Below are 57,671 nucleotides of genomic sequence, written 5' to 3' on the forward strand. Positions count from 1 at the left end.
GCATATCCAAGCGCTCATGAGCTCCCAGAATATGTTGGCGAAGAATCTGGCACAAGTCTTGCTAATGATATAGCGGACAGAGATAAAATGTTTCGTGATGCGGCAGAAGTTATTGTAATTGCTCAGCAAGGTTCTGCTTCTTTAATTCAAAGAAAATTAAAGTTAGGGTATAATAGGGCTGGACGAATAATTGATCAACTCGAAGCAGCAGGAATTGTTGGGCCTTTTGAAGGAAGTAAAGCTCGACAAGTACTTGTTTCTGATATGTATGCCTTAGATCAACTATTGCAAAACGAAACAAAGTAATCATCAAAAAGAAAGAATACTTAAATCTCGATTTTCGAGTAAAATTAAAAACATGATTAAAAGAACACTCACATCATTTATATTATTATTCATAAGTGTTGCTTCGGTGGCGCAAAATTCGCAAAAAGCAAAAGCACTTTTGGATGAAGTTTATGCCAAAGTAACTAGCTATGATAATATTCAAATAGAATTCAAGTATGCTTTGGAAAATACTGAAGCAAATACAAAAAGTGAGACTCAAGGAAAAGCATCATTAGACGGCGATAAATACTTAGTTGAACTCTTTGGTTCTAAACAACTTTTTGATGGTAAATTGGTTTATACTATTGTACCAGATAATGAAGAAGTAACAATTGAAAGTCCAAGCGAAGGTGAGAATACAGTTACACCATCTAAAATGCTAACATTTTATAGAGAAGGGCATACGTATACTTGGGATATACTTCAGAATGTTCAAGGAAGAAAAATTCAATTTGTAAAGCTGACTCCTATAGATACTAACACTCAAATTAAATCGATTTTATTAGGTATTGATGCAGAAACAAAACATATTTATAAACTGATTGAAACGGGTGAGAATAGCACAAAAACAACTATTACCGTTAATTCTTTCAAAACCAATCAGCCCTTGTCAAAAAGCTTGTTTACTTTTGACGAAGCCAAGTATAAAAATGATGGCTATTACATCATAAGAAACTAATGCATTGAAGCTCTTAGACCGGTACATTTTATCTAGTTTTCTTTATAATTTTCTTAGCTCGTTTGTGATATTGATGGTTATTTTCATCTTTCAAACGGTATGGCTTTTTATTGATGATTTAGCCGGTAAAGACTTGGATCTTGCAATTATTGGCAAGTTTTTATTTTATTACATGCCAACCTTAATTGATAAGGTTTTACCGCTTACAGTACTTTTATCATCCATTCTTACTTTTGGGACCTTTGCCGAAAACTATGAGTTCGCTGCTATGAAAGCCTCAGGTATTTCACTTCAAAGAGGTATGCGAAGCATCATTGTTTTTGTTTCTATTTTAGGTGTGGGTACTTTCTTTTTAGCTAATAATGTGATACCGGCAGCAGAACAGAAAATTTTTAATATGCGACGCAATATTGCTAAATTAAAGCCTGCAGCTGTTATAGTTGAGGGCGTTTTTAGTGATATTGAAGGTACTGCAATGAATATTAAAGTTGCAAGAAAATTTGGGGAAGAAGATCGGTTTTTAGACGATGTAATCATTCATCAGAAGTCAACAACGAATTTAAACACAACAGTAATTAAGGCCAAAACAGGAGAATTAATTAGTAGTGAAGATTCTGATATCATCCAATTGGTTTTAAATGATGGCTACTATTATGATGAAATGCAACGAAAATCATCAAAAGATCAAAAGAAGAAACCTTTTGCCCGTTCCAAATTTGAAACATATATTAAAAACATTGATGTTTCTTCATTAAATGATCAAGACATTGAGCAAGAATCAGATATTACCACTGATAAAATGAAAAATGTCTTTCGCTTGAGTAAGGATATAGATTCCTTAAAAACGAATAATATTAAGCAAGTAACGGCTTTTTCAAAAAATATTACCGCCAGAATGGGTGCGTTCCCTTTAAAAATGGTTGATTCTTTAAAAAATGTGGACTTAAAAAAAGCAGCAAAAAAGATTCTTCCAAAAAAGATAGATACTTCCTTCAATACAAATGATATTACAACTGCACTTCCTATTTGGCAAAGAATTCAATTAATGACTAAAGCAGAAAATACAGTAACTAATATATTGAATACAGTTCGCGGAAAAAAGACAGAATTAAACAAACGGTATGAGATTTATAATCGTCATATTCTTTCATTACACAAGAAATTTGCTTTAGCATTTTCATGCATTATTTTATTTTTTGTAGGCGCACCCTTAGGCGCAATCATAAGAAAGGGTGGTTTAGGATTACCTATGGTAATTGCAATTATTTTATTCTTGGCCTATTATTTCATAGGTGTATTTGCAGATAATTATGCCAAAAAAGGGGCTTGGCATCCAATCATTGGAGCATGGTTATCTACACTTATTATGTTACCACTTGGAGTATCATTAACAAAGCGTGCAACAAATGACAAAGGGTTAATGAGTATTGGCAACGTCATCGATAGTATTACTGCCGTATTCAAAAAGAAAAAAGAATCAAACTAAATGGTTGAAAATATTACATCAGGTGTTACATTAAATACTATTGAAGAAGCCATCATAGATATAAAAGCTGGCAAAGTAATTATCGTTGTCGACGATGAGAATAGAGAGAATGAGGGTGATTTTTTAGCAGCTGCTGAATTAATAACGCCGGAGACCATCAATTTTATGGCTACTCATGGTAAAGGTTTGATTTGTGCTCCTTTAACTGAGGGTAGATGTGAAACACTCGGGTTACATAAAATGGTTTCTCACAATACAGACCCTCTAGAAACTGCATTTACGGTATCTGTTGATTTAAGAGGCAATGGAGTTACCACTGGAATTTCTGCCGCAGATAGAGCTAAAACTGTGTTGTCACTAACTGAAGATGATACTAAGCCGCATGAACTTGCACGACCAGGCCATATTTTCCCATTAATTGCGAAAGAAGGTGGCGTTTTAAGACGAACAGGACATACAGAGGCTGCTATTGATTTTGCGAGATTAGCAGGCTTAAAACCAGCAGGTGTGATTGTTGAAATCATGAATGAAGATGGTAGTATGGCTCGTTTACCTCAATTACTTGAGGTAGCTAAAAAATTTAATTTAAAAATAGTTTCTATTGAAGATTTGGTTGCTTATCGTATGGAGCATGATAGTCTTATAGAAAAGAAAGAAGATTTTAATATTCAAACAAGATTTGGAGAATTTAGATTGAGAGCTTATAAACAAACTACGAATGAGCAAATTCATATTGCTTTAACAAAAGGTAGTTGGAAAAAAGATGAGTTAGTATTAACACGTATTAATTCGACTTTAATAAATAACGACATCTTAGGTACGCTTACGAATAACCCTGATGATAAATTGAATGATATGTTTAAGGCTATTCAAGCTGAAGAAAAGGGCGCATTTGTTTTTATCAATCAAGAATCAGAAGCGTTGAATCTTTTAGGTAGACTCAAAGAATTAAAGGACTTACAAAAAGATGGGGTTATTAAAGCTCCAAAAATTGATATGGATGCTAAAGACTTCGGTGTTGGCGCACAAATTCTTCATGATTTGAACATCTCTAAAATTAGATTGCTCTCAAACTCAGAACAAACAAAAAGAGTGGGTATTGTAGGATATGGTTTAGAGATTGTAGAATATGTGAAGTATTAAACCACTTCTAATATTACTTTTTTGATAATTGCGGCTCTATTCTTAACTTCTTGTTCTGTCCAACTGAGTTTTACCAAACAAGAAATGGTTCTTCCCATCCAATGGTCCGAAGCAGTAAAATCAGCTTTGGTATAATCAGGTAGCCCTTCCAGAACATCTTTAGCTAACTTACCTAAAGATTTATTTTCTTTCAAGTGTTCCCATTTACGATAATAATGCCAATTATTATCAAACCAGTAAAAACAGGCGTCTACCCCAGCTTTACCTAAAGCTTTATGGACATTACGTGTTATTTTTTCAGTTGGAAGAAAAAAGTTCAAAAATGAATAATTCTCTACTCCCCCATCAGGAACTTTTCTAAAAGTAACTTCAGGTATTTCATTTAATGCCTGCCGTAATAAAGTGTAATTTTTTTCTTGTATAGCTAAAAACTCATCTAACCGTTCAATCTGAGCACAGCCAACCGCAGCATTTAATTCAGAGATTCTAAAATTATACCCTAAAAATGGGTGTGTTTCTGCACCTCTATCATTTCCAATATGATCATGCCCATGATCAGAATAGTGATCTGCATTTTTATAAAAGACTTTATTATTGGTTATGATACCTCCACCTTCACCACAAGTAATGGTCTTTACATAATCAAAGGAAAAACAACCTAAGTCACCAAAACTACCCAAAGGCTTACCTTCGTAACTACCACCAATTGCCTGACAAGCATCTTCTAACAATAATAAATCGTGTGCTTCACAAATGGCTTTTAAAGCACTTAAATCAGCCATAGAACCACACATATGCACCGGCATAACTACTTTGGTTTTCGGAGTTATTGCTTTTTCCACGGCCTTAGGGGCTAGAGTTAAAGTATCATCAATGTCTACTAAGATAGGTATCGCTCCAATGGCTAGAATAGATTCAAAGCTTGCAACAAACGTAAAAGTTGGCATAATTACCTCGTCTCCTGCCCCTATTCCTGCACTTAAAAGAGCCACCGTTAGCGCTGATGTACCACTACTAACCAATTGAGCATAATTGGTTTGCATACGTTTAGCCAAAGCATTTTCAAGCTTTTGAGCTTTCCAATGACCATTCCGCATGCCATCAAATCCATAGCGCATTAAAACACCATTATCCAAAACATCTTGTACTTCTGCTTTCTCTTGTTCTCCAAATAATTCAAATCCTGGCATTTCTTTTTAAGTTTTGGTCTTATGGGAAAATATAAAATTCTTGTATAATTCGTACTTGTTTTACGATTCTTTTTTAAGGATTTAAATTTTACAACTTAAGTAAAGAACCAAAGTTTAATAGCCATAATTATGACCATTAACACCAAAAAAGATTTTATAAAACCATCTCCCTTTTTTACTGAAAATCTACTTGCAACCCATGCACCTGTTCCATTTCCAATGGCGAGCACTAAACCAATTATCCAATCTACTTTATCATTAAAGGCAAAAACTGCTAAAGCAGATAGCATGTAAATAAAGACCACAACTACTTTTGTGGCATTTGCCCTAATCAAGCTCATTTTATTAACAAAGTGAAGAAATAAAAGCATTAGAAAACCAAGTCCAGCGTTTATAAAACCTCCATAAATTCCAAAGAAAAAGAAAATTATAATTCCGAGCCAAAGGTACTTACCAGTAAGCCTTTCTTCTAAATCCGTAAGTTTAATTTTTGGTTTAAAAATTATAATTAAAACTACTGCAATCATAACAATTGCAAGTATTCTATTAAAAGATTCCCCATCAACATCTACTGCGATTCTTGCTCCTATTAAGGAACCAAAGAATGCAGAAATACCTAAATAAATATTAAAAGGGTAGGTTGAAATACCTTTACTTTTAAAACCTGCTGTTGCCATTGCGGTCTGTACAATAATGGCGACTCTATTAGTTCCATTAGCTACTGCGGGGGGCAAGCCTAAAAAAATTAAAGTAGGTAACGAGATTAAAGAAGCTCCACCTGCAATGGTATTAATGAAGCCTACGATAAAACCAACTACTATTAATAAAACATAATGATACCATTCATACATCTTACAAAAATACTACCTAGTTGATTATTAAAGTTCAATAAAAAATAAATGATTTTGGTTTTACATAACTAAAAAGCTTAGTATATTTGCAGCCGCATTAGGAGAAATGGCAGAGTGGTCGAATGCGGTAGTCTTGAAAACTATTGAGGGTCACACCTCCGGGGGTTCGAATCCCTCTTTCTCCGCAAGCAATCATTAAAACCGCAGAATTTACTCTTGCGGTTTTTTTTTGTCAAAAATTAAAGGTTTTACTTAAATCATATTTATAAAATTCATATTTTCAACCTAACCGTTTAATTACCAACCAACACTTTAATTACTAATGGATTATTTTATAATAACCAGTATTTTAGTTTTTCTTTCTGCTCTTTTTGGTTTTATAAATGTTCGTTTTATAAAATTACCGAATACCATAGGCTTAACATTAATAACAATTCTGTTTACTGTGGGGGTTTTTGCTCTTAGCTATATTGATGATACTTTGCTTTCAGCTGAACGTTTTATCATTTCAAAAATTGATTTTAAAGTAGTGTTGCTTGATATTATGTTGAGCTTCCTACTCTTTGCCGGTGCATTACATACGGATCTTCAAAAATTAAAACAACAGCGATGGCCAGTTTTAGTATTTGCAACTTTTGGAGTTCTGGTTTCTACTTTCCTAATTGGTATTGGTACATATTATGTTCTAATGCTGATTGGTTTAGAAGTCAAATTTATATACTGTCTGCTTTTCGGTGCGTTAATTTCACCTACTGATCCAATTGCAGTTTTAGGAATTTTAAAGAAAGCTGGTGCCCCGAAAAAATTAGAAATTAAAATTGTTGGTGAATCACTATTCAACGATGGAGTCGGTGTCGTCATATTTTTGACCATTTTCGGACTCGCCAATAGTTCAGAATCTGCATTTTCGGTTAATGCTGTATTAGAATTGTTTGCAGTTGAAGTTTTTGGCGGTTTATTATTAGGTGCATTTTTAGGATGGTTGACCTACCAACTTTTAAAACGTATTGATGATTATAATATTGAAGTTATTATTACACTAGCTACTGTAATGACCGGTACTATAATAGCAACTCATTTACATGTTTCTGCACCTTTGGCAATGGTCGTAGCTGGTTTAATAGTTGGTGGTAATAAAACAAGAGAAGAGGCTATGTCAAAGCTAACTCAAGATTATGTAGATAAGTTCTGGGAGTTGCTTGACATACTTTTAAATACCATTTTATTTGTACTTATTGGCATGGAAATACTAGTTTTAGACCTTGAAACTGAATATATACTGGCCGGCCTTTTAATCATTCCGGTAGCCTTAGTTTGTCGTTATTTATCATTATTGATACCAGTAAATATATTTAAGAAACGACTAGATTTTGTGCCGAATACTACCCTCATTATGACATGGGGAGGTCTCAGAGGGGCAATTTCAATAGCCTTAGCCTTAGGATTAACAGATTCTATGGAGCGAGATCTTTTCCTGGTAATTACTTATATCATAGTGATTTTTTCAATACTGGTACAAGGACTTTCTGTTGGAAAACTAATTTCAAAGCTTCAATTAAAAAAAGAGTAAAATGCCAAAACAAGCATCAATAAAAATAATAACAAATTTAATTTTTGGTTTATTCTTCATGCTTTTGGGTTGGTATGGACATACCCAAGAAAAAAAGATTTACCGAGTTGGAATGATGGTGGATTCTCAGACACCGGAAACTCGAGTGCTTTTTGATAGACTTACGACTGAAGTTCAGTCGGTAGTTGGTGAAGATGGAATTATTGAATTTCCAAGAGAATTTGTTTTAGTAAATGGTTTTAGTGTAGCGATGGCTGAAAAAAACTATGATAAACTCATCAATGGAAATGTTGATATCATTTTAGCTCTGGGTTCAGCAAGTAATATTGTCATTCAGGACCAAACAGCTTATTTAAAACCGACAATATTATTTGGATCTGTTAATACGGATTTTACTGAACTTGATTTGGTTAAAAAGACTTCGGGTATAGAAAACTTCACTTACCTGATGGGTGTACAATCATTTAAAGATGATTTGAAAACTTTCAAACAGCTAACTGATTTTAAATATGTTGGAATAGCTATAGAAGAAGGCATATCGGAATCTTTGCCCTTAAACGCAACCTTCGATATTATTATTAAAGAATTAGAAGCTACATATCGATTAATTCCGTACAAAACAATTGATGAAATAGATGCCAATTTGCAGGGTTTAGACGCCTTATACATGGCTGGAGGATTTGAGTTGCAGGATGATGAGATTAAAATATTGAGTGATGTTTTAATTGAAAAAAGAATACCTTCTTTTACTAGTACCGGTGCTCGTGATGTTCAGTTAGGACTAATGGCTACTAATAATAGTGATGATAATACCGAGCAAATAATTCGCAGAATTGCATTGACCATTGAGGCCCATGTTACGGGTGGTTTGTTATCAGAACAGAATGTGTTCATTGATTTTGAACAACGATTGACTACTAATTTTAATACCATGCAAACGCTCGGTGTACCTATTAGATATAGTCTCATTGAAAGAACTGATTTTGTTGGAGATTTTCAAAACCAGCTTTCTGAAAAAAATTATTCTATACTTGATATTATTAATGACAACCTAGAACGCAATCTAACATTACAATCACAACAAAAGGAGATTGAATTAAGCCAACAAGATGTAAAAACTGCGGTAAGTAATTACTATCCTAATGTTTCAGCTAATGCAACCTTCACTGCGATTGACGAGTCTATTGTAATTCCTAATTTATCTCCTGAGTTTTCTACCGATGGCAATATTTCATTAAGTCAAACTATTTTCTCAGAGGGTGCCAATGCCAATATTTCAGTACAAAAAAATCTTAAAAAGGCTCAGGAGGCGAATTTTAATGCTTCGCAATTAGATGCTGTTTTAGAAGCCTCAAATCTTTATTTCAATGCTCTAGTTAGTAAAGTGAATGTCCAGATTCAAAGCCAAAACTTGCAATTGACTAAAGAAAACTTGCGCATTGCCAAACAAAATTATGAAGCAGGACAATCTGGCAAATCAGACATGCTACGTTTTCAAAGTCAGATGGCCCAGAACACACAGACAATGATTGAGGCTATTAATCAGCTAGATCAAGCTTTTATCGCCATAAACCAATTATTGAATAACCCAATTAACTATGAACTAGATATTGTTGATGCAAATATTGGTGAAGGTGTATTTGAGGCATATAATTATGAACAACTTGCTGATTTATTAGACAATCCTTTGTTAAAAGAACCTTTTGTTGCTTTTTTAATTGAAGAAGCTAAAAACAACTCTCCGGAATTAGAATCATTAGGATATAATCTCAAAGCTATAAAACGCAACTTCAATTTGAATTCCTTTGGGCGATTAATACCCACTGTGGCACTGCAAGCTAATTACAACAAAAACTTTAACCAATGGGGTGCTGGTAGTATTGACCCAAGTCCTGTTGGTAACTATAATGCTGGCCTAAGTGTCTCTATTCCTATTCTAAATCAATTTAGAACAAATATCAATAGACAAACAGCGAAAATTCAATTGGATCAAATTGAAATCAATAAGCAGAATACTGAACTAGCAATAGAAAGTAATGTCAGTACAGCAGTTTTAAATATTATTAATCAAATATCAAATATCCGGTTATCCGAAGTATCGGTAACAGCTGCCAAGGAGGCCTTGGAACTAGTACAAACTTCTTATTCAGAAGGTGCCGTAAGTATAATTCAGTTAATAGATGCTCAAAATAATTTTTTACAAGCGCAATTGGCTCAGGCAAATGCCACCTATAATTTTTTATTGAATTCTATTCAATTAGAACGTTTTATGGGATATAATTTCCTTTTACATACAAGAGAAGAAAATGATGCTTTCAAGCAAAGGTTCAACACCTTTGTGCAGGTTAATTTTAATCAAGAGAAATAAAATACTTTAAGAATATGAAATCCTATCAAATTTTGAAAAGTCTAGCGTTATTGCTATTAGCTATTTTCATAGTTAGTTGTTCCGGAGAAAAAAAAGAACAAGAAGAACTAGTTAGGCCTGTTGAATATCAAAAAGTGTCCTATGCAAATGGTGCAAAAGAAAGAACTTTCAGTGGAACAGCGCGTACTGAAAAAATAATTAATTTAAGTTTTAGAAATTCGGGTATTCTAATGCAATTGGATGTTAAGTTAGGCCAACTTGTTAAAAAAGGCCAGCTTTTAGGAAAATTAGATAATGTGGAGCCTCGATTAAATTATGAACGCTCAGTAACATCCTTAAATAGTGCCGAATCTCAAATGAATACGGCAAAATTATCTCTTGATAGGTTTAGAGTTCTTTATGAAAAAGGTAGTGCTTCTTTAACCGATTTTGAATCGGCAAAAAACTCGTATCGAAATGCCGAGCAAAGTTATGAATCAGCTAAAAGACAAGTTGTAATACAACAAGAACAAATCAATTATGGCTACCTATACTCCCCAGAAAATGGTGTGATTACATCAGTAACCGCTGAAGTAGATGAGAATATAAGTCCAGGGCAAACCATTGCTATTTTAAATGCTGGAACTGAAATGGAAATTGCTCTTGGTCTACCTGAAAGCATTATTAACGAAGTTCAATTAGGCATGCCAGTAAACATTACCCTGTCTTCTGTTAATGACCAAAGTTTTCAAGGAAAAGTCACGGAGTTATCGCCAGCCATTGACACTAATACTGCTACCTATCCTGCTCGGGTTAAATTAAATGAGGCATCAGAAGATATCAAAACTGGTATGGCAGCAAATGTCACCTTTGAATTAGAAGAAAACAAAAAGCAAAGTCAGGCCTTGAGAATTCCTGCTAATGCTGTCGGAGAAGATAGTGACGGAAGATATGTATTTCTAGTAATAAAAGAAGGCGAAAAAGCACTGGTTAAAAAGAACCCTGTTGAAGTTGGTGATTTAAATTCTGAAGGATTTGAAGTGGTACAAGGTTTAAAAGAAGGACAACTGATTGCTACTGCAGGTCTACAGACGCTCTTAGATGGACAAGAAGTTTCATTACAGTAATTCAATTTCTAAAAAGAATAAGGTATGAATCTCACCGAATTTTCAATAAATAAGAATCGAATTACACTTACCATTTTAGGTACAATAATGCTTTTAGGTATTACTTTATATCAATCTCTCCCAAGAGATAGTATGCCCCCATATACAGTAAGGGTTGCATCTGTGGTATCTTTTTTCTCAGGGGCTAGTCCAGAACGTGTTGAACTTTTAGTAACTGATAAAATTGAAAAAGTGGTTCAAGAACTCCCTGAACTTAAGGAAGTTGCAAGTACATCAAGGGCAGAACTTTCCGTGGTAACTGTTACCCTTAAAGATGAAGTTGCCCCTGAAGACATGCAAGCTGTGTGGGATAGACTGCGACGGAAACTAAGTGCAATACAAGGTTTGCCTAGCGGGGTGAAACCAGATTTGAAAGATGACGGTATTGGTGAAGTTTATGGTATAGTAGTGGGGATGACTTCAGATGGATATTCTTATGCACAAATGAAAGAATATGTTGATGATATTAAGGATGATTTGATAAAACTACCCGATGCTGCTAAAGTAGAATTAGGTGGAGTTCAAGATGAACGAGTATTTGTGGAGTTTGATAATGCTAAACTTAAAGAATATAGTCTCTCGGCCAGTAAACTACAAAATATCATTGCATCTACTAATATTTTGAGTAGTGGTGGGCAAATAAATTTAGGAAACGAAAGAATAATTCTTGAACCAACAGGTAACTTCAATTCTTTAGATGATATAAAAGGAACATTAATTCCTGTTGGAGCCAATGGCACTCAACTATTACCCCTCGGAGATATTACAACAATAACACAATCTTATATTGACCCGCCAACACAAAAAATAAGGGTTAATGGAATGGATGCTATCTCATTGCATGTAAGTCTTAAGGAAGGCTCAAACGTCATTAAATTAGGAGAAGATATGGATGTCGTTTTAGAAAAGTGGCGTCAAAAACTTCCAGTGGGATTAGAGCTAGGTCGCCTGTCTTCACTTGACACTTATATTGATGTAAAAATCAGTGATTTCGTTATTAACCTTTTACAATCAATAAGTATCGTTTTGATTGTAATGTTGATTTTCTTAGGGCTACGTTCGGGAACAATTATTGCCAGCCTTATTCCTATTGTTGTCATTATGACTTTGATGTTAATGGGGCTTATAAATATGGGGCTTAACCAAGTTACACTAGCCGCTTTAATTATGGCTTTAGGTATGATGGTAGATAACGCAATTGTAGTTGCTGAAACTATTATGGTTAAGCTAGAACAAGGTATCCCTAAAAAGAAAGCAGCTATTGAAGCATGTTCTGAGTTGTTTACACCGCTTTTGATTTCTACATTAACAACTTCAGCCGCTTTTTTATCCTTTTATTTAGCAGAATCTACAATGGGGGATATCGTAGGTCCAATTTTTGTTGTTATTTCTTTGGCGCTGCTTTCGTCATGGATTATGGCTTTAACAGTAATTACATTGTTTTGCTATCTTTTTCTTAAGGTGATTCCGAAATCAGAGCAAAAAGAAAGTTTTGTAGACCGTATCATCAATATACTTAAAGGGTATTATAAAAATTTGATTTTAAAGGCCTTATCACATAAGTGGATAGTATTGATTGGTATTTTTATTGCCTTCTTTTTATCGCTCTATGGTTTTACAAAAGTTGCTTTTGTATTTTTTCCAGATAGTGATAGAAATATGATTACTATAGATATCAATTTGCCGCTTGGAACTAAAATTGAAACTACTTCAGATGTTGTCTTGGACATAGAAAAGTTTATTACAGATTCACTCCAAGTCAATGAAGCTCGGCCCAATGGTATTGTAGATTGGTCGGCATATATTGGTGAAGGACCAGAATCTTATGACTTAGGATATTCTCCCGATGAGGCCAATTCAAGTTATGCCCATATATTAGTAAACACCTCTGAATTCATCTACAATAATGAAATGGTTAGCAGTCTTGATGCCTATTGTTTTAAAAATTTTCCTGACGCTGATATTAAAGTTGGGCTTTTAGCTTCTGGTGGTGGTGGAACACCTATAGAGATAAAAGTATCAGGGCCCGATCCTGATGTACTTGCAAATATTGCTCGTACTATAAAAGGTAAGCTAACCGGTATTAACGGAACTAAAAATATTAAGGATGATTGGGGACCTAAAAGCAAAAAATTTGTAATTAATATTGACCAGAATAGGGCTCAGACCGCGGGTGTTTCAAATCAAGATATAGCAACTTCGCTACAAACTGTTTTAGAAGGTTTTCAAACCGGTGAGTATCGCGAAGAAGATAAATCTATACCAATAGTAATGAGAAGTGATGCGAGTCAACAACAAAGCTTGGAGTCGTTAGAAACATTAAATGTATACTCACAATCCACAGGTAAAAGCGTTCCCTTATTACAGGTAGCTTCAATTGTACCAGAATGGCAGTATAGTAAAATTAAACGATTAGATATTTATAGAACAGTAATTGTTTCTAGTGAACTTCGTGAGGGCGCCAATGCATCAGCAATCACACAAGAGATTACACCTTGGTTAGATCAACAAAAAGCGAATTGGGATTCGGATTACAACTATAAATTTGGTGGTGACGCTGAGAACACCGCAGAAAACATGGGTGCGGTAATAAAATACCTCCCCTTATCCGGTTTTATCATAGTACTCCTTTTAATTGTTCAGTTTAACTCATTCCGTAAAATGACTATGGTTTGTTTAACAATTCCCCTTGCCGTAATTGGTGTTGTTATTGGTCTATTAGTGTTTCAAGAGCCTTTCGGTTTTATGCCATTTTTAGGTGTAATCTCATTGGCAGGAATAGTAATTAATAATGCAATTGTCTTAATTGATAGAGTCGAGGTGGAACAGACCGCTCTTAAAAGAAAAGAAAAAGATGCCGTAATTATGGCTTGTTTACAACGTTTTAGACCAATATTACTAGCTACGTTTACTACAGTTTTAGGTTTAATTCCTCTTTATTTAAGTGGTGGTGAAATGTGGGAAGGAATGGCCGTGAGTATTATGGTTGGTCTATTATTTGGAACTGTTATTACATTAATTTTTATTCCAACTTTCTATAGTGCCGTATATAAAGTAAACTATAAAGATTATGTGTTTAATGAAGCCATGATGGAAGCATAAACGATGAATGGAACTAACTTTATCTTTAAAATATCTATATAAACATCTTTGGCAATCTATAGTATTCTGGACATTTGCCATGACACTTTTCGCCATTTTTCGATATTACGGCTTAGGAGAAGAAGAGGGTATTTCAACGGGGCCTGAACATCAAGGGTCTCGTATTTTACCAATTTTTGCGTTATTTGGATTCTTCATCGGTATAATAAGTGCATTAATAGAATTCTTTTTAGATAAATACCTTTCAAAAAGAATTTCTATTGGCCTCAACCTTTTTATAAGTATGCTTATTTATCTAATCTTTATAATTATTCTATCAACAATAACCATTGAAATTAGCAATACTATTTATGGTTTAAAAATTGATAATGCAGTTGGCTGGTGGCGAAAAGATAAAACCTTTTGGACCGTTATCATCTATATGAACATTGCCGCCTTGGGTTTTTCATTTATTCAGATTGCCAACGATAAATTTGGGAAGGGTGTTTTTGTAAAAATGCTCTTTGGAAAATATAAAGAACCAAAAGAAGAGAAACGCATTTTTATGTTTTTGGACCTAAAATCATCTACTACTATTGCCGAGAAATTAGGGCATTTCAAGTATAGCCAACTAATACAGGACTGCTTTTATGATTTAAATGAAGTGGTACCCGAGTACGATGCTGAAATTTATCAATATGTAGGTGATGAGGCCGTTTTAAGTTGGCCTTACCAGAAGGGGTTATCGAACAATAATTGCGTCAGGCTATTTTTCACTTTTAGGAAAAAGCTTTTTGATAAAACAGATTATTATACCAACAAATATGGAATTTCACCTGAGTTTAAAGCAGGTTTGCACGGAGGAATACTTATGGTTGCCGAAGTCGGGGTTGTAAAAAAGGAAGTGGCATATCACGGAGACGTTATAAACACTTCGGCTCGGATTCAAGCGGAATGTAACGCACATAAAGTACCAATACTCATTTCTGAAAAGTTATTGAAAGACCTTGATCGAGATGATTTTTTTTCTACCAGACATCTTGGCGATGTATTATTGAAAGGGAAGAAACAAGAAGTCAAAATTCATACTGTTGAATTGACCTAATGAAAAAATTATTATATAAATATCGTTTTGAATTATTTTTATTCAGCCAATTAGCCATTTTATTTGGTTCTTTGATTGTACCTCAAACAATTTTTGAAAACATCTTAGACCCGATACTCTTTTTAATTAATTTATTAGCAGGAATCATTTTAATTTCAAAAAGACCACGTTTGGTATGGTTTTGCATCTTTGTTTTGGGTTTAAGTGCAATTCTATTTATCATTTCAACCCTTATTGGTGAAAAGAATGAAACTTTAGATTTTTTACGTTTGGCAGGGTATTTCTTGTTTTATTTAGTGGTCACATTTGAAATCATTAAGCAAGTGTGGCTGGTTAAAAAAGTAAATAAAAATGTTATTTACGGTTTAATGAGTGGTTTCATTTCTTTGGGGCTTATTGGATTTTTTATTTTCATGACCATTGAACTGGTGTATCCTAATTCTTTTCAAGGGCCTCCAATGCTGGCCTTGGCTGAACAACCCGAACTGATTACTGAAAAACTGATGTATTTCAGTTTCATAACATTAATGACAATCGGTTATGGTGATATAATTCCGGTAACTGGACTAGCCCAAAAAGCAGTTATTTTAGTAGGATTAATTGGTAATTTTTATTTGGTAATTATTACTGCTGTTGTAGTAGAAAAATACATTACTCATTCAAAATAAAAATTTGGGACTAAAGTACATACTAATTTGACTTAGGGGTTTGTTTAGTTTTTTTATGACTTTTAGACTTATCGTATTTCGTGCCAACAGGATGAAAAGCCTTAATCCAAGCATTTTCAAAAAGACTAAGAAAGGCACTCATCTTATTTGTCTTTATCTTATTTAAGTCGCCTTTAAAAGGGACCTTCATTGAAATACTATTGTTTTTATGGTTTTTGATTAAAAATTTAAACATTCCAACAAAGCCTTCCCATAGAACACTTAAAAACTTATCCCCTTTACCAATAAATTTAGAATTAATAAATGAAGGATTAACTAAACCGTTAACATAGCCTTCATCTATTTTTAATACTCCATACATCTCAAAAGTTCCTCTAGCAAAATCAATTCCTGTATAGTGCTTAGTAAAATCATTTAACGCCATGGCGTTTGCATTGCGTATGGTCAAGGCAATATCAACATCAGGAATTTGTTGAATTAAATCCATTTTTCCCTCGACTTGCAATTCACCGCCACCTACTGTATTTCCAATCGCTACAACGCTCGATGGTAAACCCTGATTTATAGACTTGGTATTTCTTAAATTAGAAGCAGTAAGACTAATATTTTGAATATGTAAGTCAATATTTGGCTTTGTGTTAATTTCTACGTAGCCAAATTTACCACCTTCAACTTTTAGTTCGTTAATCGCTAAAGGCACAATTTCCGTCAATGCCTTAGACCAATCATCCAATTCTGGCTCTGGATTATTTCCGGTTTGATTGTGATCCGAAAGAATATAAATTATCTCTGGGTTTGCTAAATAAATATCACTTACAATGTTTCCACTCAGAATTTCATTTACATCTAAGGCCACAATAGATTTGGGGAAATTTAAAAATGGGATTTGAGTTTGAGCATTTATCTTATTAATATATAAATTCTCAATAATATATTCTCCTGAAAAAAGACCAACCTCTATGGCAGCTACTTCACCATAATATCCGGGAATATTGTGAAGGGCTTTATTGGTATAGTGTTTTAAAATGGAAGGCAATGCAATTCTAAAAATCACTAGTAATAGAATAATAGAGATTGGTATAACTACTATTTTTCTGCGAAACCAAAACCTTTTATTAGATGTATTCTTTTTCAATGTTATACGGTTTATAGGCCTCCTAAAGTCTTTTCAATTTTTTCAACAAATAGTGGAATCTCCACTCCAACTATAAATCGCCACCGATTTAGGCTTAATTTAGAAATTTCATTCTCTACAGCTTCCAATTCACCAGACGGAAAATCTATTGGGTTTGCAAATTCTGCACTCGTTGTTGATAAAATAGCACCTGAAACAAAACTTGCCCAACTTAAATTTGCGCTAAGCCCTAGACCATAATGCCAATAGTTAGTTCTAGTATCAGCCTCTTCGTTAATAGAACTAATCAAATTGAAAACGGTAGTTTGATTTTTATATGCCGAATAATCAGTCGAAAAACTTGAATAGGCCTTCCAAATATCATTTAAATATATTTCGGCCCCAACACCAAAATTGACAACTGGTTTAAGCGACTCGTTAAAATTAAAGTCTTGATTAGTAAAAGCATTTAAATCTAAAGTACTTATATCAAGTCTTTCATATTCTTCAACCCCATTGTACCATTCTATATTCGCATGGATTTTGTTCTTATGTAAATTGAAGCCGGCCCCTAATGAGGCGCCCAATGCTGTTCTACGCTTAGAATCTAAATCTCCAAATTCTGCTAAATTAAAAATATCATTATTCGTACCCGATAAAATCTCTTCCCCACTAAAACCTCCATTCCCTAAAAGTTTTAAATGTGGTAAGTTAAAGTTAAAGCCTAGCTCGATATCATCAGATTTCCAAGCTGCGGCTAATTTTAAAAACAATCCATAAGTCTTTTGCTCATAGCCTATCGTATTATCATACAACAACACATTATCTTGCTCATTTTTTGCAGCAAAATTCACATTAGAACTACCAGAGTAATTATAAATAGACAGAAATAGAGAAGCCCCAACACTAAAATTTCTTTTTATTGGTTTTGCCCAAGTAAGCCCTATCCATTCTTCTCTTAAATCTGTATTTATATTAGCTCTTGAAAGTACATCTTCATTACCATCTGAACCATTTATAAAATCTCCATTAACTAATCCTGAACTATAGTTTATATCGTATCTATTACGGTATCTTGAAATAAAAGAATAGGCAAACTTATCTTTTGGGAAGTTCTTGATTTCAAACGTACCGGCAACCATGGTCGGAATACCATTAAAATTAGAATTCTTAACACGTTCACTATTTCCGAATGTGTTTTCAAGCTTAATATTACTTAATTCAAAAGCTTTAGCGCTAATTGCAAATGAAGGATTATCTACTAAACCCAATCTTGCAGGGTTATAGTAGCTCAAACCTAAATCACTTACAGTACCGGTGACGTTACCATTTAGGAGTATTGATTTATTTCCAAAATTTTCTAGCCTATAATTTCCTTGCGCAAGGAGAACACCATGACTGCTAAAAACAACTACAGTCAAGAATAAGTAAGCCTTTTTTAACTTATTGCGCTTTTTCGAAAGCGGAAACCAGTTTTTGAACATAGGCATCAGCAGTTTTGTACGCATCTTTTGGGTTATTAATACTTGTGGTTAATATCGCAACTAACTGGCCTTCTTTTGGTTCATCAAGATTATATGCTGCGGTTTCAAGAATATATTTCGTTTCGGTCGTGGTGCTAACTGAATTTGTAATGTAATCCCCATAAGCACTGTAATAGGATCCTCCAATATAAGGCAGCGCAAAGTAATCGTAGAAAGTACCATAACCGACCGGATAATAATTTCCATAGGTAGCGCCCATATAGATACCACTATTGGTTGATCTAGTTATTTGTTGTTTGTCTTTAATAGATGTAATTACAATTGCATTAAATCCCTCGCTAGCCATTAGACTTTTAATAAACTCAATTCGTTCTTTGGTGAATTCTTGCTTAGGATTAATTTTTGGAGCTTTAATAAAACTTTCGGTAGCATTTATTCCTTGTTTTCTCAAGTTGTTGGCAATCGCTTCTTCAAAAGCGATTCTTGAATGGTCATCCGCTGTTCTACCCAGCACCAGTACATTTTTGTTTTTAAACTTGGTTATATTCGAATCGTCACCTTTCCAAGTGTCTAAAACCTTGATAGATGAGCATGACAACACTAAAAATGTAATTAAAACGAATACTAATTTTTTCATGGTTCTAATTGATTTAATATACTACGAAAGATAAGGAATCTAGATAATGAAAAATATTTGATGGTGATTTTAATAATAAAAAAATTATTTTTTATGCCTTCTTTTTCCGAAGGGGTATACTGAATTAATAAGACCTGATTCAATTGACTTTACGATGTAGTTGCCAAAACCCTTGTAAGGAACTCGTTGAAACTGTATCACAGCAGTTTTAAGCTTCCCATTTTTAGGGTTCTCTTTTCTTACTGCAGAATTCGCTATCCATGAAAATGTCTTATTAGTAAGCATTGCATCTTTGCGCAGTACAATAGTATTCAAATTATCGTAGTGCATTACAAAATCTCCAGTTGTAGAGGTGGCATTTCCTTGGCCATTAAAATTAAGCTTATGGACTCGACCAGATTCAAATTTTATATTTGATGAAGGAACCATTACTGGATTAAACGATTCAAAATTAAATGGACCAGTATGTCCATTGAAAGTGAAAAAATTACTGTTAAGCGGATTAATTAGTTTTAAATTAAGGGAGAAATCTATTTCATTAAAAACTTTCGCGGTCAATGACATATCAATATTTTGAGGCTCCAAATCATTATATCTTGATTTTGCCGAGCCCAAATTTAAAATTGTTGAATGCACATTTTCAAGGTTAATTACTATTTCTTTTTCATTGATGATTTCGAAATAATCTAGACTTGAATTTTTTATTTGAACTTTTTTAATCCAAAATTCCTTGTTAGATTTTCTTAAAAGGTGTTGCGGCATTGGTTTAGTTACCTTCTTATTCCAAGGCTTGTTTGAATCTTTTAGAATGGTGATTTTAGCTTTATCAATTAGAACACTATCCGCCATTAAATCAAATTTTTTAAAAAGCTTAGCCGTGTCCAAACCAAAAACCTCCAACGTTGGAATATCAAAAGAACTTGGTGATTTAGTATATATGCTAATGGCCACTTTTTTCTTTAAAATATTGAGATTACCCAACTTCAAATTGCTAAATTTTGAATAACCATTACCCAAATTCATTAAACCGTTGGACAGTGAAATTTTTTCTTTAATTGACCCGTAGGTCACTAACATATTATTTAGTTCTAAAACAATATCGTCAGTCTTAATAGAAATGGCTTTTTTATCTAAACCACTAGTGAATAATATATCCTTAATTGCTATTAAATCTCCTTTAAGCGAATTAATAGTATCATTTGCTATCTCATCAAAATGAACTATTTGGAAATCATCTATTTTAAATTTTGAAATTGAAAGCTCTTTTAAACCACTTTTTTTTTGAAGCGATGTCTTCTTTTTAGTTTTTTGACTTAATCTTTGTTCTAAAAGTCCACCCTTTTTAAATACTACCTCTAAACCTGTAACTTCAAACTCTTCTACTTCTAGCTTTTTGTTTAATAACAAGGGTAAAACTTCAAAATTTTTAACCTTAATGTCCTTAATAAATGTATGCGGATTTAATGTATTCAAGTCTAAACTCGAGCTATCTTGAAGAAGAACAACATCACTCAATTCAAATGAACGATTTAAATACGAAATCTCTAGCTTATCATAAGCTAAATATAACGGCTGGGTTTTATTAAGTAGTATGATTTGATTGTCAAGTGCTTTTTGAATTGTTTTTTTAGTTTGAATAAAGCCAAACCCGATTAGCATAACAACTAGAGTCAAAAAAACAAACCAAATTCTTAAATGTTTATTTTTAAACATCGTTTTTGTTTATTCGGTCTGAACACATACTCTTGTGGCTATTTATTCTAAGGTCCACTCTCAAACCCTAGTTTTTACAATTCAAAAAATTCTATTTCTTTGTTTGAATATTATTTTTTAAAAGTGCTTGTACTAGTTCTTTCGAATAAATACTCGTAGTTCTTTCGATGGAAGATGGATCCTTAAGTTCAAATCGACCTACCCATTCTAAATTATCACCCGTTTTTTTTGAAAGGTTATAAAAGCTACTTTCAAAAACATATTTTATACCTGTTTTGAGTTCATCAGGCTCCCATGTTGTAATTGGATAATAGCCCACGTAACGTCCAAAACGACCATATCTAGCCGGCACATAAGCTGTAGAAGTGCTGCCAGGCAAAACATCCGTATATTCTTCGGTATTAATCAGATTAGTAAGAATAGCCCCATCAAAACCTTGAGTCACCAATTTTTGTTTTAGTGATTGAATTTGACTTTCTGATAATTTATTCATTAAATCTTTTGTTCCTTCAACTTCATAAGATGCTTTTGCATCAACCCCATTTTCTTGAAGCGTTTTTACCACCTCACTCTCAAATTTAATCCGTGATGTTTTATCCTTTGAACGACCCACGACTAATACTTTATCATACTCCTGTTTTGTCTTACTAACATTCTCTGAACTTGTCAGATAAGAACTACTACAACTTGTTAAGAGAAAAACAAAACAAATTACTAAAACATTTAATACTCTCATCGCACCAATTTTTGATTTGATTTAAAAATACGATTTTATACTAAATCTACTTTTTAAAATAAATAGTTTTTAAATATGATAGTTTTTGGATAAAAGCCAATTGATTTTAAGTAGAAATTTAATTTTTCTGCTTTTTATCGATTAATAGGCGTACTAAATACTTGTAATGGTTAAATCTCGTTTTTTAGTTCTAACCCGTAAAAACCCAAATCTATGGAAAACCAAGAAATTCCGAACTTACCACCTGTAATTAGTCAACTTGATGACCAAACTAGAGTGACCTTCTACAAAAAAACCTATGCTCATTTGGCTGGAGCAGTTCTCCTATTCATTTTAGTGGAAACGCTTTTTTTTCAAATTCCTGCCATTGTTGAACTTGCTATCTCATTGACCGGAGGAATTAGCTGGTTACTTTTATTAGGAGGCTTTATGTTAGTCACAAATTATGCGGAAAAACTAGCTCTTAAGAGTGATAATGTGCAAGCACATTATGCAGGCTTAGTGCTTTATGTGATTGCTGAAGCTTTTATTTTTATTCCATTAATTTTTATGGCTGTAGTTATCGCAGACGGTGGGGCTTTCAATATATTATACCAAGCAGCCATTTTAACTATATCATTATTTACAGGCCTTTCAGCAATTGTATTCATCACTAAAAAAGATTTTTCATTTTTACAATCTGCCCTAACTATAGGTTTTTTTATCGCATTAGGTCTTATCATAGCAGGAACACTATTCGGTTTTGATTTAGGCTTATGGTTTAGTGTTGGCATGGTTGTATTGGCTTCTGGTTCAATTCTTTACCAAACATCAAACATGATACATAAATATCATGAAAATCAACATGTAGCAGCTTCACTTGGTTTATTTGCTTCACTCATGTTACTATTCTGGTATATACTAAGTATTTTATCAAACGATTAAAATACCTAACGTTCTTATTCAAAAGTCCACTTTATGCAAGTGGGCTTTTTTTATAGTTATTTTTAAAATTATCTTCGCTTAATTTCCAATTTTTATAGGATTTCATGAAAGAAACCAGAATAAATAAATACTTGAGTGAAGCTGGTTATTGTTCGAGAAGAGCAGCTGATAAATTAATTGAACAAGGTCGCGTAACCATCAATGGCAAAGTACCGGAGATGGGTACTAAAATAATAGAAGGAGATGTGGTAAAAGTTGATGGAGAACTTATTTCTAAGTCCCAAGAAAAACCTGTTTATTTAGCATTTAACAAACCCGTAGGCATTGTTTGTACTACCGATACAAGAGTCGAAAAAGACAATATCATTGACTTCATTAATTATCCAATTCGAATTTTTCCAATAGGTAGACTTGATAAACCAAGTGAAGGTTTAATTTTTATGACCAATGATGGAGATATAGTAAATAAAATATTAAGAGCTCGTAATGGACATGAAAAAGAATATATAGTAAATGTTAACAAACCAATTACAGAGGATTTTCTTACCAAAATGCGAAATGGAGTTCCAATTCTTGATACTGTTACTAGAAAATGTGAGGTTGAAAAAATTAATGAAAAACAATTTAAAATAGTTCTCACTCAAGGTTTAAATAGACAAATTCGAAGAATGTGTGAACATTTAGATTATAGAGTTCGAAAATTAAAACGGGTCAGAATTATGAATGTTAGCTTGGATATTCCTCCTGGCAAGTATCGTGATTTATCAGAGCTTGAGCTCAAAGAAATCAATAGATTAGTATCAGATTCGTCAAAAACACACTTCTAATTTTTATCAATAAAAGGTAGACCGGTCAGTTCATTATATTTAGTCAAAACATCGATATAACGCATATTATGGCGTTAAAAAGTAAAACCTATGAAAAATTCATAAGTATTTCCTTCAAATCTTTGTAGATATTTGTGGTGTATTAACGTCCTAAATCTACAATTATGAAACGTTCCCCAATTAACAAAATTGCTTTTGCTTTCGTGGCGTTATTAGTTTTTTCAACTTCTAATGCGCAAATCAATAATCAGAATGAAAATACCCAACGTATTGATGATTATTTGGAACTTTTACAACTCGGTTATTCTGAAATTGAAATTTTTCAAGACCTTGGAAATGTCAATTTTCTGCGAGAAAATTATGAGGCCGCTACCTTTTGGTATGAAAAGCTATTTAAAATCGCACATGCGGAAACTATTCCCAAAAGCTATAAAGAAAGATATGATTTTGCCTTGAATAGCTTGACTTCTACTAATGAACCATCTTCTAAAAAATATTGGATGAAAAGTATTAAAAATGATTATGTTATTAAAAAACCTTCTGAGGTTTCAAATGTAGCTTTGAGCCAAAATAGGCTTGTTGACACTAGTGATTTTGCACCAGGTCTTAGTGTTACTCAAAACGGCAACTTTGCCTTTTTTAGTCAGCCGGTTCAAACAAAGCCAGAGTATGGTATTTTTTCAAAAAAGGAAATAATACATGAAGTTTATAGAGCTGAAAGCATTAATGGGAAATGGACTAACTTTAAAAAGTTAGCAGTTTGTCCAAAGTATTACTCCGCTAAACACCCAACAGTTTCAGCTGATGGAACCCGTTTATTTTTTGCCTCAAACATGCCAGGTACTTATGGTAAATATGATATTTATGTTTCAGAAATAAAAAAAGATGGGAGTTTGGGTATTGCTAAAAACTTAGGTCCTAAGGTTAACACCAAAAAGAATGACCTCTACCCAGAACTATCTGATGACTCTTTACTCTTTTTTGCTTCAGATGGACGAAAAGGCTATGGAGGTTTAGATTTATTTGCTGTTCAAATTGATAAAAATAAGGTTAGTAAGTCTATTAATCTTGGAAATCAAATTAATAGTCCCTATGATGATTTTTCAATAGCATTTTCACCAGAAAAAGGTATGGGTTATGTAATGTCTAACCGCGGTTCAAAAAACAAGGTTAGTCAAATTGCTATTACTTATTCTACATCTGGTTCAGATTTTAATATTGAGAAAGATGATAATAAGTTAATGAAAGTACTTAACGATAAAACTGAAACAGATTATTCATCAACAATGTTCGACAATTAGTGGAATATCATTTTAGACTATGTTTATGAATATTTAAAACATCAGCTTATAGCGTAAGAATACAATTCCCCAAAAACCCCGATAATATGAACTATTCAAAAACTTATCATCTCAAAATTTACATATTGATTATGACGTTTTTGGTACTATTACCACTTACTCTTAAGGCACAAGAGACCTCTAATCAATATAGTATTAAGACCCCATTTCATAACCAATTATTTTTTAATCGATTCTTAATAAATCCAACTTATTCATTGGTTCGAGAAAACAAATCATACTTGAATGTTTTAATGAGAAATCAATATTCAGGTTATGAAGACAATAACCAAAACTATTATTTAGGTTTTAGTAACAAACTTGACGAAAATACAGCTCTTGGATTAGGTATTTATGGAAGGTGGTCTGGCATTGTTCAAGAATTTGGATTCAATGCAAACTATGCAACGGCAGTTAAACTAGGAGAGAAAAGTGCTTTAGCATTTGGAGCGAATGTTAATTATCTAAGTCAAGGGCTAGATAAAAATAGAATTGTTACGAATGAAAACGACCCAATCTTGGAAGACGCTCGCAAAGAGAATAAAATAAACATAGAACCCGGTATCAATCTTACAATGGGCAGTTTTGACTTTGGTATCTTCTTCAGGAATATGGTAAGTTATAACCAGACACTTGATGAGCTTTTTACCAATTTTAATTATGAAAGTATGACAACTATGCTCCAGTATACTCATAAGTTTAAAAGTTCTGGAGGTATTCTAGAGAATGGTCGTTTAATGCCGATTGTACAATTTGGCACTAATGTTAACAAAGAAATATCATATACAGGTTCTTTTTTACTAGACTTACCTAAACTTGGTTGGGTACAATCTACTTATGACAATACTTACGGGTTTTCTTCAGGGATTGGCTTTAATCTTAACAAAAAACTTTCACTTGGATATTTGATGGAAAAGAATCTAGATGCTATAGGAGATAATCTTGGGTGGAACCATGAATTATCACTGGCCTATTCATTTAATGATGAATATAGAGGTCTGGGGATAGATGTAAATATAGCCAGTTCAGAAGATGAACGAGTTGATGAAATAGTGCGTAATTATGAAGAGCAACTGGTTGAGTTAAGACAACAAATGAAAAATGAAAGTATGGTCTCTAAAGATGACAATTCACTTGCTTTTGAGAATAGGTTAGTGTTAGATGAATTGATTTTAAGACAAGACTCTATTGAGCGTGCTAGGGATAGAATGTTTGAAAGACGCTTTGAAACTATGGTACGCCTATTAAGACATGAAATGAGGCAAGAACAAAAATTACCTAAAGAAAAAGTTAGAAGTAAATATGCACAAACTGGAGTAGCTGAAAACTCATCAAAAAACAATAAATTAAAAAATAATAGAAGTGAATTATTTGATGATTCAATGATTAAAGCGCAGAATAAATCTGATTTAATTGGCGTAGAATCTGGTTATTATTTAATAGCCAATGTATTCAAAAATAAAACCTACTTAAAATCATTTATGGAAAAACTTCGTAAAGAGGGGTTAAATGCTAAACAGTTTTATAACAAAGAGAATGGGCTGCACTACGTTTATTTAGCAGATTTTAAAACAAAAGATGATGCATCAATAGCACATGTTAATCATTTAGAAGGTGCTTATGAAAAAGAAAAATGGATAATGGAAGTTTATAATCCTATGGCTACAGCTGACATTAGTTTTGATTAGTTACAACTAGAAAAACTAAAACCAGCAAAAGAACATCAACAAATTACCAGAAGCTTACGGAAATCGGGGTTGATTTTTAGGACATTAGTTTCATAATGGACCGAATGCTTTTGATAAAAGGTCGTCTGAAGAGACGACCTTTTTTGTGGGATAAACTGAGAATTCCTTAATTCAACATTCCGTTGGACGAAAATACTTACATTTCTTTTTGATAAATTATCAAAAAATATATATTGTCTATAGAAAATAACTCAAATAAATTTTCAAACCCCGAAAATCCCGTAATATGAAATCTTACAACTCCTACAAAAATGCTATTTTGATTGCAACCCTCAAATCATATTTTAGCCCCCCTCTGCTTAATTAACATATTCTAATGGAAATATTGGTGTCTTGCGCCTTATTCTATCAAATTCTTACATCTTTCAGAGTATAAACTATATTGAATTTAATTCATCAATAGACTGGTATCATATATATAATATGAAACTAACTTATTGGGTATTTATGTTATTCAAGTTCTAGTACTCTAAGCTGTTTTAAAAAACAACACTCAAAAATATTAACCCCAAATCGTACTATTATGAAAAAACTTCCACTTAAAGTTATTGTCATTGACAATGACGAAAAAATGAATGATTGGTATCAAAATTATTTTATACATGATCCTGATTATTTGCTTGTAGAAACATACACAACTGTTAACGCTGCATTAATTAATTACCAGAACAACCTACCTGACATTATAATATCTGAAGTTTCCTTATTAGGTATTTCAGGTATAGATGGTATTGAAAGGTTTAGAAAAAAGAGCACTACAATTAAGATCATTATTGCAAGTTCAAAAAGTGATTTTGAATTAATAAAAAGGGCATTTAAAATTGGTGCAAATGGGTATCTCACTAAACCAATTTCAAAAGAACGTCTTTTTCATGCTTTAATTTCTGTTAAACACAACGGTGCAGCTTTAAGCTATGATGTTGCTAAAAAAGTGATTGCTACATTTCAAAAAAAGAAATACGAATCGTTTTCTAAGAGAGAAAATCAAATCGCAGAATTCTTAAGCCAAGGTGCAACTTATAAAACTATAGCCCATAAACTTTTTGTAACCCCGAGTACTGTAAATTTTCACATTCAAAATATTTATCTCAAACTCAATGTTAACTCCAAGTCTGAAGCTCTTGAGAAGCTAAGAATTCTTGAAGCTTCATAAACTAAAAAGCCCTGACCAGTTAAGTCAGGGTTTTTTAATTTAATATGAAAAGACCGTTACTTTACTTCTTCGAAATCAACGTCTTCAACATTATCACCTTCAGAAGAACTGCCTGCGCCAGCATCTCCACCTGCATTAGCAGTAGGGTCTCCCCCAGCCTGCTGTGCCTCAGCTTGTGCTTTGTACATTTCTTCTGATGCTACTTTCCATGCTTCATTTATTTTCTCTAAGGCAGGTGAAATGACAGCCAAATCCTTAGTTTCATAAGCCTTCTTTAATTCTTCTAAAGCTTCTTCAATTGGTTTTTTCTTGTCATCAGACAATTTATCTCCAAATTCAGTTAACTGTTTTTCAGTCTGGAAAATCATACCATCAGCTTCATTCAATTTGTCAGCCGTTTCTTTAGCAGTTTTATCAGCTTCAGCATTAGCTTCAGCTTCTGCTTTCATTTTTTGAATTTCTTCATCCGTCAATCCAGAAGAAGCCTCAATTCTAATATCCTGTGATTTACCAGTAGCTTTATCAGTTGCTGAAACTTTAATTATACCATTAGCATCAATATCAAAAGTCACTTCAATCTGAGGAGTACCTCTTTGTGCCGGTGGAATTCCATCTAAATGAAATCTTCCTATAGTTTTATTATCAGCAGCCATTGGGCGTTCTCCTTGCAGTACATGAATTTCAACTGATGGTTGATTATCTGCGGCCGTAGAGAACACTTGAGACTTTTTGGTCGGAATGGTTGTATTCGACTCTATTAATTTAGTTGCTACCCCACCCATAGTTTCAATTCCTAAAGAAAGTGGTGTAACATCTAATAACAATACATCTTTAACATCACCGGTTAAAACACCGCCTTGAATAGCTGCACCAACAGCAACAACCTCATCTGGATTTACACCTTTCGAAGGTTTTTTACCAAAAAAATTCTCAACTGCTTCTTGTACTGCTGGTATTCTTGTAGAACCTCCAACTAAAATTATCTCGTCAATATCACTTTTTGAAAGTCCAGCTGACTTTAAAGCCGTTTGACAAGGCTCAATTGTACGTTTTACTAAATCTGCAATTAATTGCTCAAACTTAGCTTTAGTTAATGTTCTAACTAGGTGCTTAGGGCCTGAAGCAGTTGCAGTTACATATGGTAAATTAATTTCAGTTTGGGCAGAAGAAGATAATTCAATTTTTGCCTTTTCAGCAGCTTCACGTAAACGTTGCAATGCCATGGCATCTTCACGTAAATCCATTGATTCATCATTCTTGAACTCCTCAGCCAACCAATCAATAATTTTTTGATCTACATCATCACCACCTAAGTGTGTATCTCCATCGGTGGATAATACTTCAAAAACTCCATCTCCTAATTCAAGAATAGAAACATCATGGGTACCACCACCAAAGTCAAAAACAACAATTTTTTGATCAGTATCTTTCTTATCTAAACCATATGCCAAAGAAGCAGCTGTTGGTTCATTTATAATACGTTCTACAGTTAAACCAGCAATTTCTCCTGCTTCTTTAGTTGCCTGACGTTGCGAATCATTAAAATAAGCCGGTACAGTAACTACAGCTCTTGTAACATCTTGACCTAAATAGTCTTCAGCAGTTTTCTTCATTTTCTGAAGAATCATAGCTGATAATTCTTGTGGAGAATACATACGACCATCAATATCAACTCTTGGTGTATCGTTATCTCCTTTTACTACGTTATAAGGTACTCTTTTCGCCTCTTTAGAAGATTCCGAGAACTTATTACCCATAAATCTTTTAATAGAATAAATGGTTTTATGTGGGTTAGTAACAGCCTGACGTTTTGCAGGGTCTCCAACCTTAATTTCACCACCTTCTACAAATGCAATTACAGAAGGTGTTGTTCTTTTACCTTCTGCATTGGGAATTACAACTGGTTCATTACCTTCCATTACGGAAACGCAAGAGTTCGTTGTCCCTAAATCTATTCCGATTATCTTACTCATGTTTTTATATTAGATTTTTAAACTTCATATTTTTATCATCTCTAAAAGGACAATGATTATGCCATGACATAAAATCTGCCAAGGTGTCATATTCTGTATAATAATTTTTGTAAAAACTAGATTTGAGCTACTTATCTTTGAACTATAAACCTAATCAATGGAATGTATCAGTGTTTTTGACATGTTGAAAATTGGTGTAGGTCCATCTAGCTCGCATACCCTGGGTCCGTGGCGTGCTGCCGAAAGATGGCTCCAAGAATTACGTGAAAATAATGTTTTTGATAGTGTTCAAAATATTAAAATTCACCTCTATGGCTCTTTATCCTTGACTGGAAAAGGTCACGCAACAGATGTCGCCGTGATTTTAGGTCTATTAGGTGCAGACCCAGTGAATATTCCTATTACATCTATTACGAGTTCCGTTTCAAGAGTCAAAGAAAAAAAGCAATTACATTTAGGTAATGAAAAATTGATTCCTTTCAATTTTGAAACCGACATTACTTTTTTGAGGGAGTTTTTACCATTTCATTCTAACGGAATTCGTTTTATCGCTTTCTTGAATGATGAAACAATTATAGAAGAAACCTACTATTCCATCGGTGGTGGTTTTGTGGTCAAGGAAGACCGCATTCATGCTAAAGAAAATAAAGAGGTTTTCAACACTTTTCCTTTCCCAATAAAAACTGGGGCCGAACTACTAGATTTTTGTGAAGCTGAAAATAAAACTATTTCTGAATTGGTCTTAGAAAACGAACGATCATTGCGTAATGATATAGAAATAGATACCAATCTTCGTCAGATATGGAATACGATGTTAGAATGTATTTATACTGGTTGCCATACGGAAGGAATTTTACCTGGTGGCCTGAATGTAAAACGAAGAGCTTATGAAATTCATCAAAAATTAAAAGGAGAGTTAAGTTATACCACACCCTTGGAATGGTTAAAAACCATACGTGAAACTGAGGTAAAGTTTCGCCAGATTTTGAAGTGGGTAAGTTGTTTTGCTTTATCTGTAAATGAAGTAAATGCTTCATTAGGTCGTGTAGTAACTGCGCCAACAAATGGCAGCGCAGGTGTTATTCCTGCAGTTTTAATGTATTATCTGGTCATTGAGAATCACGATGGAGATTTTGATGACATTAAAAGGTTTTTATTAGTAGCAGGCGAAATAGGTAGCATATTTAAAAAAGGAGCCACGATATCTGCAGCAATGGGTGGTTGTCAAGCCGAAATTGGAGTCTCTTCAGCTATGGCTGCGGGTGCTTTAACTGAGCTGATGGGTGGTACTCCAGAACAAGTATTATGTGCCGCTGAAATTGCCATGGAGCATCATTTAGGACTTACTTGTGATCCAATTGGCGGCTTGGTTCAAATACCATGTATTGAACGCAATTCAATGGGTGCTATAAAAGCAATTAATGCGGCTGAGTTGGCAATGGATACGGACCCTAAACAGGCTAAAGTGCCTCTTGATAAAGTGGTAAATACGATGTGGGAGACTGCTAAGGATATGAATACTAAATATAAAGAAACCTCAGAAGGTGGTTTAGCGGTAGGTGTGTTTTTAAGTGATTGTTGATAGGTGCTCTACTCTTTCAAACATCCGGATTTACCCCTAGTGTCAATCAAATAAATAATTTTCCATTCACCATCAAAATTGACCATTTGAAACGAATTAATACCGCAATGTGAAAATTGACCATTTAACCAGAATTCGTAACCAACCCAAGCATTGGCCATGGTTCTATCAACTTGTATGGACCATGATGTGAGTTTTTCCTCAAAGGATACCGAGTCTGGAATACTTACAATAGAAGTAATCAGCCTGTTTATTTTTTCATTTTTAAATTGAGTCTTACCCTCTTTATTACGCCCTGTTGTTTGAAGCACTACTTCGCGTGCTAAAACGCTTTTCATTAACACAGAATCTTGTTTATGAAAGCCTTCAAAAAATGTTTCAACGACTCTCTTAACTGCAGTTTCTTCTTTTTCTTGTGCAGTTACGCTTGTAACACCAAGTAGTACTAAAACTATTAAAATAATTTTCTTCATTAGGATATATATATTGCGAAAATCAACTTATATGAACTTAAGAAACAATTTAAGAAAAAGAATCTTGTTTTCACAGGAATGACAAAATCTGCTTACATTTAACTTTCAAATTATATCGAATGTCAGTAGCCAAGAAAGAATATAAAAGAGTGACGGTAAAATCACTAATTGAAATGAAACAAAACGGAGAAAAAATTTCCATGTTGACTTCTTATGATTATTCTATGGCTAAAATTGTAGATGCTGCCAAAGTGGATGTCATTTTAGTTGGTGATTCTGCAAGTAACGTTATTGCGGGTCATGAGACAACGCTTCCTATTACACTAGATCAGATGATTTATCATGCTAGTTCGGTAGTTAGGGCTGCAAAGAGAGCTTTGGTTGTTGTAGATATTCCGTTCGGTAGTTATCAAAGTGATTCAAAAGAGGCACTACGTTCTGCAATTCGCATTATGAAAGAAAGCGGTGGTCATGCTGTAAAAGTTGAGGGTGGCGAAGAAATAAAAGATTCTGTAAAACGTATTATTGATGCCGGAATACCAGTAATGGGGCATTTAGGATTAACACCACAATCTATTTATAAATTTGGTACTTATACAGTTCGTGCTAAAGAAGAAGCAGAAGCCAAGCAATTAAAGTCTGACGCTAAAATGCTTGAAAAATTGGGCTGTTTTGGACTGGTACTGGAAAAAATACCGGCTGAATTAGCTAAGCAAGTTGCAGAAAGTGTTTCAATTCCTGTGATTGGTATTGGAGCAGGAAATGGTGTTGATGGACAAGTTTTAGTTGTGCACGATTTATTAGGAATGACACATGAGTTTAATCCACGCTTTTTAAGAAGGTACATGAACTTATATGAAGAAATGAGTTCAGCCATTTCACAATACGTTGATGACGTAAAAAGTCGGGACTTTCCAAACGAAGAAGAGCAGTATTAGTCTAGTATATTATAAAATGCTAAAATGTCAGTGAAGATTTATTCTACACCATCCAATTTAGATGTTATTTACGAGGACAACCACCTAATTGTCATAAATAAAAGACCTGGCGATATAGTTCAAGGTGATAAAACTGGGGACATTCCTTTAAGTGAAGTTGTTAAAGAATATTTACGAATAAAATATGAGAAACCAGGTAATGTTTATTTAGGTGTCGTTCATCGTTTAGACAGACCCACTTCAGGTATTGTAGTTTTTGCAAAAACCTCAAAGGCCTTGCCTCGTTTAAATAAACTATTCTCTGAAGGAAAGACAAAAAAAACTTATTGGGCTGTTGTAAAAAATAAACCCAAAAAAAAGGAAGATTTATTGACACATTGGTTAGTTCGTAATCCAAAACAAAATAAATCCTATGCTCATATTAAAGAGGTTCTAAATAGCAAAAAAGCCCTCTTGACTTACCATATTCTTAAGAATTTGGACAACTATTGTCTCTTAGAAATAGACTTAAAAACAGGTAGACATCATCAAATAAGAGCTCAATTAGCGGCTATTAATTGTACTATTAAAGGAGATCTGAAATATGGTTCTGACCGCAGTAATAAAAATGGAAGCATTCACTTACATTCTAGAAGTTTAAGCTTTGAACATCCTGTAAAGAAAGAAGAAGTTCATTTTGAAGCTGCTCCTCCAAGCGACCCTATTTGGAATGCATGTTTATGATTTTAGCTACTTTTAAGAAAACAGTTTTAGATCATTTAATTTTGGTAAATAAAACAATTCTTTTTCTTATAATTTTAATTACGTGCTGTTTTAGGTTTGTGATTGCGCAAGACTCCAAAGAAGTTCTTTTGGCCAAAGAAAAACAGTTAAATTCCCTTTATGGAGTTCATAAATTGGAAGTTCTTAACGGACTTTCGAGGCTCTATCAAGATTCTAATGGTAGAAAATCATTACGATATGCTAGGCAAGCCGAAATGTTGGGAACAAATTTATATGATATTGATAACAAAGAAGATGTTAACCATAACATCGCTCTCGCCTTTTATCAGATTGCTGCAATAAACCTCAAAAAAGAAAAATATTTTGATTTTGCCGATAACTTAGAAAGTCTTAAAACTATTAATGAAAGCCTGCATGATTCTAGTATTACTAAAGTCATTCTGAAGTTTGAATTTAAACTAGATTCCTTAGAACAAATTGGGAAACTGAAACCAAACTTTATCAAACGTACCCTTAGCAATATTAAGCTAGGTAATTCCATAAGAAGTCAGAGTCAACAACTGAAAATTAATACACTTTTAAAACAGGCAAAAACTAAAGAAAAGAACAAAAAATATCTATCGGCCATTGAAAATTATGAATCGGCGATAAACCTCAATAAAAATAAAGGAGATGAAAAGGCGATTACTGAGCTACAGTTAAAAGTAGCGAGTCTTTATGATAGCTTGAATATGCATCAAAAAAGTAAATCGTATTTAGAAAATGCCATTAAAGAAAAAGAGGCTTTAAAAAAAATTGGAAGCACGATAACCTTCTTGAAAATACAAGTGGACTCTTTAAGCAGAGACTCTCTGCTTGTTATTAAAGACCAATATCAAGATTTGGCCAAAACATTTGAAAGCAAAGCCGAATATCAAAAATCGCTACGTTATTATCAATTATATCAACAAATAACACAAAATCTATTTGAAGATAGTGTTCAAACAGCGGCCGAAAGTGAATTGCGAAAAAAGGAAATTCTATTATTGACCCAACAAAAGAATATTGCCGCATTAAACTTAGAAAAATCTGAAACGGAGATTGAAAAACAAGAACAGCAAAAGAAAACATTGTACTTCATAGGACTCATTTTGTTAATAAGTGCAATCTTGGGGTATTCCCTCTTTTTATCAAAAAGAAGAAAGCACAAAAAACTTGAAATTGCCTATTCCGAATTAGATATCGCCAATACAAAACTCTCTCAAGCAGAAAATCGGATCACCAAATTATTGAAAGAACAAGTATCTACGGTGGTGGCTGATGAACTTCTCAGCTCTGAAAAAGCCATTAGCGGACAGCGTTGTATCGTAAGTATCTTATTCTTGGATATTAGGGGATTTACCAAACTAGCTCAAAAACTGTCAGCCAGTGAATTAATTTCTTTTCAGAATAAAGCATTTGGTCCTATGTTGGATTGTATTCAAAAATATGAAGGAATCGTTAATCAACTGTTGGGAGATGGTTTTATGGCGACTTTTGGGATTTCGAATTCAGAGGCAAATCATTGTGAACAAGCATATTTAGCTGCCATAGCAATATTGAATAAACTAAGAACTCGAATAAAAGAAAAGGAGGTTGAACCATTTGATATCGGCATTGGTATCCACACTGGTGAAGTGGTTATCGGTAATGTTGGCAATACTAATCGCAAACAGTTCTCCATTACGGGCAATCCGGTAATTATCGCTAGTAGATTAGAACAGTTGAATAAATCATACGGGGCAAGTCTGATTATTTCAAATACTATTTTCAATTCAATCTCAAAATCTATTCGCCCTAAAAATTTTGAAACCGATAAAGTAAATGTTAGAGGAAGGAATGATGCTATTGAAATTCATATTATGAAATAGCTCGTAAGCAAAATCTATTTTCCTAATTTTATGGAAACACTTAACCATGAAAAAATCGTTAATTATTATCGCTTTCCTCTTTATTGCGTCTTGTAGTAGTTACAACTCTATCGATACTTTTTACGAAGCTCATAAAAATGATAATCAAGTAACGGCTATTAGGGTGCCACAATTCATGTTCTCTCTGGTGAGTGAAATTTCACCGGAAATGAAATCTCTTGTTGGAAATACTAAAGATTTGAGATATATGCAGTTTCCAAGTAAAACTAAATCACAATCTCAGTTCTTAAATAATCAAATGAACAGTTTTGCTTCTTCTTCCTTCATAGAGGTTTTTAGAAAAAATGACGAACTTAAAAGAAATGTTGTTTCAATTCGTGAAAAGCGAGATGTTGTCAAAGAGATTTTGATTTATAATAACAATAACAGCACTGGGTCATTTCTTTATTTCAATGGAAATTTTGATCCAATAAAAGTTAGAGAACTAGCAAAAAATAATCAATTTGAAAATTTTTCAAATGGCCTTTTACCACAAATGAACTTGAATACTCCGGGCATTACTAACTAGTCTCTTTTTTCTTATAAGAACGAATACTTTCAATTATTACAGAGCTTAAAATTAAAAAACCACCAAGGATCGTCATTAAAGTTGGAATTTCACCTAAAAAAACAGCTGCGATAATAATACCGAATACTGGTTGAACACTACTCAAAATACTTGCGGTGGTAATTGAAAAATGCTTAAAACTATTTAGAAACAGTGTGTGACCAATTGATGTAGTTAATACTGCCAAAACTACTAACCATTGCCATTGGGTTGTTATCTGATCCAATTCGTAAAAAAATAATACTGGTGACAAAAAAATTGTAATAACAAACAGTTGAAAGCACATTAAACTTGAACCATTGTAACTACTTGTTCTATTTTTTAAAATGATATTTCTTAATGCATAGAAAAGTGCAGATAATAAACCAATACCGACAGCAATTGTGTATGAATTATCTAAATCGAAAGCTGGTACCAAAAAGTAAATTCCTGTTAAGACCAAAAGACCCAAAAATAAATGCATTCTTTGAAACTTCGTTTTCAACAACAATGGTTCCAAAAGAGAAGTTAATATTGGATATGTAAATAAGGAAAGCATACCAATAGCGACATTAGAAAGCTTTAGAGAATAGAAATAAGTGAGCCAATGCAGCGCCAAAAACAGTCCACTTGCTAGTATTGGAAATCTATCTTTTTTTAAGACTTTAAATGAAAACCCCTTCCACTTGCAATAAATAGCTAATACTATAACCGCTAAAATAGACCGAGACACAATAATTAATGGCACAGGTAAATCAATATGCCTGCCCAAAGCGCCAGAAGTGCTTATAAAAATCATTGCTAGATTAATTTCTAGCAAATGAGCGAGACTGGTGTTCTTAACTTTCAAAGAAAATTTATTAACGTGTTATGGCCCGGGCCTTTTCTTTTATAATAAATCCAACAGGTTTGTTTTGTAGATGACTTTCAAGCCAGGACAGAATATCTAAATATAAAAAAGCTCTTTTTTCATAAGGATGATCTTCATACTTTTTAAGTTCATCATATAACTTTTGAAATTCGTTACGTAAATCACTAGGATAAATATCACCGAGACTCCTTAAAAATTTAATCATCTCTTTTTGAACCGCCTGTAAATCATTCATTTTCAATAAAAATTTGTAAGTGCTTTTTAGTTGCACCTCTAAATGATAATCCATACCGGCCTCGTAATGAGCAACTAGACTCAAAACTCGAGCAAAACACATAAGGTCTTCTCGCATTTTAAGGTTTTTATTCGTAATGATTTTTTTAAGGTAAACAATACAATTCTTGTTGTCTCCATTACCAAAATACAAACAAGCTATTTTGTAATACAATAGCATGATATGATGTTCGTCAATACGATCCCTATGTTTTTTAATACCATATTCAACGATATTAACCAAATAAAGTCCCCTTTCAAAAGTACCTTCTAAAAAATGAAGATTTAATTTATTGGAATTCAGATACAAAAACGCCAAAGAAGCAATATTATCGTTTTTAGGAAAGGTTTTACTTTCTATCATTTGCTCCATTTTAGTAAGCGTATCTTTAAACTGTGAGCGATATTTTACATAAAATAAAGATTCTAGTAAGTAATGGTTGCCTTTCAAAAAGAATACAGGATTCAATTGAATCATGTCTTCATTTTCATAAAAAAGATCAACCCATTTACTTGCATAACGATAAGATGATAAAAAATCTTGAGTTAAAAAACTATACCACAAATGCGCCTTGTAGAGCCACAAACGCTCTCTAAAACCTAATTCCTCAAGTCTAAATTCTGGTAAATGCTTTTCAAAATAGCGTTCTACCCGTTGCAAATCTTCATCGTTTCGTACATAGCCTACTTTGAGCATCATTCCATATAATTGTAATGACAAATTTGATAATTTGCTTGTCATAACATTATGTTCAGAAAGTGCTTTCGCTTGCACAGCTAGTTCGTCAGCTCTATCAGGGATACTTCTGGTAATGTATTGTGTTTCAATTATTTTTTCAAGTTCAACAATTTCATATGCTACATTTTTTTCTTCATTATCTCGAGCGATGTTCTTTGCTTTATCTAAAATCTTTAAAGCTTGTTTATATAACCCTTTTTGATAAAGTATGGTAGCAAAATCTAATTGCTCTCTAATTTGAACTCGTATATTTTGATTTACAGGATTTAGCCTAAGACTAACTAAAATCTGTTTATATAAATGAGCTTTTAAGTTTGATAACTGTGATTTTTTGACAATTCCATTATCCAATATTTGCGCTTCATTATAGGCCTTCATCTTATCCAATAAATTAAAGAGTGCCAAGAACTTAGCATCCGTATTTACTCCTAATCGACCTACATAAAGCTTAAACTGTCTTTTTTCTGACTTTGAAAGAGATTTGACCAGTACAAATAAGGTATCCTTTTGGGTATTTGTCATCGTAAAATAAACTATTTAAATATCTGTTATTCAGTAATTTAAATAACTGAAAAAACTATTTAACATTGTAATGGTTATACCCCACACAATTTACTTGAATTTCGGTATTTTATCTTCGTATAGTTCAGTTAAAACTTCCCGAAATAATGAGTAAAGATAAGGTACAAATTTTTGACACTACGCTAAGGGATGGAGAACAAGTTCCTGGTTGTAAGTTAGACACAACACAGAAATTGGTTATTGCGGAACGCCTTGATCATCTCGGTGTAGATATTATCGAAGCAGGCTTTCCTATTTCAAGTCCAGGAGATTTTAATTCGGTCAATGAAATAGCTAAACTCGTCAAAAATGCGACAGTTTGTGGTCTTACTCGTTCGGTTAAAAAAGATATTGAAGTCGCTGCAGAAGCAATTAAAATTGCAAAAAGGCCAAGAATACATACAGGTATTGGCACCTCTGATTCTCACATAAGATATAAATTCAATTCAACAAAAGAAGCTATTATAGAACGAGCAGTTGAAGCGGTTAAATATGCCAAAACCTTTGTCGAAGATGTAGAATTTTATGCTGAAGATGCCGGAAGAACTGATAACGAGTATTTGGCTAGAGTTTGCGAAGCTGTAATTAAGGCTGGTGCTACTGTTTTAAATATTCCTGATACAACCGGCTATTGTTTACCTGATGAATACGGGGCTAAAATGAAGTATTTAAAAGAAAATGTAACCGGAATAGAGAAGGCTATCCTTTCTTGTCACTGTCATAACGATTTAGGTCTTGCCACTGCAAATTCTATTGCTGGTGTAATTGGAGGTGCCAGACAAATTGAATGTACCATAAATGGTATTGGAGAAAGAGCTGGTAACACCTCTTTGGAAGAAGTAGTTATGATTCTTCGTCAGCATCCAAATTTAAACTTAGATACTAATGTAAATAGTAAACTCTTATATGATACTAGTTTAATGGTATCTGATAAAATGGGTATGCCAGTGCAACCAAACAAGGCAATTGTTGGTTCTAATGCATTTGCGCATAGTTCAGGTATACATCAAGATGGTGTTATCAAAAATAGAGAGACTTATGAAATCATTGACCCTAATGATGTTGGAGTCAGCGAATCATCAATAGTACTTACGGCTAGAAGCGGCAGAGCTGCTTTAGCGTACAGAGCAAAGAACGTTGGCTATGAACTAACCAAGCTTCAGTTAGATAAGGTTTACGAAAATTTCCTCCTTTTTGCCGACAGAAAAAAAGAAATTGGAGATAAAGACATTCATGAAATTATTGAGACTAGCAAAGTCAATTTGGCAAGCTTAGCGTAAAAATCAATATAAACTCTTTGAAGCTTAAAAGAACTGTACTATCTAATCAATAATTATAATTTATGACCTAGGACAATTATTCTACTAATAGTTCTTGGAGCGTTTTTTCAAACTCGACTTTAAATTCCTCATATTTTTCTCCGGTTGCTGGGCCATTAAAACCAGTATGAATTTTGTGTACACCGCCCTTCTTATCAATATAAACTGTTGTTGGATATGATAATACGTGATTTAACATTGGTAATTTTTCATTGGCTTTGGTTTTACTGTCAGTACCTACTTGCGCCAATAAAATTGGGTAATCAACTCCAACTCTATCTTTTAACCGTTGAATTCCTTGAAAAGCCTTTTCTTCCGTCCGGGCATATTCAAAAGCAAGAGCAACCATTTTCAAATTTGGATTTGGGTTTTTATTTAAATACTCCACATAGAACTTTGTCTCATCCAAGCAATTAGGACACCAAGTACCCATAATTTGCACTAGAACTACCTTATCTTGAAATTCTTCATCTGAAAGGCTTATCATATTGCCATTAACATCAGGAAAAGTAAAATCAAACTTTTCATATCCTTCATTTAAAAAGGTCAAAGAGTTTGCATCCGGTAATTCATATGCATCATTACGTTTTGCTGTGAATTTCTCAACAGAATGATTACCTGAATAAAACAATCCATTTAAAGTGCTATCAGTAACATTGGCAGTAAAAAGAAAAGCATGAGCCCCATCAAAAGTTGATAATTTTAATTGTGATCCATCAACTACTCCCTCCAAAAATCTATAATCACCAGTGGTAGTCCGTATAGTCCCGGTAACAATATCATCATTCTGATAAAAGATTCCTTTGGCGATATAAGGCTTTTCACCATCAATATTAAAATCTGCTTCCCATATTCCCGAAACATTAATACTAGCAACTTCCTTCACTTCAAATCTAGATTTTTCACCAAATTCAGCATTAAAGGGAACTATTCTATCTAGACTTTCTTTAACAAAACTTCCTGTTATGGTTTCATCTGTATATTTTCCAGCTATATAACCTTCAAAAACTGGCATTTTAATTAGAATTGAATCGTTAAACACTTCAATATCGTCTACCGTAATAAGTTCATCTGAATTGCGTATTACCATTTTGTAATCTCCATTTTCTGATGAAGTCAAACTAAAATTAAATGGTAAAATTTCGCTTTCTATAACTTCTAAATTCGCCCACCACTCCCCTAGTACTAATTGATTTTCAACCCTTTCTTGACAACTATTTGAAACAATTACAATTGCTAAAAGAATTAATATTCTGGAGACCCCTTTCTTCATAACTTAAAATTTATTCAATTATATCGAAAAAATTGAAGTTCCTTACATTTTTATCTTTATTCTTTGGGATTAATTCACGTTGAATGTCAGTTAGCAATGTTTTATCTTTGCTGACTTTAAATTTGAGCAATGAAGATTTCATACAACTGGTTAAAACAATTTTTACAACTAGATTGGGAAGCAGAAAAAACTGGAGAACTTTTAACTGATTTAGGGTTAGAGGTTGAAGGTATTATGGATTTTGAATCTGTTAAAGGTAGTTTAAGTGGAATCGTTGTTGGCGAAGTTCTTACTTGCGTACAGCACCCTAATGCTGATCGCTTAAAATTGACCACTGTAGATGTTGGTCTTGATACTTCTCTTCAAATTGTTTGTGGAGCACCAAATGTAGGAGTTGGACAGAAAGTTCCTGTTGCCACAATTGGAACCACATTATATACTAATGAGGGTGAGGCCTGGAAGATTAAGAAGGGCAAAATTAGAGGCGAAGAAAGTCATGGAATGATTTGTGCGGAAGACGAGCTTGGCCTAGGAGAAAATCATGACGGCATAATGATTTTAGATGAAATTTTAAAACCAGGTACTCCAGTAAATGAGGTATTTAGCATTGAAACTGATAAAGTTTTTGAAATTGGGCTTACACCAAATAGGTCAGATGCTATGAGCCATTTTGGTGTAGCACGTGATTTAAAAGCTGGGCTTGAGCAACAGGAACTTTCATTAGAACTGATTACACCATCAACTAGTAATTTTTCAGTTGATAGTAGGTCTTTGAAAATTGATGTTGACGTTGAAGACAATACTTTAGCCCCTCGTTATTGTGGTGTAACTATTAATAACATTCTGGTTCAGGAATCACCAAATTGGTTAAAAAACAGATTAAAAGCAATTGGTTTAGCTCCAATTAACAATGTAGTAGATGTTACAAACTATGTTTTACATGAACTTGGACAACCGCTACATGCATTTGATGCAACTAAAATTAGAGGAAGTAAAATTGAGGTTAAGACACTTCCGAAAGGCACAAAATTTGTCACATTAGAAGGTGCGGAAAGAGAATTACACGAAGATGATTTAATGATTTGTGATAGCGAAAAACCGATGTGTATAGCAGGTGTTTTTGGCGGAATTTACTCTGGAGTAACAGATCATACAACTGCCATTTTTCTTGAAAGCGCATATTTTAATCCAGTCTCTATCCGTAAAACAGCCAAAAGACATGGCTTGAACACTGATGCTTCTTTTCGTTTTGAACGAGGGATAGATATAAATCTTACTGAATATGCTTTAATGAGAGCAGCACTGTTGATAAAAGAAATAGCTGGTGGTGAAATTAGTTCAGATATTGTTGACCTTTATCCAAACAAAAAAGAAGATTTTCAGGTCTTTTTGACTTTTGATAAAATCAACAGATTGATCGGACATGAAATACCTCACGATTCAATAAAATCTATTCTCGCATCTTTAGAAATTAAATTAAATAACGTTACCGAATCTGGTCTTGGATTAACTATTCCATCATACAGAACCGATGTAACGAGAGAAGTCGATGTTATTGAAGAAATTCTTCGAGTTTATGGTTACAATAAAATAGGGTTTAATCAAAAATTTACCGCTTCTGTAGCAAGTTCCGGTAGGTTTGAAAATCATAAACTACAAAATAAAGTTGGTGATCTTTTAGCTTCTAGAGGTTTTTATGAGATAATGACCAATAGTCTTGTTCCAAAAGAGCATAACAGTATTTTGAAAGAAAACCTAGACAACTCAGTAGGCATGTTAAATCCGCTTAGTGCTGATCTTTCTGTGCTTAGAGAATCTATGCTGTTTTCCGGACTTGAAACTTTGGTTTACAATCAGAATAGAAGAAAACAAAATCTAAAATTCTTTGAATTCGGCAAAACTTATTTAAAAACAGGTGAAAGTGAATTTCAAGAACAAACTCATTTAAGCTTATTGGTTTGTGGTAATCAAGTTGAAGATAACTGGAAGGTTAATTCACAACCTTCAGATTTCTTTTATTTAAAGGGAATGGTAAAAGCCATTTTAGATAGGTTAGGTGTTAATAACATTAAAGAAAAACCTTTAAAAACAAATCTATATTCAGAAGCGATTGCTGTATTCTCTGGTAAAATCAAAATAATAGAAATTGGATTAGTTCATAAAAGCATAGTGAAAAAATTTGATGTTAAAAATTCAGTATTTTATGCTGATTTTAATTGGGATGCCATTTGCAAAGTTTTGAATTCATCGAATATCGTTTTTAAAGAAATATCTAAATTCCCTGAAGTTAATAGAGATTTAGCCCTTCTATTAGATGAGCATATCTCTTATAAAGAGGTTTACGATTTGGCCTTTCAAACGGAAAGAAACTTTCTAAAAAGTGTAAATCTTTTTGATGTTTATATTGGAGAAAAACTAAAAGAAGGCAAGAAGTCGTACGCCTTAAGTTACACATTGCAAGATTCTAGCAAGACACTTACAGATAAACAAATAGACAAAATAATGATGAAACTTCAGAGTGTTTATGAAGCCAAATTAGAAGCCCAATTAAGATAGTTTCTTAAAGTTTTGAAGGTAGAATTACGCTATCAATTTCATGAATTACCCCATTACTTTGTTTAGCATCTGCTTCGGTTATCTTTGCAGTATTACCAAAACTGTCCATCAATACGATGTCCGTTCCGACAAAACTAGCGTTAATTTTAGTTCCCTGAACCGTTCTAAAAGTGGTCTTACCTTTTCCACTGCATAAAGCTCTTAGTATTTTTGAAGCGCTAAGATTACCTGCGACAATGTGATAAGTCAATAGAGATTTTAATTCCTTTCTATTTTCTAGAAGAAACAGCTTTTGTAATTCTTCTTCTGAAAATTTAGCAAAGGCATTATCGGATGGAGCAAAAACAGTAAAAGGACCACTTTGACCCAAAACGTCTTCTAAATCTGTAGCTTTTACAGCAGCCATTAAAATTTTATGGTTATCAGAATCTCCAGTGGTTTCCACTATATTCTTATCCTTAGCAAGATATAATACCGAGGGCAAAGCCGTTAAACTCTGGTTTTGAGCAAAACTAATAGTAGACAAGAGACAAAAAGCTATAACACATAGCTTTAAAAGGGGACTTTTCATTAGTGTATATTCAGTTTGTTTGGAGCAATACAGGACACTTTACGGTTCTCATCGATAAATGGCCTCAAAACATGGGTAAGATAACATTTTGAACAATACTCCAAAATATTTGAGTCTGTTGTTCAAAGAATTTAACATTTTTTTAACATAATGAGCCTAAGGCTTCAAGAACGAAAAAATCGAATTTAATTAACTTTGAGAAAAATGCTAAAAAAGAAAAAAATGTTTTTACAAAAAACAAATATTGAGCGTGAGCTTTCTCGGGTTAAGTCCAAAAATTCTACTTCTGAATTTATTCTTGACCAAGTACATCAAATTTTAGAAAAACACATTACTGAAAAGACATCGGTTAATGAGAGATTGAAAAAGAAATCAATAGTTCAAAGTAATGGTTTTGATATTGATTTGTTAGAAACTTCGAGAATTTTTCATATTGACCAAATTAAAACAATTTGTACGGACTACAGATTGCGTTTTCTAGATACTAGATTATTTAAAGGACAAATACCAAAAACTGCCATCTCTAAAATTGAAAACCTTGATAAAGAACATAATCTTGAATTAGAGGGTTTTAAAATTATGGCACCTTCAAAACTTTTTAAATTAGAAGATAAGGATGATCCTTTACTTTTTGCCCCTATCGGCAATGGATATTATTATTTAATCCATAAATGGGGTAATGATTTACATCCATTGCGTAAAGCTTTGGTATGGCCATTTAAAGGCATGATAAACTTAACTATAACCACATTAGTTATTAGTTACCTAATTACCTTGCTAGTGCCAAATGGTCTTTTTTCAAAGTCTTACTCTGGAGCAGAATTTTGGGTGATTTTCTTTTTTATGTTTAAATCCATTGCTGCTGTTGTCATATTCTATGGCTTTGCTTTAGGCAAAAATTTCAATCCTGCGATTTGGAACAGCAAATACTTTAATGCTTAATTAAGCAGGTATTGCATACATTTTTTCACGTTGTGCTTTGATGGATTTGTCTGACATATACTCATCAAAAGTTAGGTATCGGTCAATCGTTCCTTTTGGTGTTAATTCAATAATTCTATTCGCAACGGTATGCACAAACTCGTGGTCATGAGTTGTCAATAGCACCGTACCTTTAAAGTTCTTTAGTGAATTATTAAATGCTGTTATACTTTCTAAATCTAAGTGATTTGTTGGCTCATCTAACATTAAAACATTAGCTCGTAATAACATCATTCGACTTAGCATACAACGTACTTTTTCACCACCAGATAGTACGGTTGACTTTTTAAGTGCCTCTTCACCACTAAATAACATTTTACCTAAAAACCCTCTTACATAAACCTCTTCGCGTTCTTCTTCTGTTTTTGTCCATTGGCGCAACCAATCAACCAAATTCATATTTTCATCAAAGTATTTATCATTATCCACGGGCAAGTATGACTGACTTGTGGTTACTCCCCATTGAATAGAACCACCATTGGATGGTTTATTACCTGAAATGATTTCATAAAAAGCAGTTGTAGCCCTTGAATCTTTTGATATAATAGCCACTTTGTCACCTTTCGCAAGATTGATAGCTACATTATCAAAAAGAAGATCACCATCTTCTGAATGAGCGGATAATTTATCAATATTCAATATCTGATCACCCGCTTCTCTTTCCCTATCAAAAATAATAGCAGGATATCTTCTACTAGATGGTTTTATATCATCTATTTTAAGCTTATCAAGCATTTTTTTACGTGAGGTCGCTTGTTTACTTTTCGCAACATTTGCACTAAAACGCATGATGAACTCCTGAAGTTCTTTTGCTTTCTCTTCAGCCTTTTTGTTTTGTTGTGCTCTTTGACGGAGCGCTAATTGACTACTTTCATACCAAAAGGAATAGTTACCAGAGTACAAATTCATTTTGCCAAAATCAATATCTGCAATATGTGTGCATACTGCATCTAAAAAGTGTCTATCGTGAGAAACCACTATCACGGTATTTTCATAATTGGCAAGAAAATGTTCTAACCAATTGATGGTTTCATAATCTAAATCATTCGTTGGCTCATCCATAATTAGAACATCAGGATTACCGAACAAAGCTTGCGCTAATAATACCCTTACTTTAAGTTTTGAGTCTAAATCAGCCATTGCTGTATAATGAAAAGCCTCCGCAACACCCAAGTTTGATAAAAGAGCTGCTGCATCACTATCAGCATTCCAGCCATTCATCTCTTCAAATTGTACCTGAAGCTCTCCTATTTTCTCTGCATTAGCATCAGTATAATCAGCATATAGCGCATCAATTTGTTGTTTGATTTGAAATAGAGGTTTGTTACCCATAACAACTGATTCTAAGGCCGAATAATCATCATATTCATTATGATTCTGCTCTAATATTGACATACGCTTACCAGGCTCTAAATGAACATGACCTGAAGTTGGATCTTGTTTTTTTGCTAATATCTTTAAGAAAGTAGATTTACCTGCGCCATTAGCGCCAATAATGCCATAACAATTGCCGTCAGTAAAGGCCACATTGACCTCATCAAACAAAACTCTTTTTCCAAACTGAACTGATAGATTTGATACTGAAAGCATAGTATGTAATTAATTTTTTTGCAAAAGTAGCTAAAAATTACAGCTGTTCCCAACAAGAACACTAGCAATAAACAGGTATACAAAGTCTTTCACAACATTTAACTAGCCATTAACAGCCAAGGTTTTAATCGATTCTTAATTTTGTTAGACTAAATTGGTTTATGCATAAAATTTTACTTTTATACATTACTGTAATTTTTATAGGTTGTGCTGAACAATCTAGAACACCTGAAGTTGTATACTTTGCTGGCGAGATTGTAAATCCAACAAGTGATTATATTGTTCTTTATAAAAATGAAGTAGTTGTTGATTCTGCAAAATTAGATAAAGACAATCTTTTTTCATTTACAATTGAAAATGTGGAAGAAGGCTTGCACCATTTTGACCACGCACCTGAATTGCAATATATATATTTAGAACAAGGCGATAGTATCCTGATTCGATTGAATACTATGGCATTTGATGAGTCATTAGTATTTTCAGGGTCTAATGAAGATGTCAATAATTTCATGATTGAAATGTTTTTGAATTATGAAGACGAAGAGCATTTAATTAATTCTTATTACAAGCTTGCTCCAGAAACTTTCAGTGTTAAAATAGATTCTTTAAGAAATCAAAAACTAGTTGAACTTAATACCTTGAGTTTAGAAGAAGGGCTTTCTGATAAAGCTTTTGCAATGGCTAAAGCTTCAATAGATTATAATAGTTATTTATACAAAGAAAAATACCCTTTTTATCATAAAAAGAAAACTGGTGAAGATGCCTTTCACAAGTTAGATGTATCATTTTATGATTATCGAAATAATTTAGATATTAACAATAAGGATATGGTTTATTTTAGACCATATTATGATTTTATGATTCATCATTTTGGAAATCTATCATATATGACCTGCATGAAAAAATGCGGAATGGATTCTCATTTGGCAAAAAAGAATCATCTACATTTAAATCGCCATAAAATGATTTTGATAGATAGTATGGTTCAAGAAAAGAACTTGCGCGACAATCTATTTAGAAACGTTACTATGGATTATCTTCTAAAGGTTCATGAGGTATCTCAGGACTGTGATACTTTTATTAGTGATTTTAAAAATCTTTCTGAAAACCCATATCACAAGGAAGAAATTACAAGTCTTTATCAAGGCATCCAAAACTTACAAGCCAACCAACAAGTTCCTGAACTATTAATAGAGAACAGTAATGGTGAAGAAATGTCATTGAAGGAAATAGCTGAAATAGAAAATACCGTTTTCTATTTTTGGACAGCCACACAAAAAAGGCATTTTAAAAACGTCATCAAACATGTTAAAAGACTACAGCAAAGTCACCCAGAATATAACTATGTAGGCATTAACTTGAAAACAGGTAAATCACAATGGTTAGCAATGATAAAGGATTATGAGCTAGATTTAGCCAATCAATATTGGGGTAGTGATTTTCAGAATATTCAAGAATCATTGATTGTTGATGGATTGAATAAATGTGTAATTACAAAAGATGGACGAATTGAAGATGCTTTTGCTCATCTCTACAAGTCTTTTAGTCCAAATAAAAATGCCATGGTCTCTAAATAAAACCACGGCATTTATTATTACTTCAGAATCTTTTCTTTTGTTTTCTAAGAATTTCCTTTCTTATAATCAGCTAAAAACTTAGCTAAACCAATATCCGTTAGTGGATGTTTCAATAAGCCCTCAATAGATGAAAGTGGTCCTGTCATGACATCAGCTCCAAGTTTAGCACAATCTATAACATGCATGGTATGACGAATTGATGCTGCAAGTATTTGAGTGTCAAAAGCGTAATTATCATAAATTAATCTTATTTCTGAGATAAGATTTAAACCATCCGTTGAAATATCATCCAATCTACCAAGAAAAGGAGAAACATAGGTAGCCCCAGCTTTAGCAGCCAATAATGCCTGTCCAGCTGAAAAAACAAGTGTACAATTGGTTCTAATACCTTTATCCGAAAAGTACTTCAAAGCTTTAACACCTTCTTTAATCATAGGTATTTTTACAACAATCTGCTCATGAAGTTTGGCTAAAGCCTCACCTTCTTTCACCATTCCGTCAAAATCTGTTGAAACCACTTCAGCAGAAACATCACCTTCAACAATAGTACAGATATCAACGTAATGTTTGAGAATATTCTCTTGTCCCGTAATACCTTCTTTAGCCATTAAAGACGGATTAGTAGTTACACCATCCAAAACTCCTAATGCTTCAGCTTCTTTAATTTGTTCTAAGTTGGCAGTATCAATAAAAAACTTCATAGTACGTTTCTCTTTTTAATGTTCTTAATGTGTTATAAAACTACAATTTATAATGATTCAAAAGTAGTCTTTCATATACTTTATCGGGTAATACTCTCTTCAAAATCAACGAAAACTTTTGCATAAAACTCCCAACCTTATAATGGCCTTTTGGGTTTACCGTATTTATAATTTTTAGTACTTTTTCAGCTACTTTAATAGGATTACTTGCATTACTTACATCATCGTTAATTAATTCTAGAGTACGTCCATAAGCCTTATATGGCGAATTATCGTCTACAGGTGAATGAAAACGACCAGCAGCAATATTAGTAGCGAAATCACCTGGAGCAAGATTAGTAATGTGAACGCCAAATTCTTTGGCTTCCATCCTTAAAGCTTCGGTTACAAGTTCCAAAGCACCTTTTGTAGCTGAGTAAATTCCTCGATAAGGCAAACCCATATAACCTGCAATTGATGTGATGTTAATTACAAGCCCAGAATTTTGTTTACGCATTTCGGGAAGAACAGCTTGAAGCATTCGAATAGGACCATTAAAATTTGTATCGAAAGCCTTTTCAATTTCGTAGATTGGAGTTTCTTCAATTGGCCCAGTAATACCAACACCAGCATTATTAATCAAGATATCAAGCTTACCTTCTTTTTCAATAATGTCACTTATGGCTTTTTTTATGGTTTCTTCCTTCTTCACGTCAAGCTCTAAAAGAGAAAAATCTTTAAAATCAGAATACTTGTCTAGGCTTCTTGTTGTTCCGTAAACAATAAATCCTTTTTGCTTTAAAAATATACCTATCGCTTTACCAATACCTGAAGATCCTCCCGTTATTAAGACAACTTTGTTACTCATAGTTCTTAAAAAACAATTAAAAAGTAAAAGAATCAACCTTCACTTTTAGGTACAAAAAAAGGCAAGCTACCTACATCGCACCGCTACGACCGCATACCCTTGCTGCGTTCCCACCCTGGGGGATTTTGCAGGAGCTGGTCGTGTAGGACTTGCCAAAGGCAAATATACGACCTTTTAAATTTGTTGCAATCGGTTTACATTCTTAATTTGGTATTGTAATTGGTAAAAAAAGCTATGCAAAAAATGAAAACTTATTTGTTAATACTAGCCCTAGTTTTAGTTGAGGCCTGTGGTAATAATTCAAAACCCGAAGAGCTCTTTGCGATTCAGCTAGAAGGTAATAAAAATCAGTTTCAAAAAAATCAGACTATAGGTATTGCCATAGACAATAAAAAAGAAGAAACCATAGGTGCTATTGAATATAGTATTGACGGTATAGCACTACCTGTAAATGATGGGAAAATTACGCTAAATATTGAAAGTTTAGGAAGTAAAAAATTGGTAGCTAAAATTACTTATGACGACATCAAAGTCGAAGTGTTTAAGACGATAAAAGTCTTAGCAGATAAACCTCCAGAAATTTATACCTATAAAATTTTAAATACATATCCGCATGACCCTAAGGCCTATACACAGGGTTTAGAATTTAGTGGTGGTGTTTTATATGAAAGTACTGGTAAGAAAGGGAAATCTACACTACGTAAGGTTAATTATGAAACCGGAGAAGTCTTAAAAAATATTAATCTAGATAATTCAGTTTTTGGAGAGGGAATTACGATCATGAACGATAAAATATATCAACTTACCTGGCAGAGTGGTTTTGGTTATGTTTATGACTTAGAGAATTTTGAAAAAACTGAAAGTTTCACTTATGGAAAAAGTAAAGAAGGCTGGGGACTATGTAATGACGGGACAAAAATTTTTAAAAGTGATGGGACTGAAAAAATTTGGTATTTAGAACCAGAAACTTTGGTCGAAACCGGTCATCTAGAAATCGTTACCAATAAGTCTATTTTTAATCGTGCAAATGAGCTTGAATATGTTGATGGAAAAATATATGCCAACGTTTATGGCAAGGAAAGTATGATGATAATTGATGCTCAATCTGGTGCAATAGAAGGTGTAATAAATTTTGGAGGACTTAAAAAACTTTCAGATAAGGGAGAAGAATGGGATGAGCAAAACTCTGTACTAAATGGTGTTGCTTATCACCCTGAAAAGAAAACCTTCTTTGTCACGGGTAAAAATTGGAATAAACTATTTGAAGTAGAAATTCTAAAGAAATAAGGATGTCAAAATACTCCATAAATATAAAGGTGACTGATGATGATTTGGATGATTTACATCATGTTAACAATGTCAGATATTTAGATTGGATTCAACAAATATCCAAAGAACACTGGAAGTTAAAAGCTGATAAACATCTTCAAAAAGAATTTATTTGGGTGGTAAGAAAACATATAATTACCTATCATAGTTCTGCTCAAATCAATGATAATTTATTATTAGAGACCAATATTGCAAGCTCTAAAGGAGCAATTTCAACTAGACAAGTCCGTATTAAAAATAATCTAACAAATAAACTAGTAGTAACTTCTGAGACAGAATGGTGCCTTATTAACCCATCCAATTTGAGGCCAGTAAGAATACCTGAAAAGGTTAATAACTTATTCTTGAATTAGTGATAGGTAATAATAAAATATTCAAAATATTAGCTGCTCTTTGCATTATTGTAGGCTTATCTTCTTGCCGAAAAGACTTTGATTTTAAAACGTCTTCAGGAAATTTGGAATTTTCAAAAGACACTGTTTTTTTAGATACTATTTTTAGTAATATCGGTAGTAGTACTTATACCCTAAAAGTTTACAATAAAGAAAATGAAGATGTATCTATACCGTTTATTGGGTTAAGAAATGGACAAGAAAGCAACTATCGGTTGAATGTTGATGGTATAGCGGGTAAAGAGTTTAATAACATTAGTCTTTTGGCAAAAGATAGCTTGTTTATATTTATTGAAACCACTGAGTCTATTGAAGACCAAGGCCAGAATGAATTTTTATATACTGATGCCATAACATTTGAAAACACTAATGAAACTAAATCAGTTGAATTAGTTACGCTTGTTAGGGATGCTATTTTTCTATATCCGCAAAGACTTGACAATGGTTTAAAAGAAACATTATTATTGGGTTTAGATGAAGAGCAAAACGAAATAAGAATAGAGGGATTTTTTTTAGAAGAAGACGAGCTTAATTTTAATAATGAAAAACCTTATGTTATTTATGGCTATGCGGCTGTTCCGGAAGGACAAAGATTAATTATTTCTGAAGGTACTAGGGTACATTTTCATAAAGATTCAGGAATTTTAGTGAGTCCAAACGCAAGTATTGAAATTAATGGATCATTAAGTGAAAACCAAACCTTATTAGAAAATGAAGTGATTTTTGAAGGCGACCGTTTAGAGCCTGAATTTGCCGATGTGCCTGGACAGTGGGGAACTATTTGGATAACCGCAGGAAGCAGTAATAATCAAATTGAACACTTGACATTAAAGAATGGCACTGTAGGTTTATTAGTAGATGGCTTACCAGAAGACAATAACACAACACTAGCCATAAATAACAGCCAACTATACAACAATAACACTAGTAATTTATGGGGACGAACAGCTAGAATCACTGCTGAGAATTCAGTTTTTGGCGGTTCTGGGTCAACCTCATTGTACTGTAATCTTGGTGGTAACTATGATTTTAAGCATTGTACAATAGCCAATTATTGGGTAAATGGTTTTAGAAATGCCCCTGCCCTATTTATAGATAATTTTGTCAATTTAAATGACGGTTCCTTATTAAGCGCAGATTTAGAACAAGCTACGTTTTCCAACTGCATTATTGACGGAAATAGAAATATAGAACTACTGCTCGCTACAAATGAATTGAATAGCTTTCAATTTAGTTTTTTGAACTGTTCCATTCAATTCAATGATATTAATAATGATTTTGTTCAAAACCCTTTATTTGACTTTGACAATCTAACCAGTTATCAAAATATCATTTTAAATTCTAATACGGATTTTGAAGATGCGCGAAATAATTTTTTCTTTCCCTTGATATCTTCTCAAATACTAGATCTAGGAGATTTGGATACAGCGCTCTCAGCACCCATTGATATTTTAGGTAATTCTAGAGTAACGACACCAGATTTAGGAGCCTATGAGTTCATAACACCCCAATAAATCAATCATTTCAAGTCAATTTAGACAGAACCCCTAGTTTTTTTAAGGTTAAAACGCAACATAGATTAAAAATGCAATTGTATCTTGGTTTTAATCTATTCGGGGGTATGGATTACACATATACAATTATTGATGCAAATGCTACAGCTAGTCTTCAGCTGCAGGCACAACTGCATGAATATCCCGATTTCATTTGCTCAGGTACGGCTTCAAATACAACCGACGGATTAAATCAAATACTAAAGTTTTTACCTGACCTTGTTATTATAAGACTTCATGAAAATGCCAATGAGTGTTTTCAGATGGTGAATGAAATGTATCAATATCTTCAAAAAACTCCTTTATTGGTAGGGGTGTCATCTACAAAGTCTCACGCCTATACTGCACTTAAAAGTGGATTCTTTGATTATTGGTTGTTACCCAACAACGAGTTTGAAATTAGAAAGACAATTTTAAAACTTAGAAAACAAGTACCTAAAGAAACTGTTCCAACAACTTTATGTTTAAAAACTTACCGTGACTATCATTATATAGACACCAATGAAATTCTGTATTTAAAAGCAGATAATAATGCTACAGATTTTTTCATGAAAGATGGTACTAAAATAAGTGCTTTTAAAACCTTAAAGGCTTTTGAAGCAACTTTGCCAGAAAATTTTATACGTATACATCAAAGCTATATTCTTAATATAAAATACGTTTCAAGAATAAACTTTGGTAAAAGCACCTGTACTATCAAAAATATTGAAAATCAGTTACCGTTTTCAAAATCATACAAAGAACGTATTGATAGTTTAAAAACTCTTCTTTCTAAAAACGCAATAGACATTATCAAATAAGCTAATTCTAATAAAATTAGGTCAATTACTAATACTTCTCTTTCGGTTACTTTTCTTTTAAAAATTGAACCATCATCCTTAAAGGCTCTCTTTACATTGCAGTAACAATAAAGAATTTAAATCAAATCACATAATCTAAAAATTGAACATCATGAAAAAAGTATTAAGTATAGTAGCCATAGCTGTAATGACATTGGGTTTTGTTTCATGCGAAACTGAAAGTACTGCAGATCAAGAAGAATTGTTTGTAAACGCAACAGATGACGAAGACAATGAACCTGGTAGTAGAGATTAAATTTCTCTTTAAAAAACTCTAAAACCCCAAATGTTAACATTTGGGGTTTTTTTGTATCTTGTCTGTAGGTAAAACGTTACAAAAGCGTGTAAACTACATTTATGAGGTTTGGGGTTGTCCTTTTATTGAATTTGATTTTTTTTAAAGGTTTTGGCTTCCAAAATACAGACCCCATAGACAGCACTACTATTTGGCTTGAAAATGTTAAGACTAATCATAACCTAACCGCAGAACAAAAAGACCTTTATCTTGAAAGAGCCTTACGAGCATTGTCAAAATCAAATCCCGATTCGCTAGATAAAATTTCGACTACTGCCTTAAAAACCAGAGATTCTAGCTTATTTAGAAAGTATAACAAGAAGGTTATTCTTTTAGCCACAGAACTAGGTGAAAATAAAGTACATGCCTTTGCCCATTGGGATTTGGCCGACTTTTTCAAAACAAAAGTACCAGATAGCGCCTTTTACCATTACCAGGAAGCTTTTGGTGTTTTTAGTTCGATGGAATTAGATAGTTCCAATAATTATTATCCTGGGCAGCTTTTAGTGCAGATTGGAAATTTACAGGACAACATTAAAGATTATGTAGGGGCCGAAATTAGTCATACCAAAGCTATCCAGTCACTTGAAAAATCAAGTAGAAAAGATAAGCTTTATGGAGCATACAATGGTTTGGCTATTTCTCAAGGAGCCTTGAATAAATTCGACAAGGCTATTGAGTATTATAAAAAAGCCAAAGAATATATTCCATATCGAAAGGATAAATCCGGCCAAGAAAGGGCGTACCTATCTAATGAAAATAATATATATGCTGTTTATTTAAAAAGTCATTCCTACGAAAAAGCATATTCGATGTTTGAAAACCTCCTAACCAAGGAAAAACTATTAAAAAAATATCCTACACTTTACGCTAGAGTTCTTGGGAGTTGGGCACATAGTGGTTTAAAAGGTGGAGCACTAAATATTGAAGATTTTGAAACTGCACTAATCAAATCAAACAAAATACTTGATAGTATTAACAATGAATATATCAAAGCTCGAAATCAGTACTTTCTTGGTCAAGTATTGGCTAAAAAAGGAGATACTCTAGAAGCCATTCAACAAATAAAAATTGGACAACAAATAGCCGAGAAAACCAAAAATTATGACCGGTTATTAAAAATATACAAAGAGCTTATTACTTTGGATAAAAAAAATAGTGCCCAATATGCATTATCTCATATAGCATTAAATAATGAGTTACTACAAAAAGAGCGCATCATACAAGATAAATTTGCTCGAATTCGTATGGAAACTGATGATATTCTCGAAGAAAATGAAGAATTAGCAAAGCAAAAAGAACTGTATGCCGGTGCAGCCCTTATACTATTGGTCCTTGGTCTCGGTATATTTACTATTATATCGCAACAAATTAATAATCAGAAACTAAAATTCAAGCAAAAGCAACAAAATAGTAATCAAGAAATTTACAACTTGATGTTGTCACAACACGGCAAGTTAGAAGAAGGCAAAAAATCTGAAAAGAAACGTATTTCTGAAGAGTTACATGACGGTATACTTGGTCAAATGTTAGGTATACGACTAATTTTAAGCGGACTTAATGAACGTTCTGACCAAGACGCCATTGAGCAGCGAGCTGAACTCATACAGAAATTACAAGAGCTAGAAGAAGAGGTTAGAACAATATCACATGAATTGAATGCATCGGCTTATGAAAAGGTGCACAATTTTATGGTTTCAATTCAAGATTTAATTAATAAAACTAAAGATTCAACTAATATTGGAATTCATCTTCACTACACGAAAGACTACAATTGGGATAGTTTGAATGGTGAAATGAAAATTAATATTTATAGAATTATTCAAGAGTGCCTACAAAATTGTATCAAGCATTCAAAGTGTAAAAACATAACTGTAAGTTTTGAAACCTCAGAAAAAGTGTTAAATTTAAATATCATTGATGATGGTATTGGATTTGACAATACTAAGGCAAAAAAAGGAATTGGATTAAAGAATATAATTTCTCGTGTTAAAAAAATGAAAGGGTTACTAAAAATTGACAGTAAAACTAGCAAATACACAAAAGTGTTAATGACTTTTCCTTTGGATTCAAATATTAAAAAAAATCTGAAACCATTTATCACTGGTAAAGCAATTGAAGAAGTATTATAATTTTAAAACAGTATTTTATGAAAACCCTTCGGATTTTAGCAGTAGATGATCATGAAATGACCATGCTGGGTTATAAATTTATTCTTGAACGTATTGTTTTTGATGACTATAATATCATAGTGGACACCGCCAATTCTTTTGACGCGGGCAAACAGAAGATAGAAGACTCTTTACATTCTTTTAAGTACGATATTATTTTTTTAGATGTTCAATTATTTCCACCAAATGAAGAACAGCCGCATAATGGAGAAGATTTAGGAATATTAGCCCGTAAAATGGTTCCAGAGTCTAAAATCATATTTATGTCGTCATTTAGTGACAACTATAGGATTAATAGCATTCTAAAATCAGTTGATCCTGATGGTTATATGGTAAAAACAGATATAGATCCTAAATCATTAGAGCAAGCTGTAAAAACCGTCCTTTTTGAACCGCCCTATTATTCGTCAAAAGCATTAGGAGCGATTCGTAAGAAAATGTCCAGTGATATTACACTCGATTCTAATGATAAAAAAATATTATATCATTTATCTATAGGAACAAAAACAAAAGATTTAGAGCAACATATTGAACTTTCGTCTTCATCTATTGAAAATAGAAAAAGACATTTAAAGTCTCTTTTCGGAACTGAAAAAGAGAACGATTTAGCGCTAATTGTTGCTGCAAAAAACAGAGGCTTTATTTAGTAGGTACATTTCAATCTTGCTATTATACAATTCACCTTATTTTAATGACATTTCAAGAAGAATTTTGATTTTAACATAATTTTAACATAATTATGATTAAAAACAAGATAAACCCCAGTTTTTTTATGGTTTTCATGCAATGATTTGGTTCATTTTCATTCTAACTTCGAGTAACTAATGTTTAGAACCATTTTATGTCAGACCAAAACCAAAACAATCAACATCCATTTCAGCAACGAAAAGAGCTAAATGGTTTACTTGGACTTCGTACTTTTAAAAATCATTTGGAGCGTGATTTTTTTGCCGACGCAACCATCCAAGAAATTACACTTGAGAATGAACAAGTTGATTTAATAGTTGAACTTAATTGCAACTTTAGTCTAACTGAAAGTCTATTTTATCTTAATAATGGAAATTGGGGTAGTTTTTATACTTCAAAAGCAAATCAGTCTGAAGCGTCGCCTTTTCAAACCGCCCTTTTTAATTTATCTGAAGAGAATCAGGTTAACATTGATATTGCTGAGCTTACTATCAATTTAAAAGATACTTCCATTATTGTGACCAAAATATTTACAAATAGTATTCCTGATGAATTGGGTACCATTTTATGCTCTATTAGTGAAAATTTTGTCCATTTTACAAAGGGTCTATCAGAAATGCCTTATGAAATTTTTGTTCCAGTTTTTGAAGAACAAGAAAATGAACCAAGTGCACTTCAAGACGTAAAAAGCACTAAAAAATCTAAAACGGACTATTTTGATTTCTGGGGACTCTATTTTGAATCTTCACCAGATTCATCAATTTATGATCTTAAGAACAAAACAATAATTGATGAAAGTGATTTTTTCCTTTTAAATCAATAAGTAAAGAAGCCTTTTAGTTAAATAACGGCCGTTCCCCCATTAATACATTTACTTTTTCCTTCACTTTTGTAATAGTACTCTCGTTTTCTGAGTTCATTATAATTTCATCAATATAATCAACAATAACTGACATATCTGACTCAACAAGACCTCTTGTTGTGATAGCTGGCGTGCCAAAACGAATACCGGAAGTTATAAACGGAGATTGCGTATCAAATGGCACCATGTTTTTGTTAGCGGTGATATCTGCCATTTCAAGAACCTTCTCGG

The 57,671-nt window shown here is 33.1% G+C and carries 48 protein-coding genes, 1 tRNA gene and 1 other RNA gene (2 of these 50 running past the window's edge); 32 read left to right on the forward strand and 18 right to left on the reverse strand.

Annotated features, from left to right (window positions below):
* The 4 genes from RM542_RS08615 to ribB all read left to right on the forward strand — a co-directional run.
* Positions 1 to 306, forward strand: partial view of a DNA translocase FtsK gene (locus RM542_RS08615; protein WP_311385337.1) — the end only. 2,052 nt of this gene lie to the left of the window's left edge; only the last 306 of its 2,358 coding nucleotides appear in the window; the start codon falls outside the window, past its left edge; its stop codon occupies positions 304 to 306.
* Between the two features lie 52 nt (positions 307 to 358).
* Positions 359 to 1,006 carry an outer membrane lipoprotein carrier protein LolA gene (locus RM542_RS08620; RefSeq protein ID WP_311385338.1) on the forward strand — a complete coding sequence of 216 codons (648 nt, stop codon included), beginning with the start codon at positions 359 to 361 and terminating at the stop codon, positions 1,004 to 1,006.
* Positions 1,007 to 1,079: 73 nt separating this feature from the next.
* Entirely contained in the window at positions 1,080 to 2,492 is a 1,413-nt protein-coding gene (locus tag RM542_RS08625) for an LptF/LptG family permease (protein WP_409220518.1), read from the forward strand.
* Positions 2,493 to 3,635: a 3,4-dihydroxy-2-butanone-4-phosphate synthase gene (ribB, locus tag RM542_RS08630; RefSeq protein ID WP_311385339.1), complete on the forward strand. Its 1,143-nt coding sequence runs from the start codon at positions 2,493 to 2,495 to the stop codon at positions 3,633 to 3,635.
* Here ribB and RM542_RS08635 read toward each other — a convergent pair.
* Together RM542_RS08635 and RM542_RS08640 are read right to left on the reverse strand one after the other, a co-directional pair.
* The gene (locus tag RM542_RS08635; RefSeq protein ID WP_311385340.1) at positions 3,632 to 4,825 is read right to left on the reverse strand and encodes a DegT/DnrJ/EryC1/StrS family aminotransferase; all 1,194 of its coding nucleotides are present in this window, start codon (positions 4,823 to 4,825) and stop codon (positions 3,632 to 3,634) included. The two genes, ribB and RM542_RS08635, sit on opposite strands and share 4 nt — an antisense overlap.
* Positions 4,826 to 4,920: 95 nt before the next feature.
* Positions 4,921 to 5,676: a sulfite exporter TauE/SafE family protein gene (locus RM542_RS08640; protein WP_311385341.1), complete on the reverse strand. Its 756-nt coding sequence runs from the start codon at positions 5,674 to 5,676 to the stop codon at positions 4,921 to 4,923.
* 100 nt (positions 5,677 to 5,776) lie between these two features.
* Between RM542_RS08640 and RM542_RS08645 the strand changes: the two genes are divergently transcribed.
* The 7 genes from RM542_RS08645 (at position 5,777) to RM542_RS08675 (ending at position 15,613) form a co-directional block, all read left to right on the forward strand.
* Positions 5,777 to 5,861: transfer RNA gene (locus tag RM542_RS08645), tRNA-Ser, on the forward strand.
* Positions 5,862 to 5,998: 137 nt separating this feature from the next.
* On the forward strand, positions 5,999 to 7,246 hold the full coding sequence (locus RM542_RS08650) for a sodium:proton antiporter (protein ID WP_311385342.1): 1,248 nt from the start codon (positions 5,999 to 6,001) through the stop codon (positions 7,244 to 7,246).
* Between the two features lies 1 nt (position 7,247).
* Positions 7,248 to 9,614 (forward strand): TolC family protein, encoded by a 2,367-nt coding sequence (locus RM542_RS08655; protein WP_311385343.1) that lies wholly within the window; start codon positions 7,248 to 7,250, stop codon positions 9,612 to 9,614.
* Between the two features lie 14 nt (positions 9,615 to 9,628).
* Entirely contained in the window at positions 9,629 to 10,720 is a 1,092-nt protein-coding gene (locus RM542_RS08660; RefSeq protein ID WP_311385344.1) for an efflux RND transporter periplasmic adaptor subunit, read from the forward strand.
* Between the two features lie 24 nt (positions 10,721 to 10,744).
* Positions 10,745 to 13,861 (forward strand): efflux RND transporter permease subunit, encoded by a 3,117-nt coding sequence (locus tag RM542_RS08665; RefSeq protein WP_311385345.1) that lies wholly within the window; start codon positions 10,745 to 10,747, stop codon positions 13,859 to 13,861.
* A gap of 7 nt (positions 13,862 to 13,868) precedes the next feature.
* Positions 13,869 to 14,945 (forward strand): adenylate/guanylate cyclase domain-containing protein, encoded by a 1,077-nt coding sequence (locus RM542_RS08670; RefSeq protein WP_311385346.1) that lies wholly within the window; start codon positions 13,869 to 13,871, stop codon positions 14,943 to 14,945.
* Positions 14,945 to 15,613, forward strand: coding sequence for an ion channel (locus RM542_RS08675; RefSeq protein WP_311385347.1), 669 nt, complete (start codon positions 14,945 to 14,947; stop codon positions 15,611 to 15,613). Before RM542_RS08670 ends, RM542_RS08675 begins: the two co-directional genes overlap by 1 nt.
* Before the next feature lie 22 nt (positions 15,614 to 15,635).
* On the opposite strand, the gene RM542_RS08680 is transcribed toward RM542_RS08675, so the two are convergent.
* From RM542_RS08680 to RM542_RS08700, 5 genes are all read right to left on the reverse strand, one after another.
* The gene (locus tag RM542_RS08680) at positions 15,636 to 16,748 is read right to left on the reverse strand and encodes a DUF748 domain-containing protein (protein WP_311385348.1); all 1,113 of its coding nucleotides are present in this window, start codon (positions 16,746 to 16,748) and stop codon (positions 15,636 to 15,638) included.
* Between the two features lie 11 nt (positions 16,749 to 16,759).
* On the reverse strand, positions 16,760 to 18,211 hold the full coding sequence (locus tag RM542_RS08685; RefSeq protein ID WP_311385349.1) for a hypothetical protein: 1,452 nt from the start codon (positions 18,209 to 18,211) through the stop codon (positions 16,760 to 16,762).
* Complete coding sequence (locus RM542_RS08690) at positions 18,171 to 18,848, reverse strand: hypothetical protein (RefSeq protein WP_311385350.1); 678 nt, start codon at positions 18,846 to 18,848, stop codon at positions 18,171 to 18,173. Before RM542_RS08690 ends, RM542_RS08685 begins: the two co-directional genes overlap by 41 nt.
* 84 nt (positions 18,849 to 18,932) lie before the next feature.
* On the reverse strand, positions 18,933 to 20,561 hold the full coding sequence (locus tag RM542_RS08695; protein ID WP_311385351.1) for a hypothetical protein: 1,629 nt from the start codon (positions 20,559 to 20,561) through the stop codon (positions 18,933 to 18,935).
* Positions 20,562 to 20,652: 91 nt separating this feature from the next.
* On the reverse strand, positions 20,653 to 21,297 hold the full coding sequence (locus tag RM542_RS08700; RefSeq protein WP_311385352.1) for a hypothetical protein: 645 nt from the start codon (positions 21,295 to 21,297) through the stop codon (positions 20,653 to 20,655).
* Between the two features lie 213 nt (positions 21,298 to 21,510).
* Between RM542_RS08700 and RM542_RS08705 the strand changes: the two genes are divergently transcribed.
* The 5 genes from RM542_RS08705 (at position 21,511) to RM542_RS08725 (ending at position 27,289) form a co-directional block, all read left to right on the forward strand.
* On the forward strand, positions 21,511 to 22,221 hold the full coding sequence (locus RM542_RS08705) for a Bax inhibitor-1 family protein (RefSeq protein ID WP_311385353.1): 711 nt from the start codon (positions 21,511 to 21,513) through the stop codon (positions 22,219 to 22,221).
* Between the two features lie 104 nt (positions 22,222 to 22,325).
* Complete coding sequence (rluF, locus tag RM542_RS08710) at positions 22,326 to 23,048, forward strand: 23S rRNA pseudouridine(2604) synthase RluF (protein WP_311385354.1); 723 nt, start codon at positions 22,326 to 22,328, stop codon at positions 23,046 to 23,048.
* Between the two features lie 164 nt (positions 23,049 to 23,212).
* Complete coding sequence (locus RM542_RS08715) at positions 23,213 to 24,349, forward strand: cell envelope biogenesis protein OmpA (RefSeq protein WP_311385355.1); 1,137 nt, start codon at positions 23,213 to 23,215, stop codon at positions 24,347 to 24,349.
* An 86-nt stretch (positions 24,350 to 24,435) separates the two neighbouring features.
* The gene (locus RM542_RS08720) at positions 24,436 to 26,076 is read left to right on the forward strand and encodes a PorP/SprF family type IX secretion system membrane protein (protein ID WP_311385356.1); all 1,641 of its coding nucleotides are present in this window, start codon (positions 24,436 to 24,438) and stop codon (positions 26,074 to 26,076) included.
* Positions 26,077 to 26,659: 583 nt separating this feature from the next.
* Positions 26,660 to 27,289: a response regulator transcription factor gene (locus RM542_RS08725; protein WP_311385357.1), complete on the forward strand. Its 630-nt coding sequence runs from the start codon at positions 26,660 to 26,662 to the stop codon at positions 27,287 to 27,289.
* A gap of 56 nt (positions 27,290 to 27,345) precedes the next feature.
* On the opposite strand, the gene dnaK is transcribed toward RM542_RS08725, so the two are convergent.
* Positions 27,346 to 29,262: a molecular chaperone DnaK gene (dnaK, locus tag RM542_RS08730; protein ID WP_311385358.1), complete on the reverse strand. Its 1,917-nt coding sequence runs from the start codon at positions 29,260 to 29,262 to the stop codon at positions 27,346 to 27,348.
* 157 nt (positions 29,263 to 29,419) lie between these two features.
* Between dnaK and RM542_RS08735 the strand changes: the two genes are divergently transcribed.
* Positions 29,420 to 30,844 (forward strand): L-serine ammonia-lyase, encoded by a 1,425-nt coding sequence (locus RM542_RS08735; protein ID WP_311385359.1) that lies wholly within the window; start codon positions 29,420 to 29,422, stop codon positions 30,842 to 30,844.
* 8 nt (positions 30,845 to 30,852) lie between these two features.
* Here RM542_RS08735 and RM542_RS08740 read toward each other — a convergent pair whose 3' ends face one another.
* On the reverse strand, positions 30,853 to 31,317 hold the full coding sequence (locus RM542_RS08740; RefSeq protein WP_311385360.1) for a nuclear transport factor 2 family protein: 465 nt from the start codon (positions 31,315 to 31,317) through the stop codon (positions 30,853 to 30,855).
* A gap of 119 nt (positions 31,318 to 31,436) precedes the next feature.
* Here RM542_RS08740 and panB point away from each other — a divergent pair, with 119 nt between their 5' ends.
* The 4 genes from panB to RM542_RS08760 are packed head-to-tail and all read left to right on the forward strand — an operon-like array spanning position 31,437 to position 35,435.
* The gene (gene panB / locus RM542_RS08745; RefSeq protein WP_311385361.1) at positions 31,437 to 32,255 is read left to right on the forward strand and encodes a 3-methyl-2-oxobutanoate hydroxymethyltransferase; all 819 of its coding nucleotides are present in this window, start codon (positions 31,437 to 31,439) and stop codon (positions 32,253 to 32,255) included.
* Positions 32,256 to 32,279: 24 nt separating this feature from the next.
* Positions 32,280 to 32,978, forward strand: coding sequence for an RluA family pseudouridine synthase (locus RM542_RS08750; protein ID WP_311385362.1), 699 nt, complete (start codon positions 32,280 to 32,282; stop codon positions 32,976 to 32,978).
* Positions 32,975 to 34,867: an adenylate/guanylate cyclase domain-containing protein gene (locus tag RM542_RS08755; RefSeq protein WP_311385363.1), complete on the forward strand. Its 1,893-nt coding sequence runs from the start codon at positions 32,975 to 32,977 to the stop codon at positions 34,865 to 34,867. Before RM542_RS08750 ends, RM542_RS08755 begins: the two co-directional genes overlap by 4 nt.
* 46 nt (positions 34,868 to 34,913) lie before the next feature.
* Positions 34,914 to 35,435, forward strand: a complete 522-nt coding sequence (locus RM542_RS08760) for a DUF4252 domain-containing protein (RefSeq protein ID WP_311385364.1) — start codon at positions 34,914 to 34,916, stop codon at positions 35,433 to 35,435.
* On the opposite strand, the gene RM542_RS08765 is transcribed toward RM542_RS08760, so the two are convergent.
* The gene (locus RM542_RS08765) at positions 35,428 to 36,303 is read right to left on the reverse strand and encodes a DMT family transporter (RefSeq protein WP_311385365.1); all 876 of its coding nucleotides are present in this window, start codon (positions 36,301 to 36,303) and stop codon (positions 35,428 to 35,430) included. The genes RM542_RS08760 and RM542_RS08765 overlap by 8 nt on opposite strands.
* Before the next feature lie 10 nt (positions 36,304 to 36,313).
* Positions 36,314 to 37,858 (reverse strand): hypothetical protein, encoded by a 1,545-nt coding sequence (locus RM542_RS08770; RefSeq protein WP_311385366.1) that lies wholly within the window; start codon positions 37,856 to 37,858, stop codon positions 36,314 to 36,316.
* A 146-nt stretch (positions 37,859 to 38,004) separates the two neighbouring features.
* Here RM542_RS08770 and RM542_RS08775 point away from each other — a divergent pair, with 146 nt between their 5' ends.
* Positions 38,005 to 39,177 carry a 2-isopropylmalate synthase gene (locus RM542_RS08775; RefSeq protein ID WP_311385367.1) on the forward strand — a complete coding sequence of 391 codons (1,173 nt, stop codon included), beginning with the start codon at positions 38,005 to 38,007 and terminating at the stop codon, positions 39,175 to 39,177.
* Between the two features lie 76 nt (positions 39,178 to 39,253).
* Here RM542_RS08775 and RM542_RS08780 read toward each other — a convergent pair whose 3' ends face one another.
* Positions 39,254 to 40,489: a TlpA disulfide reductase family protein gene (locus tag RM542_RS08780; protein ID WP_311385368.1), complete on the reverse strand. Its 1,236-nt coding sequence runs from the start codon at positions 40,487 to 40,489 to the stop codon at positions 39,254 to 39,256.
* 129 nt (positions 40,490 to 40,618) lie between these two features.
* Between RM542_RS08780 and pheT the strand changes: the two genes are divergently transcribed.
* Complete coding sequence (gene pheT / locus RM542_RS08785; protein ID WP_311385369.1) at positions 40,619 to 43,045, forward strand: phenylalanine--tRNA ligase subunit beta; 2,427 nt, start codon at positions 40,619 to 40,621, stop codon at positions 43,043 to 43,045.
* 4 nt (positions 43,046 to 43,049) lie between these two features.
* Here pheT and RM542_RS08790 read toward each other — a convergent pair whose 3' ends face one another.
* A complete protein-coding gene (locus tag RM542_RS08790; protein ID WP_311385370.1) occupies positions 43,050 to 43,616 on the reverse strand; it encodes a fasciclin domain-containing protein in 567 nt (188 codons plus the stop codon).
* A 222-nt stretch (positions 43,617 to 43,838) separates the two neighbouring features.
* Here RM542_RS08790 and RM542_RS08795 point away from each other — a divergent pair, with 222 nt between their 5' ends.
* Positions 43,839 to 44,558, forward strand: coding sequence for a hypothetical protein (locus RM542_RS08795; protein ID WP_311385371.1), 720 nt, complete (start codon positions 43,839 to 43,841; stop codon positions 44,556 to 44,558).
* On the opposite strand, the gene RM542_RS08800 is transcribed toward RM542_RS08795, so the two are convergent.
* Positions 44,559 to 46,187: an ATP-binding cassette domain-containing protein gene (locus tag RM542_RS08800; RefSeq protein ID WP_311385372.1), complete on the reverse strand. Its 1,629-nt coding sequence runs from the start codon at positions 46,185 to 46,187 to the stop codon at positions 44,559 to 44,561. It lies immediately after the preceding gene.
* A 161-nt stretch (positions 46,188 to 46,348) separates the two neighbouring features.
* Here RM542_RS08800 and RM542_RS08805 point away from each other — a divergent pair, with 161 nt between their 5' ends.
* A complete protein-coding gene (locus RM542_RS08805) occupies positions 46,349 to 47,764 on the forward strand; it encodes a transaldolase (protein ID WP_311385373.1) in 1,416 nt (471 codons plus the stop codon).
* Positions 47,765 to 47,808: 44 nt separating this feature from the next.
* On the opposite strand, the gene fsa is transcribed toward RM542_RS08805, so the two are convergent.
* From fsa to ffs, 3 genes are all read right to left on the reverse strand, one after another.
* On the reverse strand, positions 47,809 to 48,465 hold the full coding sequence (fsa, locus tag RM542_RS08810; protein ID WP_311385374.1) for a fructose-6-phosphate aldolase: 657 nt from the start codon (positions 48,463 to 48,465) through the stop codon (positions 47,809 to 47,811).
* 40 nt (positions 48,466 to 48,505) lie between these two features.
* Positions 48,506 to 49,312: an SDR family oxidoreductase gene (locus RM542_RS08815; protein ID WP_311385375.1), complete on the reverse strand. Its 807-nt coding sequence runs from the start codon at positions 49,310 to 49,312 to the stop codon at positions 48,506 to 48,508.
* Between the two features lie 56 nt (positions 49,313 to 49,368).
* Positions 49,369 to 49,467, reverse strand: an RNA gene (ffs, locus tag RM542_RS08820) — signal recognition particle sRNA small type.
* An 88-nt stretch (positions 49,468 to 49,555) separates the two neighbouring features.
* On the opposite strand from ffs, the gene RM542_RS08825 reads away from it, so the two are divergent.
* The 7 genes from RM542_RS08825 (at position 49,556) to RM542_RS08860 (ending at position 57,401) form a co-directional block, all read left to right on the forward strand.
* Entirely contained in the window at positions 49,556 to 50,599 is a 1,044-nt protein-coding gene (locus RM542_RS08825; RefSeq protein ID WP_311385376.1) for a glutaminyl-peptide cyclotransferase, read from the forward strand.
* Positions 50,600 to 50,601: 2 nt separating this feature from the next.
* Positions 50,602 to 50,994 carry an acyl-CoA thioesterase gene (locus RM542_RS08830; protein WP_311385377.1) on the forward strand — a complete coding sequence of 131 codons (393 nt, stop codon included), beginning with the start codon at positions 50,602 to 50,604 and terminating at the stop codon, positions 50,992 to 50,994.
* A gap of 1,624 nt (positions 50,995 to 52,618) precedes the next feature.
* The gene (locus RM542_RS08840; RefSeq protein ID WP_311385379.1) at positions 52,619 to 53,386 is read left to right on the forward strand and encodes a LytTR family transcriptional regulator DNA-binding domain-containing protein; all 768 of its coding nucleotides are present in this window, start codon (positions 52,619 to 52,621) and stop codon (positions 53,384 to 53,386) included.
* Positions 53,387 to 53,537: 151 nt separating this feature from the next.
* Positions 53,538 to 53,681 (forward strand): hypothetical protein, encoded by a 144-nt coding sequence (locus RM542_RS08845; protein ID WP_311385380.1) that lies wholly within the window; start codon positions 53,538 to 53,540, stop codon positions 53,679 to 53,681.
* Positions 53,682 to 53,782: 101 nt separating this feature from the next.
* On the forward strand, positions 53,783 to 55,852 hold the full coding sequence (locus RM542_RS08850; RefSeq protein WP_311385381.1) for an ATP-binding protein: 2,070 nt from the start codon (positions 53,783 to 53,785) through the stop codon (positions 55,850 to 55,852).
* Between the two features lie 17 nt (positions 55,853 to 55,869).
* Positions 55,870 to 56,538 (forward strand): histidine kinase, encoded by a 669-nt coding sequence (locus RM542_RS08855; protein ID WP_311385382.1) that lies wholly within the window; start codon positions 55,870 to 55,872, stop codon positions 56,536 to 56,538.
* A gap of 194 nt (positions 56,539 to 56,732) precedes the next feature.
* Positions 56,733 to 57,401, forward strand: a complete 669-nt coding sequence (locus RM542_RS08860; protein ID WP_311385383.1) for a hypothetical protein — start codon at positions 56,733 to 56,735, stop codon at positions 57,399 to 57,401.
* Positions 57,402 to 57,414: 13 nt separating this feature from the next.
* Here the strand turns inward: RM542_RS08860 and glyA are convergent, their stop codons facing one another.
* On the reverse strand, positions 57,415 to 57,671 hold the 3' portion of the coding sequence (gene glyA / locus RM542_RS08865; RefSeq protein ID WP_311385384.1) for a serine hydroxymethyltransferase. It continues 1,015 nt past the right edge of the window; only the last 257 of its 1,272 coding nucleotides appear in the window; the start codon falls outside the window, past its right edge — the gene reads right to left on this strand; the stop codon is at positions 57,415 to 57,417.

The sequence above is a fragment of the Croceitalea sp. P059 genome (genome assembly GCF_031846365.1).
Classification (GTDB): Bacteria; Bacteroidota; Bacteroidia; order Flavobacteriales; family Flavobacteriaceae; genus Croceitalea; species Croceitalea vernalis.

What these genes read in the sequence shown, in the direction of transcription:
- RM542_RS08620 (WP_311385338.1), top strand. Translation starts at nt 359, where the DNA reads ATGATTAAAAGAACACTCACATCATTTATATTATTATTCATAAGTGTT.
- RM542_RS08625 (WP_409220518.1), top strand. Translation starts at nt 1,080, where the DNA reads ATGGTTATTTTCATCTTTCAAACGGTATGGCTTTTTATTGATGATTTA.
- ribB (WP_311385339.1), top strand. Translation starts at nt 2,493, where the DNA reads ATGGTTGAAAATATTACATCAGGTGTTACATTAAATACTATTGAAGAA.
- RM542_RS08635 (WP_311385340.1), bottom strand. Translation starts at nt 4,825, where the DNA reads ATGCCAGGATTTGAATTATTTGGAGAACAAGAGAAAGCAGAAGTACAA.
- RM542_RS08640 (WP_311385341.1), bottom strand. Translation starts at nt 5,676, where the DNA reads ATGTATGAATGGTATCATTATGTTTTATTAATAGTAGTTGGTTTTATC.
- RM542_RS08650 (WP_311385342.1), top strand. Translation starts at nt 5,999, where the DNA reads ATGGATTATTTTATAATAACCAGTATTTTAGTTTTTCTTTCTGCTCTT.
- RM542_RS08655 (WP_311385343.1), top strand. Translation starts at nt 7,248, where the DNA reads ATGCCAAAACAAGCATCAATAAAAATAATAACAAATTTAATTTTTGGT.
- RM542_RS08660 (WP_311385344.1), top strand. Translation starts at nt 9,629, where the DNA reads ATGAAATCCTATCAAATTTTGAAAAGTCTAGCGTTATTGCTATTAGCT.
- RM542_RS08665 (WP_311385345.1), top strand. Translation starts at nt 10,745, where the DNA reads ATGAATCTCACCGAATTTTCAATAAATAAGAATCGAATTACACTTACC.
- RM542_RS08670 (WP_311385346.1), top strand. Translation starts at nt 13,869, where the DNA reads ATGGAACTAACTTTATCTTTAAAATATCTATATAAACATCTTTGGCAA.
- RM542_RS08675 (WP_311385347.1), top strand. Translation starts at nt 14,945, where the DNA reads ATGAAAAAATTATTATATAAATATCGTTTTGAATTATTTTTATTCAGC.
- RM542_RS08685 (WP_311385349.1), bottom strand. Translation starts at nt 18,211, where the DNA reads ATGTTCAAAAACTGGTTTCCGCTTTCGAAAAAGCGCAATAAGTTAAAA.
- RM542_RS08690 (WP_311385350.1), bottom strand. Translation starts at nt 18,848, where the DNA reads ATGAAAAAATTAGTATTCGTTTTAATTACATTTTTAGTGTTGTCATGC.
- RM542_RS08695 (WP_311385351.1), bottom strand. Translation starts at nt 20,561, where the DNA reads ATGTTTAAAAATAAACATTTAAGAATTTGGTTTGTTTTTTTGACTCTA.
- RM542_RS08700 (WP_311385352.1), bottom strand. Translation starts at nt 21,297, where the DNA reads ATGAGAGTATTAAATGTTTTAGTAATTTGTTTTGTTTTTCTCTTAACA.
- RM542_RS08705 (WP_311385353.1), top strand. Translation starts at nt 21,511, where the DNA reads ATGGAAAACCAAGAAATTCCGAACTTACCACCTGTAATTAGTCAACTT.
- rluF (WP_311385354.1), top strand. Translation starts at nt 22,326, where the DNA reads ATGAAAGAAACCAGAATAAATAAATACTTGAGTGAAGCTGGTTATTGT.
- RM542_RS08715 (WP_311385355.1), top strand. Translation starts at nt 23,213, where the DNA reads ATGAAACGTTCCCCAATTAACAAAATTGCTTTTGCTTTCGTGGCGTTA.
- RM542_RS08720 (WP_311385356.1), top strand. Translation starts at nt 24,436, where the DNA reads ATGAACTATTCAAAAACTTATCATCTCAAAATTTACATATTGATTATG.
- RM542_RS08725 (WP_311385357.1), top strand. Translation starts at nt 26,660, where the DNA reads ATGAAAAAACTTCCACTTAAAGTTATTGTCATTGACAATGACGAAAAA.
- dnaK (WP_311385358.1), bottom strand. Translation starts at nt 29,262, where the DNA reads ATGAGTAAGATAATCGGAATAGATTTAGGGACAACGAACTCTTGCGTT.
- RM542_RS08735 (WP_311385359.1), top strand. Translation starts at nt 29,420, where the DNA reads ATGGAATGTATCAGTGTTTTTGACATGTTGAAAATTGGTGTAGGTCCA.
- RM542_RS08740 (WP_311385360.1), bottom strand. Translation starts at nt 31,317, where the DNA reads ATGAAGAAAATTATTTTAATAGTTTTAGTACTACTTGGTGTTACAAGC.
- panB (WP_311385361.1), top strand. Translation starts at nt 31,437, where the DNA reads ATGTCAGTAGCCAAGAAAGAATATAAAAGAGTGACGGTAAAATCACTA.
- RM542_RS08750 (WP_311385362.1), top strand. Translation starts at nt 32,280, where the DNA reads ATGTCAGTGAAGATTTATTCTACACCATCCAATTTAGATGTTATTTAC.
- RM542_RS08755 (WP_311385363.1), top strand. Translation starts at nt 32,975, where the DNA reads ATGATTTTAGCTACTTTTAAGAAAACAGTTTTAGATCATTTAATTTTG.
- RM542_RS08760 (WP_311385364.1), top strand. Translation starts at nt 34,914, where the DNA reads ATGAAAAAATCGTTAATTATTATCGCTTTCCTCTTTATTGCGTCTTGT.
- RM542_RS08770 (WP_311385366.1), bottom strand. Translation starts at nt 37,858, where the DNA reads ATGACAAATACCCAAAAGGATACCTTATTTGTACTGGTCAAATCTCTT.
- RM542_RS08775 (WP_311385367.1), top strand. Translation starts at nt 38,005, where the DNA reads ATGAGTAAAGATAAGGTACAAATTTTTGACACTACGCTAAGGGATGGA.
- RM542_RS08780 (WP_311385368.1), bottom strand. Translation starts at nt 40,489, where the DNA reads ATGAAGAAAGGGGTCTCCAGAATATTAATTCTTTTAGCAATTGTAATT.
- pheT (WP_311385369.1), top strand. Translation starts at nt 40,619, where the DNA reads ATGAAGATTTCATACAACTGGTTAAAACAATTTTTACAACTAGATTGG.
- RM542_RS08790 (WP_311385370.1), bottom strand. Translation starts at nt 43,616, where the DNA reads ATGAAAAGTCCCCTTTTAAAGCTATGTGTTATAGCTTTTTGTCTCTTG.
- RM542_RS08795 (WP_311385371.1), top strand. Translation starts at nt 43,839, where the DNA reads ATGTTTTTACAAAAAACAAATATTGAGCGTGAGCTTTCTCGGGTTAAG.
- RM542_RS08800 (WP_311385372.1), bottom strand. Translation starts at nt 46,187, where the DNA reads ATGCTTTCAGTATCAAATCTATCAGTTCAGTTTGGAAAAAGAGTTTTG.
- RM542_RS08805 (WP_311385373.1), top strand. Translation starts at nt 46,349, where the DNA reads ATGCATAAAATTTTACTTTTATACATTACTGTAATTTTTATAGGTTGT.
- fsa (WP_311385374.1), bottom strand. Translation starts at nt 48,465, where the DNA reads ATGAAGTTTTTTATTGATACTGCCAACTTAGAACAAATTAAAGAAGCT.
- RM542_RS08815 (WP_311385375.1), bottom strand. Translation starts at nt 49,312, where the DNA reads ATGAGTAACAAAGTTGTCTTAATAACGGGAGGATCTTCAGGTATTGGT.
- RM542_RS08825 (WP_311385376.1), top strand. Translation starts at nt 49,556, where the DNA reads ATGAAAACTTATTTGTTAATACTAGCCCTAGTTTTAGTTGAGGCCTGT.
- RM542_RS08830 (WP_311385377.1), top strand. Translation starts at nt 50,602, where the DNA reads ATGTCAAAATACTCCATAAATATAAAGGTGACTGATGATGATTTGGAT.
- RM542_RS08840 (WP_311385379.1), top strand. Translation starts at nt 52,619, where the DNA reads ATGCAATTGTATCTTGGTTTTAATCTATTCGGGGGTATGGATTACACA.
- RM542_RS08845 (WP_311385380.1), top strand. Translation starts at nt 53,538, where the DNA reads ATGAAAAAAGTATTAAGTATAGTAGCCATAGCTGTAATGACATTGGGT.
- RM542_RS08850 (WP_311385381.1), top strand. Translation starts at nt 53,783, where the DNA reads ATGAGGTTTGGGGTTGTCCTTTTATTGAATTTGATTTTTTTTAAAGGT.
- RM542_RS08855 (WP_311385382.1), top strand. Translation starts at nt 55,870, where the DNA reads ATGAAAACCCTTCGGATTTTAGCAGTAGATGATCATGAAATGACCATG.
- RM542_RS08860 (WP_311385383.1), top strand. Translation starts at nt 56,733, where the DNA reads ATGTCAGACCAAAACCAAAACAATCAACATCCATTTCAGCAACGAAAA.